Annotated in this window: 52 protein-coding genes (1 of these 52 only partly in view); 25 read left to right on the top strand and 27 right to left on the bottom strand. The window is 63.4% G+C overall.

Annotated elements, in window-relative coordinates; all coding sequences use genetic code 11:
* Positions 1-590 carry the 3' portion of a DUF8548 family protein gene (locus ABWI03_RS07440; RefSeq protein WP_095972866.1) on the top strand. The gene continues 109 nt to the left of window position 1, outside the view, so only the last 590 of its 699 coding nucleotides appear in the window; the start codon falls outside the window, past its left edge; it ends in the stop codon at positions 588-590.
* Between the two features lie 139 nt (positions 591-729).
* Positions 730-2,517 (top strand): AMP-dependent synthetase/ligase, encoded by a 1,788-nt coding sequence (locus ABWI03_RS07435; RefSeq protein WP_095972867.1) that lies wholly within the window; start codon positions 730-732, stop codon positions 2,515-2,517.
* Between the two features lie 56 nt (positions 2,518-2,573).
* Here the strand turns inward: ABWI03_RS07435 and ABWI03_RS07430 are convergent, their stop codons facing one another.
* The 3 genes from ABWI03_RS07430 to ABWI03_RS07420 all read right to left on the bottom strand — a co-directional run bounded on the left by ABWI03_RS07430 (position 2,574) and on the right by ABWI03_RS07420 (position 5,716).
* Positions 2,574-3,560 (bottom strand): NAD-dependent epimerase/dehydratase family protein, encoded by a 987-nt coding sequence (locus ABWI03_RS07430; RefSeq protein ID WP_298775331.1) that lies wholly within the window; start codon positions 3,558-3,560, stop codon positions 2,574-2,576.
* An 87-nt stretch (positions 3,561-3,647) separates the two neighbouring features.
* Entirely contained in the window at positions 3,648-5,018 is a 1,371-nt protein-coding gene (locus tag ABWI03_RS07425; protein ID WP_298775329.1) for an FAD-binding oxidoreductase, read from the bottom strand.
* Positions 5,015-5,716, bottom strand: coding sequence for a FadR/GntR family transcriptional regulator (locus ABWI03_RS07420; protein WP_095972869.1), 702 nt, complete (start codon positions 5,714-5,716; stop codon positions 5,015-5,017). Before ABWI03_RS07420 ends, ABWI03_RS07425 begins: the two co-directional genes overlap by 4 nt.
* A gap of 92 nt (positions 5,717-5,808) precedes the next feature.
* Between ABWI03_RS07420 and ABWI03_RS07415 the strand changes: the two genes are divergently transcribed.
* Positions 5,809-6,426 (top strand): cysteine hydrolase family protein, encoded by a 618-nt coding sequence (locus ABWI03_RS07415; protein WP_298775327.1) that lies wholly within the window; start codon positions 5,809-5,811, stop codon positions 6,424-6,426.
* A 5-nt stretch (positions 6,427-6,431) separates the two neighbouring features.
* On the opposite strand, the gene ABWI03_RS07410 is transcribed toward ABWI03_RS07415, so the two are convergent.
* Positions 6,432-7,073 (bottom strand): alpha/beta hydrolase, encoded by a 642-nt coding sequence (locus tag ABWI03_RS07410; RefSeq protein ID WP_298775324.1) that lies wholly within the window; start codon positions 7,071-7,073, stop codon positions 6,432-6,434.
* A gap of 83 nt (positions 7,074-7,156) precedes the next feature.
* On the opposite strand from ABWI03_RS07410, the gene ABWI03_RS07405 reads away from it, so the two are divergent.
* Positions 7,157-10,600 (top strand): TM0106 family RecB-like putative nuclease, encoded by a 3,444-nt coding sequence (locus ABWI03_RS07405; protein ID WP_298775322.1) that lies wholly within the window; start codon positions 7,157-7,159, stop codon positions 10,598-10,600.
* Between the two features lie 63 nt (positions 10,601-10,663).
* On the opposite strand, the gene ABWI03_RS07400 is transcribed toward ABWI03_RS07405, so the two are convergent.
* Both ABWI03_RS07400 and ABWI03_RS07395 read right to left on the bottom strand, forming a co-directional pair.
* Complete coding sequence (locus tag ABWI03_RS07400; protein ID WP_298775319.1) at positions 10,664-11,839, bottom strand: amino acid deaminase/aldolase; 1,176 nt, start codon at positions 11,837-11,839, stop codon at positions 10,664-10,666.
* A 70-nt stretch (positions 11,840-11,909) separates the two neighbouring features.
* Entirely contained in the window at positions 11,910-12,557 is a 648-nt protein-coding gene (locus ABWI03_RS07395) for a TetR/AcrR family transcriptional regulator (RefSeq protein ID WP_166813211.1), read from the bottom strand.
* 78 nt (positions 12,558-12,635) lie between these two features.
* Here ABWI03_RS07395 and ABWI03_RS07390 point away from each other — a divergent pair, with 78 nt between their 5' ends.
* Positions 12,636-13,949 (top strand): D-arabinono-1,4-lactone oxidase, encoded by a 1,314-nt coding sequence (locus tag ABWI03_RS07390; protein WP_019749315.1) that lies wholly within the window; start codon positions 12,636-12,638, stop codon positions 13,947-13,949.
* Positions 13,950-13,952: 3 nt separating this feature from the next.
* On the opposite strand, the gene ABWI03_RS07385 is transcribed toward ABWI03_RS07390, so the two are convergent.
* From ABWI03_RS07385 to ABWI03_RS07370, 4 genes are all read right to left on the bottom strand, one after another.
* Positions 13,953-14,918 carry an adenosine deaminase gene (locus ABWI03_RS07385; protein ID WP_019749316.1) on the bottom strand — a complete coding sequence of 322 codons (966 nt, stop codon included), beginning with the start codon at positions 14,916-14,918 and terminating at the stop codon, positions 13,953-13,955.
* Between the two features lie 6 nt (positions 14,919-14,924).
* Entirely contained in the window at positions 14,925-15,686 is a 762-nt protein-coding gene (locus tag ABWI03_RS07380; protein WP_003945127.1) for a crotonase/enoyl-CoA hydratase family protein, read from the bottom strand.
* Positions 15,687-15,721: 35 nt separating this feature from the next.
* Positions 15,722-16,915 (bottom strand): class I adenylate-forming enzyme family protein, encoded by a 1,194-nt coding sequence (locus ABWI03_RS07375; RefSeq protein WP_095972917.1) that lies wholly within the window; start codon positions 16,913-16,915, stop codon positions 15,722-15,724.
* 94 nt (positions 16,916-17,009) lie between these two features.
* Positions 17,010-17,810, bottom strand: coding sequence for an enoyl-CoA hydratase/isomerase family protein (locus ABWI03_RS07370; RefSeq protein ID WP_124569899.1), 801 nt, complete (start codon positions 17,808-17,810; stop codon positions 17,010-17,012).
* Here ABWI03_RS07370 and ABWI03_RS07365 point away from each other — a divergent pair.
* The gene (locus tag ABWI03_RS07365) at positions 17,809-19,209 is read left to right on the top strand and encodes an FAD-binding oxidoreductase (RefSeq protein ID WP_298775314.1); all 1,401 of its coding nucleotides are present in this window, start codon (positions 17,809-17,811) and stop codon (positions 19,207-19,209) included. The genes ABWI03_RS07370 and ABWI03_RS07365 overlap by 2 nt on opposite strands.
* Here the strand turns inward: ABWI03_RS07365 and ABWI03_RS07360 are convergent.
* The gene (locus ABWI03_RS07360) at positions 19,169-20,653 is read right to left on the bottom strand and encodes a DHA2 family efflux MFS transporter permease subunit (RefSeq protein ID WP_019749321.1); all 1,485 of its coding nucleotides are present in this window, start codon (positions 20,651-20,653) and stop codon (positions 19,169-19,171) included. The genes ABWI03_RS07365 and ABWI03_RS07360 overlap by 41 nt on opposite strands.
* A gap of 2 nt (positions 20,654-20,655) precedes the next feature.
* Entirely contained in the window at positions 20,656-21,279 is a 624-nt protein-coding gene (locus tag ABWI03_RS07355) for a PadR family transcriptional regulator (RefSeq protein ID WP_095972878.1), read from the bottom strand.
* Positions 21,280-21,405: 126 nt separating this feature from the next.
* Between ABWI03_RS07355 and ABWI03_RS07350 the strand changes: the two genes are divergently transcribed.
* Both ABWI03_RS07350 and ABWI03_RS07345 read left to right on the top strand, forming a co-directional pair.
* Entirely contained in the window at positions 21,406-22,095 is a 690-nt protein-coding gene (locus ABWI03_RS07350) for a GNAT family N-acetyltransferase (RefSeq protein ID WP_298775310.1), read from the top strand.
* A gap of 23 nt (positions 22,096-22,118) precedes the next feature.
* Positions 22,119-23,153 carry a glutathione S-transferase family protein gene (locus ABWI03_RS07345; RefSeq protein ID WP_200314875.1) on the top strand — a complete coding sequence of 345 codons (1,035 nt, stop codon included), beginning with the start codon at positions 22,119-22,121 and terminating at the stop codon, positions 23,151-23,153.
* Positions 23,154-23,166: 13 nt separating this feature from the next.
* On the opposite strand, the gene ABWI03_RS07340 is transcribed toward ABWI03_RS07345, so the two are convergent.
* Positions 23,167-23,577: a VOC family protein gene (locus ABWI03_RS07340; RefSeq protein WP_003945129.1), complete on the bottom strand. Its 411-nt coding sequence runs from the start codon at positions 23,575-23,577 to the stop codon at positions 23,167-23,169.
* Positions 23,578-23,731: 154 nt separating this feature from the next.
* Here ABWI03_RS07340 and ABWI03_RS07335 point away from each other — a divergent pair, with 154 nt between their 5' ends.
* From ABWI03_RS07335 to ABWI03_RS07315, 5 genes are all read left to right on the top strand, one after another.
* Positions 23,732-24,481 carry a hypothetical protein gene (locus ABWI03_RS07335; protein WP_095972918.1) on the top strand — a complete coding sequence of 250 codons (750 nt, stop codon included), beginning with the start codon at positions 23,732-23,734 and terminating at the stop codon, positions 24,479-24,481.
* A 68-nt stretch (positions 24,482-24,549) separates the two neighbouring features.
* A complete protein-coding gene (locus tag ABWI03_RS07330; protein WP_298775392.1) occupies positions 24,550-25,551 on the top strand; it encodes an ABC transporter ATP-binding protein in 1,002 nt (333 codons plus the stop codon).
* Positions 25,548-26,321, top strand: coding sequence for an ABC transporter permease (locus ABWI03_RS07325; RefSeq protein ID WP_298775302.1), 774 nt, complete (start codon positions 25,548-25,550; stop codon positions 26,319-26,321). Before ABWI03_RS07330 ends, ABWI03_RS07325 begins: the two co-directional genes overlap by 4 nt.
* 36 nt (positions 26,322-26,357) lie before the next feature.
* Positions 26,358-30,167 (top strand): ABC transporter ATP-binding protein, encoded by a 3,810-nt coding sequence (locus tag ABWI03_RS07320; RefSeq protein ID WP_298775299.1) that lies wholly within the window; start codon positions 26,358-26,360, stop codon positions 30,165-30,167.
* 175 nt (positions 30,168-30,342) lie between these two features.
* Positions 30,343-34,104 (top strand): multifunctional oxoglutarate decarboxylase/oxoglutarate dehydrogenase thiamine pyrophosphate-binding subunit/dihydrolipoyllysine-residue succinyltransferase subunit, encoded by a 3,762-nt coding sequence (locus tag ABWI03_RS07315; protein WP_124569906.1) that lies wholly within the window; start codon positions 30,343-30,345, stop codon positions 34,102-34,104.
* 101 nt (positions 34,105-34,205) lie between these two features.
* On the opposite strand, the gene ABWI03_RS07310 is transcribed toward ABWI03_RS07315, so the two are convergent.
* Positions 34,206-34,835 (bottom strand): TetR/AcrR family transcriptional regulator, encoded by a 630-nt coding sequence (locus ABWI03_RS07310; RefSeq protein WP_007736130.1) that lies wholly within the window; start codon positions 34,833-34,835, stop codon positions 34,206-34,208.
* A gap of 70 nt (positions 34,836-34,905) precedes the next feature.
* Between ABWI03_RS07310 and ABWI03_RS07305 the strand changes: the two genes are divergently transcribed.
* Genes ABWI03_RS07305 through ABWI03_RS07295 form a run of 3 tightly spaced genes read left to right on the top strand, consistent with a single transcriptional unit; the run spans position 34,906 to position 38,294 of the window.
* Complete coding sequence (locus tag ABWI03_RS07305) at positions 34,906-36,480, top strand: flavin-containing monooxygenase (protein WP_298775295.1); 1,575 nt, start codon at positions 34,906-34,908, stop codon at positions 36,478-36,480.
* The gene (locus ABWI03_RS07300) at positions 36,477-37,307 is read left to right on the top strand and encodes an SDR family NAD(P)-dependent oxidoreductase (protein ID WP_095972887.1); all 831 of its coding nucleotides are present in this window, start codon (positions 36,477-36,479) and stop codon (positions 37,305-37,307) included. Before ABWI03_RS07305 ends, ABWI03_RS07300 begins: the two co-directional genes overlap by 4 nt.
* A 45-nt stretch (positions 37,308-37,352) precedes the next feature.
* Positions 37,353-38,294: an alpha/beta hydrolase fold domain-containing protein gene (locus ABWI03_RS07295; RefSeq protein WP_298775292.1), complete on the top strand. Its 942-nt coding sequence runs from the start codon at positions 37,353-37,355 to the stop codon at positions 38,292-38,294.
* 22 nt (positions 38,295-38,316) lie between these two features.
* Here the strand turns inward: ABWI03_RS07295 and ABWI03_RS07290 are convergent, their stop codons facing one another.
* Together ABWI03_RS07290 and ABWI03_RS07285 are read right to left on the bottom strand one after the other, a co-directional pair.
* Positions 38,317-39,201: an ABC transporter substrate-binding protein gene (locus ABWI03_RS07290; protein WP_298775290.1), complete on the bottom strand. Its 885-nt coding sequence runs from the start codon at positions 39,199-39,201 to the stop codon at positions 38,317-38,319.
* Positions 39,202-39,258: 57 nt separating this feature from the next.
* Positions 39,259-39,405, bottom strand: coding sequence for a hypothetical protein (locus ABWI03_RS07285; RefSeq protein WP_166813451.1), 147 nt, complete (start codon positions 39,403-39,405; stop codon positions 39,259-39,261).
* Between ABWI03_RS07285 and ABWI03_RS07280 the strand changes: the two genes are divergently transcribed.
* The 4 genes from ABWI03_RS07280 to ABWI03_RS07265 are packed head-to-tail and all read left to right on the top strand — an operon-like array spanning position 39,404 to position 42,872.
* Positions 39,404-40,342 carry an ABC transporter substrate-binding protein gene (locus ABWI03_RS07280; protein ID WP_019749336.1) on the top strand — a complete coding sequence of 313 codons (939 nt, stop codon included), beginning with the start codon at positions 39,404-39,406 and terminating at the stop codon, positions 40,340-40,342. The two genes, ABWI03_RS07285 and ABWI03_RS07280, sit on opposite strands and share 2 nt — an antisense overlap.
* A 4-nt stretch (positions 40,343-40,346) precedes the next feature.
* Positions 40,347-41,492, top strand: a complete 1,146-nt coding sequence (locus tag ABWI03_RS07275; protein WP_235169854.1) for an ABC transporter ATP-binding protein — start codon at positions 40,347-40,349, stop codon at positions 41,490-41,492.
* Between the two features lie 4 nt (positions 41,493-41,496).
* Complete coding sequence (locus ABWI03_RS07270; RefSeq protein ID WP_095972890.1) at positions 41,497-42,186, top strand: ABC transporter permease; 690 nt, start codon at positions 41,497-41,499, stop codon at positions 42,184-42,186.
* On the top strand, positions 42,183-42,872 hold the full coding sequence (locus tag ABWI03_RS07265) for an ABC transporter permease (protein ID WP_353798764.1): 690 nt from the start codon (positions 42,183-42,185) through the stop codon (positions 42,870-42,872). The genes ABWI03_RS07270 and ABWI03_RS07265 overlap by 4 nt, the downstream gene beginning before the upstream one ends.
* 73 nt (positions 42,873-42,945) lie before the next feature.
* Here ABWI03_RS07265 and ABWI03_RS07260 read toward each other — a convergent pair whose 3' ends face one another.
* The 4 genes from ABWI03_RS07260 to ABWI03_RS07245 form a co-directional block, all read right to left on the bottom strand.
* Entirely contained in the window at positions 42,946-44,139 is a 1,194-nt protein-coding gene (locus tag ABWI03_RS07260) for an NAD(P)-dependent malic enzyme (RefSeq protein ID WP_003945072.1), read from the bottom strand.
* 420 nt (positions 44,140-44,559) lie between these two features.
* The gene (locus tag ABWI03_RS07255) at positions 44,560-44,958 is read right to left on the bottom strand and encodes a hypothetical protein (RefSeq protein ID WP_298775281.1); all 399 of its coding nucleotides are present in this window, start codon (positions 44,956-44,958) and stop codon (positions 44,560-44,562) included.
* 3 nt (positions 44,959-44,961) lie between these two features.
* Positions 44,962-45,576 (bottom strand): MarC family protein, encoded by a 615-nt coding sequence (locus tag ABWI03_RS07250; RefSeq protein ID WP_166813463.1) that lies wholly within the window; start codon positions 45,574-45,576, stop codon positions 44,962-44,964.
* The gene (locus tag ABWI03_RS07245) at positions 45,573-46,427 is read right to left on the bottom strand and encodes a PHP domain-containing protein (protein ID WP_298775278.1); all 855 of its coding nucleotides are present in this window, start codon (positions 46,425-46,427) and stop codon (positions 45,573-45,575) included. The genes ABWI03_RS07250 and ABWI03_RS07245 overlap by 4 nt, the downstream gene beginning before the upstream one ends.
* Positions 46,428-46,599: 172 nt before the next feature.
* On the opposite strand from ABWI03_RS07245, the gene ABWI03_RS07240 reads away from it, so the two are divergent.
* Both ABWI03_RS07240 and ABWI03_RS07235 read left to right on the top strand, forming a co-directional pair.
* Positions 46,600-47,670, top strand: coding sequence for a magnesium and cobalt transport protein CorA (locus ABWI03_RS07240; protein ID WP_124569929.1), 1,071 nt, complete (start codon positions 46,600-46,602; stop codon positions 47,668-47,670).
* 134 nt (positions 47,671-47,804) lie between these two features.
* Complete coding sequence (locus ABWI03_RS07235) at positions 47,805-48,251, top strand: SRPBCC family protein (RefSeq protein WP_095972895.1); 447 nt, start codon at positions 47,805-47,807, stop codon at positions 48,249-48,251.
* A gap of 51 nt (positions 48,252-48,302) precedes the next feature.
* Here the strand turns inward: ABWI03_RS07235 and ABWI03_RS07230 are convergent, their stop codons facing one another.
* On the bottom strand, positions 48,303-48,887 hold the full coding sequence (locus ABWI03_RS07230) for a suppressor of fused domain protein (RefSeq protein ID WP_298775276.1): 585 nt from the start codon (positions 48,885-48,887) through the stop codon (positions 48,303-48,305).
* Positions 48,888-48,958: 71 nt separating this feature from the next.
* Here ABWI03_RS07230 and ABWI03_RS07225 point away from each other — a divergent pair, with 71 nt between their 5' ends.
* The gene (locus tag ABWI03_RS07225; protein ID WP_095972897.1) at positions 48,959-49,657 is read left to right on the top strand and encodes a metallophosphoesterase family protein; all 699 of its coding nucleotides are present in this window, start codon (positions 48,959-48,961) and stop codon (positions 49,655-49,657) included.
* Positions 49,647-50,510 carry a hypothetical protein gene (locus ABWI03_RS07220; protein WP_003945080.1) on the top strand — a complete coding sequence of 288 codons (864 nt, stop codon included), beginning with the start codon at positions 49,647-49,649 and terminating at the stop codon, positions 50,508-50,510. Before ABWI03_RS07225 ends, ABWI03_RS07220 begins: the two co-directional genes overlap by 11 nt.
* Here the strand turns inward: ABWI03_RS07220 and ABWI03_RS07215 are convergent.
* Together ABWI03_RS07215 and ABWI03_RS07210 are read right to left on the bottom strand one after the other, a co-directional pair.
* Positions 50,503-51,609: a winged helix DNA-binding domain-containing protein gene (locus tag ABWI03_RS07215; RefSeq protein WP_298775273.1), complete on the bottom strand. Its 1,107-nt coding sequence runs from the start codon at positions 51,607-51,609 to the stop codon at positions 50,503-50,505. The genes ABWI03_RS07220 and ABWI03_RS07215 overlap by 8 nt on opposite strands.
* Before the next feature lie 10 nt (positions 51,610-51,619).
* Complete coding sequence (locus ABWI03_RS07210) at positions 51,620-52,885, bottom strand: sensor histidine kinase (RefSeq protein WP_298775271.1); 1,266 nt, start codon at positions 52,883-52,885, stop codon at positions 51,620-51,622.
* Positions 52,886-53,011: 126 nt separating this feature from the next.
* On the opposite strand from ABWI03_RS07210, the gene ABWI03_RS07205 reads away from it, so the two are divergent.
* On the top strand, positions 53,012-53,248 hold the full coding sequence (locus ABWI03_RS07205; RefSeq protein ID WP_253253045.1) for a hypothetical protein: 237 nt from the start codon (positions 53,012-53,014) through the stop codon (positions 53,246-53,248).
* A 4-nt stretch (positions 53,249-53,252) separates the two neighbouring features.
* Here the strand turns inward: ABWI03_RS07205 and ABWI03_RS07200 are convergent, their stop codons facing one another.
* From ABWI03_RS07200 to ABWI03_RS07185, 4 genes are all read right to left on the bottom strand, one after another.
* Entirely contained in the window at positions 53,253-54,422 is a 1,170-nt protein-coding gene (locus ABWI03_RS07200) for an ABC transporter ATP-binding protein (RefSeq protein ID WP_298775268.1), read from the bottom strand.
* A gap of 4 nt (positions 54,423-54,426) precedes the next feature.
* A complete protein-coding gene (locus tag ABWI03_RS07195) occupies positions 54,427-55,257 on the bottom strand; it encodes a carbohydrate ABC transporter permease (RefSeq protein ID WP_019749348.1) in 831 nt (276 codons plus the stop codon).
* Between the two features lies 1 nt (position 55,258).
* Positions 55,259-56,140: a carbohydrate ABC transporter permease gene (locus tag ABWI03_RS07190; protein ID WP_172436712.1), complete on the bottom strand. Its 882-nt coding sequence runs from the start codon at positions 56,138-56,140 to the stop codon at positions 55,259-55,261.
* Between the two features lie 80 nt (positions 56,141-56,220).
* Positions 56,221-57,558 carry an ABC transporter substrate-binding protein gene (locus tag ABWI03_RS07185; RefSeq protein ID WP_298775387.1) on the bottom strand — a complete coding sequence of 446 codons (1,338 nt, stop codon included), beginning with the start codon at positions 57,556-57,558 and terminating at the stop codon, positions 56,221-56,223.
* Positions 57,559-57,671: the final 113 nt, after the last annotated feature.

The following is a 57,671-nucleotide window of genomic DNA, read 5'->3' as shown; positions in this document are numbered from 1 at the left end:
TGTGCATCATCGAATCCGTTCAGTCCACGTCGGGTCACAGCGAAGTGACCGTCGTCGATCGCTACCTCGCCTACCGGCGAGCCCGCGAAGACAAACCCGTCACGGACGGCGCACGCGAACTACTCCGCACCTTCGAGGAAGCCGGGAGTTCGGACCAGTGGGCAGGCAAGATCGGTTCGTACAAGCGCCGCTACACGGCAACGGGCGTCCCGATCGAGGCACGGCACATCCAACAGGTCGCCGAGAAACTCCATCACTTGCGAATCAACAGCGTCGAGGATCTGCTGTCGGCCGCTGATTCCGACCACGCTCTCGACGCGGTTCACCTTGCCTGGGTGGACGCCTGCGGAGACGGTTCCGAAGTGACCTGGGCACACCTGTTGATGTTGGCCGGAATTCCACACACCGATCTGGGTACCGCTGCCGACACCTTCATCAGCGCAACACTCGGCACCACCGAGGTGCCGGGAGACACGTCGGAGATCCTCGCAGCTACTGCAGAGCAACTCGGAGTGGATCCGGACCGATTGGACTACGCAATTCGCCGGTGGTTGTCCGTGCACGGCCGCACGCTCCAACACGTCGCCTGATTACCTGTAAACAGGCGGTCACACTAAACTGCAGGTCAGCGCCCGACCAGTTCTACCGAATAGTAACGACAGTGCAAAATGACGACTAATGTGATGCAATGCACATCAGAAATGTCAGTAGTCACTGGAGGGGTCAATAGTGCGCGAGTTCTCAGTTCCACAGTCGTTCTCAATTCCGGAGAACGTTTCCATGGCCGACTCCGTGTTCCGTCACGCCGAAGAAGACCCCACATTCGTGCCGTTCAAGAGGCCGTCGAACGGCGGATGGGTCGACGTCACTGCAGCTGAATTCGCGAAGCAGGTCTCCGCAGTTGCCAAGGGCCTGATCGCTTCGGGTGTCGAGCTCGGCGACCGCGTCGCTATCCTGTCCGCGACTCGCTACGAGTGGGTCGTTCTCGACTACGCCATCTGGACTGCCGGCGGATGCACCGTCGCGATCTACGAGACCTCCTCCCCCGACCAGGCGCAGTGGATCCTCGAGGATTCCGCGACGACACTTCTGGTCGTCGAAACGGCCAAGCACGCGGAGACTCACAAGGAAGTCACCGACGGCGCAGAAGCCCTCCGCGAGGTTCTCGTCATCGAGTCGGGTGCGATCGACGAGCTTTCCAGTCGCGGTTCGGCAATCACCGACGAAGAACTGCACACTCGTCGTCACCAGGTCACCGCTGCCTCGCCCGCGACCCTGATCTACACCTCCGGAACCACGGGACGCCCCAAGGGCGTCCAGCTGACGCATTCCAACTTCTACGCCGAGTCCAACGCCTGCCGCCTGGCCATGCCGGAGTCGATGGTCCCCGGCAAGAAGACGCTGATGTTTCTGCCGCTCGCCCACGTATTCGCGCGTGCGATCTCCTTCGGTGCTTTCGACGCCAAGGTCACCGTCGCCCACACGTCGGACCTGACGACGCTCCTCGAGCAGTTCGCCGGTTTCAAGCCCAACTTCATCCTCTCGGTGCCTCGCGTGTTCGAGAAGGTGTACAACTCGGCTCGCCAGAAGGCAGTCGACGGCGGTAAGGGCAGCATCTTCGACAAGGCTGCCGCCACGGCCATCGAATACAGCGAATCCCTCGAAAAGGGTGGCCCCGGACTGGCACTCAAGCTCAAGCATGCGGTATTCGACAAGCTCGTCTACTCGAAGTTGCGCGCAGCACTGGGCGGCGAGTGCGAGCGTGCAGTCTCCGGTGGCGCAGCCCTCGGCGCGCGCCTCGGCCACTACTTCCGCGGCGTCGGCATCCCCATCTACGAGGGCTACGGACTCACCGAGACCAGCGCCGCAATCACCGTCAACACCTCGAGCGCGCAGCGCGTCGGCACCGTCGGCAAGCCGATCAACGGCCACGCCGCCCGGATCGCCGAAGACGGCGAACTCCTCCTGCAGGGCCCGGTCGTCTTCGCCGGCTACTGGCACAACGACAAGGCGACGGCCGAATCGATCGTCGACGGCTGGTTCCACACCGGCGATCTCGGATCGATCGACAACGAGGGCTACGTCTCCATCACCGGTCGCAAGAAGGAAATCATCGTCACGGCCGGCGGCAAGAACGTCGCACCGGCCGGCCTCGAGGATTCCCTGCGCGCGCATGCTCTGATCAGCCAGTGCCTCGTCGTCGGTGACGGCCAGCCGTTCATCGGTGCACTGATCACTCTCGATCCGGAAACCCTGCCCGGTTGGGTCGAGCGCAACGGACTGCCCGCCGGCACCCCGATCGCCGATCTGGTGAAGAACGCCGACCTGATCGCCGAGATCGATTCGGCCGTTGCCGACGCCAACAAGAAGGTCTCCAACCCGGAGCAGATCAAGAAGTACACGATCCTCGAGGTCGACTTCACCCAGGAGACCGGTGAATTGACGCCGACTCTCAAGCTCAAGCGCAACATCATTCACGAAGCTCACAAGACCAAGATCAGCGACCTGTACGCCTGACCGATCGTCTTTCACGAGTGTGGCCCGGTTCGAATACGAACCGGGCCACACTCGTTTCATTCTTCGGCGGCGAGTAGTTCTCTTTCGATCTCCGGGGGCAGTCCGTGCACAGCACGATCCTCCCGCTGGGTCGGGGCAGTTTCCCGCTGCATCCACTCCCAGGTATCTCGCACGGTTTCTTCGACGGGACGGCACTGCAACCCGGCCCGCGATGCCTTGGTGGTGTCGGCTTCGAGGAAGCCGGCGAACTCGCCCTCTTGTGGAACCCAACACGGAAGTTGCGTCCACGGCTGCGCTCCCGCTGCCGCCAGTCGACCCTCGTCGATCCACACGAGTTCCGCGTCCGAACCGGTGGCGTCCACGCACGCCTCGAGGAGCCCGGAGGTAGTGGTGTGCCCGGACGCACTGATGACGTCGTACGCCCCGCTGATCTTTGCCGCCAGTCCGGACAGGACAAACGATGCGACGTCACGAACATCGACGTACTGCAGCGGTCGAGTCGGCGCTCCCGGGGCCACGACACGTCCGCCCGTAGCGATGCGCCGTAGCCACCACGGCAGCCGCCCGATGTCCTCGTGCGGGCCGAGGATCAACCCTGCCCTCGCGAGCAGCGCCTCCGGGAAGGATTCCAGGACAGCGAGTTCGGCCCCACGTTTGGCGGACGCGTAATCGGTGTTGTCATCGGACGTCGCAGATGCGGCAACCACCGGTGAGGTCTCGTCTACGTGCAAGCCCCACCGATAGGCCGATACGCTGGAAACGTACGCGTACCGGTCGACGCGGCCGCGCAAGATCCGGGCATTTTCAGCCACCACTCGGGGGCTACCCGACCACGTGTCGACCACAAGGTCCCATCGACGATCACCGAGCGCATCAACCATCGCTCGCTGATCGGTGCGATCCGCGAACAGGACCTCCGCTGTAGACGGCGGCGCTCCGGTGAGCCCCCGATGGAGCACTGTCACTTCCCAGCCCCGAGCCAGAGCGTCGTCGACGAGAGCACGGCCGAGGAACCGTGTTCCTCCGAGCATCAACAGCTTCATGACGGATATCGTCACTCGAAAAGCGTCGTGCAGCAACACGTTCGTCTGGTAGCGCAATTCTCGACGAGTGAGGGTCGGACGAGGCGCTCAGATACCTCGTCCGGGATTGAGAATGTTCTTCGGATCGAATGCGGCCTTCACTGCAAGCATCATTTCGCGTTCGGTCTGGCCGACCATATCTGCCATGTACGGCGCTTTGAGAACGCCGATACCGTGTTCACCACTGATCGTTCCGCCCAAATTCAATGCGCCGGCAACGATGTCGTCGAACGCTTGACGCGCACGATCCTGCGCTCCGGGGTCGGCGGCATCGAACACGATGGTGGGGTGGAGATTTCCGTCGGCGGCGTGACCGAACGTTCCGATCGTGACACCGTGACGCCCAGCTGCCTCGCGGATGCACCCCAGCATGGACGGCAACGCCGGAACTGGCACCGCGACGTCGTCGAGTAGCACCGTTCCCAACGCCTCGAGAGCGGGCAACGCCATCCGCCGGGCGGCAGTGAACTCTTCACCTTCCACCGGATCGTCGGTGTGGAAAACTTCTCGCGCCCCGACGCTTTCGCACGCCGCGGCACAGTCCGCTGCCTCGGCGGCCGCTGACCTACCGTCGCACTGGATGAGCAGCATCGCCCCGGCCGATTCGTCCAGCCCCATCTTCGTCAGGCGATTGACCGCGCCGATCGTGACGTCGTCCATCAACTCCAGCTGACACGGTTCGGCCACTGCCGACACGGCGAGGACGGCATCGATTGCGGACTCCGCGGAATCGAAGAAAGCGACGACGGTGGTCGCGGCTGTCGGCGCTGTACGCAGACGCATCGTGGCTTCGACGATGACCGCCAGAGTCCCCTCCGACCCCACGAGCAGATGTGTCAGGTCCAGTCCCGCAACATTTTTGCGCGTCCGTGCACCGGTACGGATCACACGCCCGTCGGCCAGCACCGCCGTCAGGGCAGCGACGTGATCACCGGTGACGCCGTACTTGGCGCAACAGATGCCGCCTGCATTTGTCGCCAGATTGCCGCCGATACTCGAGATGGCCCGGCTTCCCGGATCAGGAACGTACCAAAGGCCCTGCTGTGCAGCCGCTTCCGCCAGGTCACCGTTGATCACTCCGGGCTCCACCGTGGCGGTACGTGCAGCGGGATCGATCTCGAGAATGCGATCCATCCCCGCGACGCTCAGAACGATGCATCCGTCGAGTGCGTTGGCGGCGCCGGCCAACCCGGTACCCGCCCCTCGTGTCACCACGGGAACGGAGAGTTCATGGGCCACGGTCATGACCGCGACGACGTCGTCGACAGTCTTCGCCTTGACCAACGCAGCGGGACTTCCGGCCGCGGTGAGCAGCGATTGATCGCGGACGTACGCGCCCATGCGGTCGGGGTCGGTTGTTGCCCTGTCCCCCAGCGCTTTCTGCAAGCGTTCACCCAACAGGTCGATACTCGTGGTCATTCCGTTCGTCCTTCGTAGAATCCGCGCACATGGCGCTCGACCAGATCGGCAGCCTCGTCGGCTGCGCCGCGCTCGATCGCGTCGGCGATGCCCTCGTGTTCTGCCAGCAGTGCGCCCAGCGTGGCTGCCGAGTTCTCGCGCGAGTCGAGTTCGCTCAGCAGGTAGCCGGCAATGCTGTCGCGGAGAACCGTCATGACCAACCCGAATGCCTTGTTCCCGCCTGCTCCGGCGAGCGCGACGTGAAAGTCGACGTCTGCGTCGTGGAAGGCGACCGAGTCGTCGGCACGCGTCGCGACTCGCATCCGCTCGATCGCAACCCGGGCGTCGCCTGGCACGGCTACGAGTGTGCGCAACGCTGCGGCTTCGAGCAGCACCCGCAATTCGACAAGATCGCCGAGCGGAACTGCCCCCACCTGCAACGCCGTACTGAGAGCGGTGGCCGCAGAATCGGCCGTATGCTCGTGCGTCACCCGAGGCCTGGCAGTCGAAGTAGTGTCCGCCCCGGTCAACAATCCCTGCGCTTGCAGCACGCGAAGTGCCTCGCGCACCGTCGATCGACCCACCGAGAACGTCTGCGCGAGTTCCTGTTCGGTCGGCAATGCCTCCCCGACGGGAAGCGAGCCGTCGAGAATGGCAGCGCGGATTCTTCCCGACACGGCAAGGCTGAGCGGCATGCGCGACAACGGAGTCGTATCCATGCCGCGACGCTACCACCCCTTGCCTGCTTGTCTGACAAACTGTTTAATTGAGAAGATTCGTGACCCGGACCACAACAGAGAAGGTGCCGACCATGACCGACAAGCTCGAACTGGATCCCGCAACCACCGCCGTCGTGCTCATCGAGTACCAGAACGACTTCACCACCGAAGGCGGTGTCCTCCACGAGGCCGTCGCACCGGTCATGGAATCGAACGGACTCCTCGCGAACACCGCCACGCTGGTCGATGCGGCGCGCGCGGCGGGTGTCACCGTGATGCACGCACCGATCACCTTCGCCGAGGGGTACAACGAAATCACCTCGCATCCTTACGGAATCCTCAAGGGCGTCGTCGACGGCAAGGCTTTCGTGAAGGGTTCGTGGGGAGCCGCGATCGTCGACGACCTCACCCCGAAGGACGGCGACATCGTCATCGAGGGCAAGCGCGGACTCGACACATTTGCCAGCACCAACCTCGATTTCATTCTGCGCAGCAAAGGAATTCGCACGATCCTTCTCGGCGGCTTCCTGACCAACTGCTGCGTCGAATCAACCATGCGCACCGGATACGAGAACGGCTACCGGGTCATCACACTCACCGATTGTGTGGCCGGAACGTCGGTCGCCGAGCACGAGAACGCGATCACCTACGACTACCCGATGTTCTCGCATCCCGTCACGTCGAAAGAGGTGCTCGACGCGCTCTCCTGAGAGGACTACCTGGAATGCGCGAGAAGGAATTCACGGCTGACGTTGGTGACACTGGCGTGAACCTTCTCGTGCAGCAGGTCGTGACCGGCGTCCTCGAACTCGCGCATTTCGACGTTGCGCAGCGTCCGCGCCCAGTCTCGGACGGGATCGACCGGGGCGATCCGGTCGTCGGTGCCGTGAACGACCAGGACTGGGATACCAGCTTCGGAGAGTTCCGCCCACCCGTGTTGCTCCACCGCGCTGCGCGGAATGCCGCACAACACGGCGGACGCGAACTCGTGATCGCGGTGAGCCAGCACCGTCAGCGCCGTCACGGCACCTAACGAATGCCCCATCACCGCCTGCGGAACTTCGGGCAGTTCGGCCAAAGCGATGTCAGCCAGCGTGGCTGCATCGGCAGCAAGATCGGAGAGCGGAGCTCCGACCCCCGGATCACCCTCCGACAAGCCGTGTCCGGTGTGATCGATCGCCCACACGTCGATCCCCGACACCGTCATGGCGCTCGCGAAGCGGTGATACTGCCCGCTGTGCTGACCGAGACCGTGCAGAAAGATCAATGACACCGTTGGCGCCGCACCCCCTGCCGCCGGCCAATGCCGAAAGTGCACTTGACCGGTTCGTCCGTCGAAGAAAGGCATGATCGTCATTCTGCACTCCGTTGCCGGTATCCGCGGCGCGTGGGCGATTACTGGTGGGTTGCCTTGTCGGTGAGCGATGGCACAATCTCCGTGTGTTCCTACTCGATGATCAGATCGTCTACAGCGCCAGTGACCTCTCGGCCGCGGCCTCGTGCGAGTTCGCGCTGTTGCGGCAACTCGACGCCCGTACCGGTCTGATCTCAGCCGAGAAGGCCGAGGCGGATCCGATGCTCGAGCGGACGTCGAGCCTCGGCGACTCCCACGAGCGCGAACAGCTTCAGAAGTTCATCGATCAACACGGAGACGGCGTGGTCGTCATGCCGCGACCGGAACACTCGCGCGCAGGCCTGACAGCCGCCACCCTGGCCACCGTCGAGGCGGCCCGATCCGGCGCTCCCGTGATCTATCAGGGAACCTTCTTCGACGGCCGATTCCTCGGCTTCTGCGACTTCCTCGTCCGCGAGGGCGACACGTACGCGGTCTACGACAGCAAACTCTCCCGGCATGCCAAGGTGTCGGCGCTCCTCCAACTCGCCGCGTACGCGGACGCATTGGAGCGCAATGCAATCGCAGCCTCCGATCAGGTTCATCTGCTTCTCGGCGACGGCAGCACGTCGTCACACGACATCGGCGACATCGCACCGGTTTTCGCGGCGCGCAGAGCCGAACTTGAACGAGTCCTCGACGAGCATCGCGCCGAGGGAAAACCCACCCAGTGGCTCGACGATCGATACCTGCGCTGCGGCCGCTGCGACACCTGCAGCGTCGAGGTCGAGAACCATCGCGATCTGCTGCTGGTTGCGGGCGTCCGCGGCAACCAGCGCGAACAACTGATCGTCTCGGGAATCACGACAATCGACGGACTCGCCGTGAGCACTGGACCAGTCGAAGGAATCCGCCGGGAAACACTCGACAAACTCCGTGCACAGGCTGCGGTTCAACTACGCCAGGAACAATCCGGCGACGCCGAATTCGAGGTCTACGAACCCTCGGCGCTCGGCGGTCTGCCCGTCCCCGACGACGGCGATATCTTCTTCGACTTCGAGGGGGACCCACTCTGGGCCGAGGACGGATCCACCGATTGGGGGCTGGAGTACCTGTTCGGCGTGGTCGAAGGCCCGGCAGACGACTACGTGTTCAAACCCTTCTGGGCACACGATCGCGAGGGTGAACGCCAGGCGCTCCTCGACTTTCTCGACTACGTCACCGCGCGCCGAGAAGCTCACCCCGGCATGCACATCTATCACTACGCCGCGTACGAGAAATCGGCCCTGTTGCGCTTGGCCGCACGTCACGGCGTCGGCGAGCAAACAGTGGACACGCTGCTCAGCGAGAACGTCCTCGTGGACCTCTATCCGATAGTCCGCGCCTGCCTGCGGATCGGACAACGCTCGTACAGCATCAAGAAACTCGAGCCGCTCTACATGGGTGAGCACGGCCGCGACGGTGACGTCACCAATGCCGCCGCTTCGGTCGTCGCTTATGCCGACTACTGCGAACTGCGAGACGGCGGACAGGCCGACCAGGCCAGGGAACTTCTTCAGGGTATCTCCGACTACAACGAGTACGACTGCGAATCCACCCTGCGCCTGCGCGATTGGCTCGCCGAGCGCGCCGCAGAACACGGCGTGGAACTGCGTGAGCCCACCGGACAGATCAAGATTCCACTCGAGGAACTCACCGAATCGGAAATCGCGCTCCGCGACTTCGCAGGCCACAAGGCCGGTTCGACACGCACCCCCGATCAGCAGGCTGCGGCGCTCCTGGCCGCTGCAGTGGGATACCACAATCGCGAACGGAAGCCGTACTGGTGGGCGCACTTCGACCGATTGGTCACTCCGATCGAAGACCTCGTCGACGTCCGTGACGTCATGGTGGTAGATCAGTCCGAGATCGAAGCGGACTGGCACAAGAGCACCCCGCGGCAGAAGAAGTTTCGTCGCCACATTCAGCTGACCGGAAGTTTCGGCACCGGAACGTCTTTGAGCCCGGGCAGTGATCTGTTCGCTCTCTACGCAACCCCCTCCCCCGATGCCGTTGCAAGCGAGAACCCCACCCAGCGCGGCACCAGCAGCGTCAAGGTCACCGCCGTGGTCAAGTCCGAAGGACTCGACGTGGTCACCGTCGAAGAACTGCTCAGCGGTGACGAATACCTCGACGCCCCCGTCGCATTGGCACCCGGTCGTCCGATTCCCACCGGACGCATGGAGAAGTCGATCGCCGCTGCCGCGTCCGGCGCCAGCGAGAGCCTGCCCGAGCTGCCACGCATCGCAGCGGTCGACATTCTCCGGCGCAGCACCCCGAGGACGCTCTCGGGTTCACCGCTCCCGCCCGTCGGAACCGACAACAACTACGCGGACGCCATCACCGCCGCACTTCTCGACCTCGATGATTCCTACGTGGCAGTACAGGGTCCCCCCGGTACGGGCAAGACCTACACGGGCGCCCGTGTCGTCAAGACACTGATCGAAAAGCATCACTGGCGAATCGGAGTGGTGGCGCAATCACATTCGGTGGTCGAGAACATGCTCGGCGGCATTCTGAAGGCCGGCGTGGACCCTGCACTGGTCGCGAAGAAGGGCAGCCGCAGCAAGACCGCAGAATGGCAGGACATCGCATCCGAAGAATATGCGGGATTCATCGCCGAAGCCGAAGGCGTCGGCTGTGTCATCGGCGGCACTGCGTGGGACTTCGCGAACACCGATCGCGTTCCGGCAGGCAGTTTGGACCTGCTCGTGGTGGACGAGGCCGGCCAGTTCGCGCTCGCCAACACCATTGCCGTCGCGATTTCCGCGCGCAACCTGTTGCTACTGGGCGATCCCCAGCAGCTACCCCAGGTCAGCCAAGGTACGCACCCCGAACCTGTCGACGAATCGGCACTCGGTTGGCTCGCCGAGGGACACGGCGCACTGCCACCCGAACTCGGCTACTTCCTCGAGAAAACGTGGCGGATGCACCCCGATCTGTGTGCGCCCGTGTCCGCACTGTCGTACGAGGGCAAGCTGCATTCCCAGGAAACCGTGAGTGCGGCAAGGAAACTCGACGGACTCGCTGCTGGAGTACACACGGTGTTCGTCGATCACCGCGGCAATTCCACGTACTCCCCGGAAGAGTCCCAGGAGATCGTTCGCCAGATCCAGAGCCTCCTCGGTACGCCATGGACCGACCCGAGCGAGTTCGAGGGCACCCGCCCCCTCGAGCAGTCGGACATCCTCGTGGTCGCGGCGTACAACGCCCAGGTCGGCACCGTCGAGCGCGATCTCACCGAGGCCGGTCTCACGGAGGTCGAGGTCGGTACCGTCGACAAGTTCCAGGGCCGCGAGGCCGCTGTGGCAATCGTGTCGATGGCCGCCTCCGCCGTCGAGGACGTTCCGCGAGGAATGTCGTTCCTGCTGTCGCGAAATCGCCTCAACGTCGCCGTCTCCCGCGGCAAGTGGTGCGCGATCATCGTTCGATCGCACGCATTGACGCAGTACATGCCGAGCACGCCCGCTGGATTGGTGGAACTGGGCGCGTTCATGAGGTTGACGAGCTAGGCGATGCCTGCCCTACCCGAAGCACTGCCCTACCCGAAGCACTGCCCTACCCGAAGCACTGCCCTACCCGAAGCACTGTCCTTCGCCACGGTAGGTGGGAACCGAGGTTCTGCTGCCGTCGGCTTCGACCACGTACACGCGGTCGAAGCGCTCGCACAACTCGCCGGCTTTGGCGTGCCGGAACCACACGCGGTCGCCGATCGCGATGTTTCCGGCTTCCTTTCCGGTGACCGGCGTCTGAACCTCGCCTGCGCCTTCGTTGCGGAGCAGTTTGAGACCGGAGGGCCAGACCGGCGACGGAACGCGGGTGGCTCCCGCAGGTCCCGACGCGATGTATCCGCCGCCGAACAGGGTCGTGACAGACGGGGTCGGCTTGCGCACTGCCGACAGCGCGAAGAACAGTGCCGGATCGGGACGGAAGGCGCGGTAGCGGTCGAACAGGGTCGGTACGTACAGTCCAGATCCTGCTGTTACCTCGGTCACCACAGGATCGGCCGAGCTGACCTCCAGTGACCCCGTACCGCCGCTGTTGACGATCTCGAGTGCACCCACGGCATCGGTGACTGCTGCAACCACTGAGCCCCTTCTGGACGCCAATTCTCGGGCGGACGCCTTCTTGACCCAACCGATCGGAGCACTGGTGTCCGGGAGGCCGGCGATCTGCGCCTCGTAGAACATCACTCCTGCGACGGAGAAACCGCGCTGGCGAGCACGCGCCGCGAGTGCGGCGACCGCGGCAGGTTCGCGCAGCGGTGAGCGTCGTACGCCCAGATGGATCGGGCCGATCCGCAGTGACGCGTCGACGTCGAGACACACCCGGACGGGCGCATCTCCTGTCGACGCCGAACGAATGAGATCCAACTGTGCGTCGTCGTCGATCATCAGTGTGATCGATGCGAGTGCGGTGTCATCGGCAGCGAGATCCGCGATGGCGCCGCGATCGGCGGTCGGGTATCCCATCAGGATGTCCCGTGCGCCGAGCCCGACGAGCCACAGAGCCTCACGCAATGAGTACGCCATGATTCCGCGGAATCCACCGGACGCGGTCAGTGTGTCGCCGAGAGTTTCGGCCAGAACCGTACGACAACGGACCGATTTGCTCGCCACTCGCACTGGAGTTCCACCGGCGCGGCGCACCAGGTCGGCTGCGTTACTGCGCAGTGTGGTCAGATCCAGAGCAGCCAGAGGCGGGTCGAGTTCTCGCGTGGCAGCAGTGAGTCGATCGAGGGTCCTGGTCACAGATGATCCAATCGTCGAGGCGTGCGACCAGTCAATCACCAATCCTGGACGTATGTCCAGGATGGCGGTTCTACTGAGGCGCGACCACTGCTTTGTTGGCGATTACCTGAACCATTTCTCCGAACTCCGCAATTGTCGCGTCGGAGTCGCGATCGACCAGCCATCGCAGGACGAGCCCGTCGATGAGCGCAAGACTCAGTCGCGCAATCGAACTCAACGGCTCGGTCCACACGGTGCCGGAAATCTTCGCGCATTCTTCGAGGAACGACACCGCGAGCTCGTCCATGATTCGGTACTGGTCGTGTGCGACGGCCCCGGCACGTTCAGCTCCGAGATTGCGACTACGGAGGGCCTGCGCGGTGATTTCGTAGGTCAACAACTGCCGGTCCGGCGTTGCTTCGATCGTGGGCCACATTCCCGTCAACCCGATATGCAGCAATTCCTTGAGCCCCTGCACACCACTGAGATCCGGAGCGTGTCGCACCTGCGCGAATGCGTACTGCATCGACGCACTGAGCTGCAGGATGAGCGTTTCACCCATCGCCGCGATCAGCGCTTCCTTGCTCTCGAAGCAGTAATGAACGACGCCGAGTGATACTCCGGCCTCTTCTGCCACCGCCCTCACCGTCACAGAACTGACACCGCGTTGTTCCGCAATAGACAACGCGGACTCGACCAATTGTGTGCGGCGTTCGTCCGCCGGGAGCCTGTTCAGCATCCAATGATCGTAGAACGCAAATGACAAAATCTTCGCGCAATACTTGCCTGGACGACCGTCCAAGTACATTATTGCGTAATGGCTTCGGACACTTGGCAGAACTGGGCGGGCACTCAAAGCGCCGCGCCGCGTCGCTTTGCGACGCCGACAAATACCCGTGAACTTTCGTCTTTGGTCGCCGAGGCCGCGGCGCGTGGCCAACGCGTGAAAGCGGTCGGCGCCGGCCATTCGTTCACCGGTGTCGCGGTCACCGACGGTGTCCTCGTCAGCCTGGACAATCTGAGCGGAATCGATTCGATCACGCCAACCGACGACGGCGCGCTGGTGACAGTTTTTGCAGGCACTCGCCTTCACGCCCTCAACGACGCCCTGTGGCAGCGCGGATATGCCATGGCCAATCTCGGTGACATCGACGTCCAGTCACTGGCCGGCGCGACGTCCACCGGCACACACGGAACCGGCGCCCGCTTCGGCGGTATCGCCACGCAGATCCGCGGAATCGAGATCGTTCTCGCCGACGGATCCGTCGTTACCGCAAGCGCCGACGAAAACGTCGAATTGTTCGAAGCGGGCCGCCTCGGATTGGGCGCAATCGGCATCATTTCGAAGATCACTCTCGCCTGCGTTCCGCGATTCACACTCCGTGCAATCGAGGAACCCGACACGCTGTCTCACATATTGGACACCCTGGAGAGCGACCGCCTGGGCCTGGATCACTTCGAGTTCTACTGGTTTCCGCACACCGACCGTGTCCTCACCAAGAGCAACACGCGACTGCCCGGAGACACCGAACCCGATCCTGTCGGCAAAGTCCGCGCATTCGTCGACGACGAACTTCTCTCCAACACACTCTTCGAAGGTGTCAATCGCGTCGCCACCCTGGCGCCGGCCGCGATCCCGAGAATCAACAACGTCTCATCTCGATTGCTCGGTGCCCGAGAGTTCACCGATCGCAGCTATCGAGTATTCGCGTCTTCGCGCCGGGTGAAGTTCAAGGAAATGGAATACGCGATTCCCCGCGAACACGTCACCGAGACACTCCACGAAATCGATCGCTGGATGAAGAAGTCCGGAACCAACGTCGCGTTCCCCGTCGAGGTACGTTTTGCCGCTGCCGACGACCTCTGGCTCTCGACCGCGCACGGACGCGATACCGCTTACATCGCGGTTCATCAGTACCACCGCCGACCCGAAACCGAATACTTCGCCGCGGTGGAAGCCATCGCGCGCGCCGTCGACGGCCGGCCGCACTGGGGAAAAATGCACAACCGGACCGTCGACGACCTGCGTCCCACGTACGACCGACTCGACGATTTTGTCGCCGTTCGAGACAAGTACGACGCGAATCGTGTCTTCGACAACGAGTACTTGCGTCAGGTACTGGGCGACTGACGGTCAGCGCCGCAGCAGTTCCGCTTTTCGCGCGTCGCTCGCAAACGAGGCTTTGATCGAATTCCGGGCGAGGGTGTCTCGCTCGGCCTCGGTCAGCCCCAGGGCTCGGCCGAGTTCGGTGAAATTGTCGTCGACGTATCCCCCGAAGTAGGCCGGGTCGTCGGAGTTGACCGTGACGATCAACCCCATCTCGAGCATCGATCGAAGCGGATGATCCGACAGCGAATCGAACACGCGCAGACGAACGTTCGACAGTGGGCAGACCGTCAGTGGAATCTCCTCGTCGACCAGACGCTCGATCAGGGCAGGATCCTCGAGTGCCCGGACGCCGTGGTCGATCCGCTCGGCGCCGAGGATGTCGAGTGCTTGCCAAATGTATTCGGGCGGTCCCTCCTCGCCGGCGTGAGCAACGACGTGCAAGCCCTCGGCGCGCGCACGTGCGAACACGTCCTCGAACAGTGAAGGCGGGTTGCCGACCTCGGCGGAGTCGAGTCCGAGCCCGACGATCGGCGCCTGCAAGCGAATGATTTCGGAGAAGATCTCTTCGGCGTCCTTGACGGGCTGATCACGGAGGATGGCGGCGATTGCCGCACTGCTGAGCCCGAACTCGCGCTCACTCGATGCCACCGCGTCCATGATCCCGTCCAGGACCTCGGTCAGCGGAACACCCCGGACCACGTGAGCCTGCGGATTGAAGAAGAACTCGGCATGCGCGACTCCGGCCGCTGCGGCCCGACGGAAATACGCCCGCGTCAGGTCGGCAAAATCCTCCGCGGTGCGCAGGACGGCCATGTTGGCGAAGTAGAGATCGAGGAACGATTGCAGGTCGGTGAACTCGTACCTCGACTTCAGATCGTCGATGTCCTTGTACGGCAAATCCATTCGATTGCGCTCGGCAAGCCGGTAGATCTGTTCGGGCTCGAGCGAACCCTCGATGTGCATGTGCAGTTCTGCGACGGGTGTGGCCATCTCGGTTTACCGCCCCTTCCAGACCGGGGCGCGCTTCTCGGCGAACGCCGTTGCGCCCTCGCGTGCGTCTTCGGATGCGAACACCGGCGCCATCACCTGCAACTGCTTCGCGAAAGCTTCGTCGTCGGACCAACCGCCGGCTTTGACGATGATCTCCTTGGTGACCGCAACCGCGAGCGGTCCGTTGCGCGTGATTCGATCAGCCAGCTCGAGTGCGCCCTCGAGCGCCTTGCCCGGTTCGGTCAACGTGTTCACGAACCCGTACCGGTAGGCCTCCTCGGCGGTGAAGCTGTCACCGGTGAGGGCCAGTTCCAACGCCTTCTGGTACGGAATCCGCTTGGGCAGGCGCAACAATCCGCCGCCGCCTGCAACCAGTCCTCGCTTGACCTCCGGGATACCGAACTTCGCTTCGGACGACGCCACCACCAGGTCGGTGGCAAGCACCAGTTCGGTTCCTCCGGCCAACGCGAAGCCCTCGACCGCCGAGATGATCGGCTTACGCGGCGGCCCCTCCGTGAATCCGAGACCGCGTCCCGGAACGAGTACGTTCTCGCCGGCCACGAATGCCTTCAGATCCATACCCGCACAGAAGTTTCCGCCCGCACCGGTGAGCACCGCCAAGGACAGATCGTCGTCCGCATCCAGCTCTTCGACCGCAGCGGCCAACGCGTGACTGACCGCCGAGTTGATGGCGTTGCGCGCCTCGGGTCGGTTGATGGTGATGATCAGTGTCCGCCCGCGCCGCTCGGTGAGAACCTCGTCCGCCATGATGTCCCTCTCGTTTGTCGACCACGCCCGCGTGACTACGCGACGTTGCGCTCGACAATACGGACGAAGCCATCGGGGTCGATCTGCGCGGTGTCGTGAGTGCAGAACCACCCCTGGGTGAACCTCGTCGAGGTCGCTTCCGGCGAGTTCCAATACCGGCGCGTGACACTCGGTCCGCGGCACAGCAACTCACCGAAACCACCTGGAGCATCCGGGCCGTACAACGCCACTTCCATTCCGCCGAAAGCGATTCCGACGCTTCCGAGGTGAGTCGGTGCCGACTCGCTCGGCAGAATGAGACCGGCCCCACAAGTTTCGGTTTTGCCCCAGCCGATCACATGCCGAGCGGCCGGGAACAACGTCAGCAGCTTGGATTCCTGTTCCGCGGTGATCGGCGATCCGCTGCAGTCGATCCACTGCACCGACCTCGAACCGGCACGCGCCGCCGGCCCGAGCGTGAGCAACCGCGGTTCGAGCAAGTCCTCGGGCCGCCCGGTCACGATGTCGACGGTATGCACACTCTCGCGCCAGAAGTCGCCGGCGAGGACCACCGTTCCACCGACCACCAGCGTCGCAAGCACATGCACGAACTGACGCACGGACTTGAAATCGTTGTCCACCAGAAGATTCCGAACACCTTCGACGCCGTAGTCGCGCGAGTGCAGGATACCGACGATGGCCGAGAGCACGTTCTCGTTGCTCAACTCGACGCCCAGCATCTCGCCCGAAGAATCGGCGGTGTACGCGAGGATCGCCATCTCGTCAGGAGCCGCACCGTCGTCGATGAACGGAACACCGTGTGGGAGTTCCCCGTCGAGCACCAACACCGAGCCGCTGTCCGCGATGACGAAGTCCGCCGCGTCGTCACTCAGATGAACACCCACGGAGACCGGAACACCTCCGGCGAGGATGACTCCGAGGCACGCCTCCATCCACCGCACCCCCGCGGCCACACGAATTGCCACGCGGTCGCCGATCTCGACACCGCGTGACTTCAGCCCGCCTGCGACCCTCGACGCCTCGGCCCACAGTTCCGCGAAGGTGACCTGCTCGCCGTCGACCTCCTCGACCGCAATGCGGGAGGAAAATCGATGAACGGCGATATCGAGGAGTTCGGACAGCGAAGGGTCGAGTTGGCTGTACCGAAGCACCCCGTCACCCGCACGGGTGACGCGGGCGTCGGCGAGGAGCTGAGTCGAACACGGGTATTCCACGAGCGTCGACCGCATCGATACCTCCACGTCACTGACAAACCCACCGGCCCTTCGACTATATGACGCGGATCACAGTTCGTGGAGGTCTCTGGCGATAAAGGTCGCAAACTCACTTTCCCGAGTAGACGGCTTTACCTGGTCCCACCTCGAGGAAACTACGGACAGCGCCGCGCAGGTCGTCGGTGTCGAACAGCGCGCCGGACACCCCGGGAGTCACCGAATCCGCGTGGGCGATGCCGCCGGAACGCCACGCTGCCACGATCTGCTTGGTGGCGTCGTGGGCTCGCGTCGGTCCGTCTGCCAATCTGGTTGCGAGGGCCCGCGCCGCATTGTCGACATCCTCGTGAACTGCATTGACCACGCCCCAGGAGTGGAGGGTAGCGGCGTCGTACAGATCGCCGGTCATGACCAACTCGCGGGCCCGTCCGGAACCGGCGCGCTCGGCCAGGCGTTGCGGTCCACCCATGGACGGCGTCAGACCGACCACTGTCTCGACCAGCCCGAACTTTGCCTTGGGCGCCGCGAGGATGATGTCGCAGGCCAAGGAGATCTCGAAGGCAGCAGTCAGCGTCAGCCCGTGCGCCGCGTAGATGACCGGGCACGGCAAGGCCTCGAGCGGATGGCAGATCTGGGCGAACAATTCTCGCCACAATTCCGCGCCCTGCTCCGGGTTCAGCCCGTCGAATACGTGGACGTCGACGCCGGCCGAGTTGACCTTGCCCTCGGCGCGCAGAAGCACTGCGCGCGGCGGGTTCTCGGTCAGCGCTGCAACATCGGCGATGACCGCGTCGAACATGGCCTGATCGAACAGATTGAGTGGTCCGTGCGCGAACGTCAGGACAGCCACCTCGGCACCACGATCGGTGGTGAAGCGCTCGAGACGGGTGGGGTGCGATTCGGGAGCAGTCATGCCGCCACACTGCCACATCGAACCGGCCTACGATCGTCGGGTGGACGGTCTGAGAAATGTGCTCGCGGACGTGGTGGGACACCGGTTCGTCGTCGACGACGCCGACGTGTTGGCGACCCGTTCCACCGACCAGACGGGGCGCTACCGCGGGCGTGCCGGCGCTCTGGTCCGACCGGGAAATACCGCCGAAGTCGCGGCGGTGCTGAACGCGTGCCGCTCTCGCGGAGTTCCGGTCACCGTCCAGGGCGGACGAACCGGCCTGGTCGCGGGTACGGTGCCCGAGCACGACGACGTCCTGCTCTCCACCGAACGCCTCACCACGATCGGCGACGTCGACGCGGCCACCGGGCTGATCACCGTCGGCGCGGGAGTGACACTCGCTCAGGTACATTCCGCGGCGGCCGCCGCCGGTCTGAAGTTCGGTGTCGACATAGCGTCGCGGGACACCGCGACGATCGGCGGCATGGTCTCCACCAATGCCGGTGGCCTGCACACGGTTCGATACGGGAACATGGCCGAACAGGTCCTCGGCCTCGAGGTGGTACTCCCCGACGGGACAACGGTGCGCCGGTCACCGAAAGTGTTGTCCGACAACTCCGGATACAACCTGCCCGCACTGTGGGTGGGCAGCGAAGGAACTCTCGGCGTGGTCACAGCAGTCGACCTGAAACTACGCCGGGTACCGGCTCATCGGGTCACGACGCTGACCGGTTTCGACAGACTGGAGGACGTCGTCGACGCGGGACGGATGTTGCGCACCCTCGACGGCGTCGACGCCCTGGAGTTGTTGGACGGCCGCGGACTCGAACTGGCCGCTCGACGGTTGAACGCGGCAGTGCCGACCGGGCGCGCGTGGTATCTCCTCGCCGAGGTATCCGCGGCTCACGATCCGATGGAAAGCCTGGCCGAAGCACTCGCACGCATCGACCCGCCGGAAACTCCGTCGGTGGGAGTCGACGGCCCGAGTTCGACGCGCTTGTGGGCGGCGAGGGAATGCTTCGCCGAAGTGGTCGGACTCTTCGGTCCCCCACTGAAATTCGATGCGGCACTGCCCCTGGACTCGCTCGCCGCCTTTGCCGAGGACGCCGCCGCGGTGATCGCGAGCCGAGCACCGGAGGCGATCCCCGTTCTCTTCGGACACATCGCCGAGGGAAACATCCACCTCAATGTCCTGAACTGCCCGAACGCCGACACCGTCTACCGCAGCGTCCTCGAACTGGTTCGCGATCACGGTGGAAACGTCAGCTCCGAGCACGGGGTGGGCTCGCTCAAACGCAACTATCTGGACCTGGCCCTCTCGGCGGAGGACATAGCCACGATGTGGGCGATCAAGCGAGCCCTGGACCCGAGCGACTATCTCAATCGCGCAGTGATGTTTCCCGACGCGCTTCGGCACTGACGGCCATCGCGTCGTCGTGGGCGTCGCCGCGTAGAGGCCGAGCGAAGCACACGGAGGCGACGAAACCGATGAGCAGCACACCTGCGGGCAGCCAGATCGACTCCGACATCGCCGTGCTGAACGGTTCACGGACGAACTCGGGGAGGTGACCCACCCCGGCTTCGGAGCTACCGCCGGTCAGACCCTGGGCAGCCAGTCGCGCGGTGATCAGAGCGCCGATCGCAGCGCTGCCGAGAACCGCACCCACCTGCCTGGTGGTGTTGTAGACGCCGGCGCCCGCGCCCGCCTGCATCGGAGGCAGGTTGTGTGTGGCGGTGGCCGCGAGCGGAGACCAGATGCATGCATTGGCGAAGCCGATCAGACCGATCGGCAGAAGCAGTTCCCAGATCGCGACGTCGGGAGACATCACCAGTGCCAGCCAGCCCAAGGCGACCGCGAACAGCAGAAAGCCGGTGCCGGCGATGTAGCGCGGATGCGTCTTGTCGACGAGTTTGCCGATGATCGGGGCGAAAATACCGGTCAGCACTGCCATCGGAACGAGCAGCAACGCCGACTGCGTCGGGGAGAGTCCGCGAACTGCCTGTGTGTAGAACATCAGCGGAAGGACCATCGACGTGATCGCAAAGCCCATAGCGGTGATGGCGACGTTGGCGAGTGAGAAGTTGCGATCCTTGAAGAGTTCCAAGGGAAGCAAGGGTTCGTTCTTGTTGCGCGACTGGTAGAACACGAACACCGCGAGCAACACCACACCGGCGCCGATCAGGCTCCAGACGAATCCGTTCCAGTCGTACGAGCTGCCTTCCTGGATTCCGAACACCAGCAGGAACATGCCTGCGGCGCTGAGAATCACGCCGGGAATGTCGAACTTGTGCTCGCTGGTCGGCAACGACGGAACGAGCTTCCACGCGAGGAGGAAGGCGATGACACCAACCGGGACGTTGACGATGAAGATCCATTCCCAGCCGAGATTGTCCACCAGGACGCCACCGGCGAGCGGACCGACCAGGGTGGCGACACCGGCGACGGCGCCCCACAGGCCCATTGCCGCGCCACGCTTGTTCGGCGCGAACGTGCGAGTGATGACGGCCATCGTCTGAGGCGTCATCATGGCAGCACCCAGGCCCTGGAAAGCCCTTGCCACGATGAGCATCTCGACGCTGCCGGACAGACCGCACCACAGTGATGCGCCGGTGAACAGTACGAGGCCGATCATGTACAGGTTCTTCGGACCGAACCTGTCACCGAGTCGACCGGTGACGAGCAGCGGCACCGCGTACGCCAGCAGGTACGCGCTGGTGACCCAGACGACCTTGTTGATGTCGGTGCCGAGGTCCTCCATGATCGCGGGGTTGGCGACAGCGACGATGGTGCTGTCCACCAGAATCATGAAGAACCCGATACACAGCGCCCACAGCGCGTGCCAGGGATTGACCTGCTTTTCCATCTTCAGTCCTTAGGTAGTGCGGACGAGCCTGCGGAGCCGGCCAGCCGGTCGAGAAGTTCTTGTGAGAGCCAGGGCATTTCGCCGCTCTCGATGTCTGTCACCAACGCGCCGATCCACTCTCTTTCGGCGATCGTGAGTGCGTGGGCGTAGTCCGCGCCCACCGTGAAGATTCGTGGTTTTTCCGCTGCCTTCACCGCTTCGTAGTCGGCCTCGAATTTCGCAATCGTCTTGTCGAGGTGCGCGAGACGGATCCGAAGCATCTGACACGCGGTGGATGCGGAGAGGTTGTGCATTTCGGCGAGCGCGAGCGGCAACCGCGGATACTCCCGCACCGGAACCGCCAACATCTCACGTAGTTGATGCTCGAGCGCCTCACGGCCTCGGGCGGTGATCTCGTACGTCGTCCGCTCGGGCCGATTGCCCTCACGATCGGTCCCGATCGAAGCCAGAAGTTCCTGCTTCTCCAACCGGGAAACCGTGTGATAGAGCGATCCCGGCTTGATCTTCACCAACTGATCGCCCCGACGAACCGAGGCAAGTTGATACATCTCGTACGGATGCATCGAACGCTCGGACAGCAGGCCCAGAACGGTGATTCCCAGAGGCGTCAGTGACACGTCACCCATGAATCCCCCTCCCTGACAAGCCGCTATTGACTATTTCTTGACTATTCCACCTGAAATAGTCCACATGGAATATACGACCTTCGGCCGTCTCGATCAACCCGTTCGAATCGGACTAGCCTGTAGCGAGTGGACGATCATCACCTCGACATCATCCGACTTGCCTGGGCACGTGAGCTGGGCCTCGGCGACTCGGCATTGCGCCCGGCACACACGGCCCGAGTCGTCGGCGACGACATCCACGTTCTCGAACTTGCAGGCGCCGGTGCGATCGTCGGGCCACAGTGGTTCATCGAGCGCACGGCGGACATCTCCGTCGACGCACTTCTGCAACCGGCGCGCCTCCTCGAGATCGCGGGCGATCACGGCGGCCGAATCACCGGTCCCGTCGATCTCGCCTTCCTCGGCGACTACACCGACACGCCGCCCGACGAGCAACTGCTGATTTCCCACGAGATCGACGACGCCCTCGCCGTCGCTTCCCTGTGTCCACCCGACGACAGCACCACAGCCGACCTCGAGCGCCGAACGCGGTGGTTCACCGCCCTCACCGATTCCGACGAGGTGCTCGGATGCGCGGCGTACTCCGAATTCCAGGGATTCGTGGCAGATCTCACGACCCTGACGGCTCCAGCGCACCGCCGTCGCGGAATCGGCTGCGCAGTAGCGCTTCTCGCTGCCGAGGACGCTCTGGATTCGGGTTTGATCCCGCAACTACGCACGAGTCGCGGCAGCGCTGTCGGCGCGACGCTTCCACGTAAAGCCAAATTCGACGTACTGGGGGCATACGCTCGAGTACACGTGCACCTGCCCAGTTGACACTCGAACGAGAGGGACCGCAGATGAGTACGAAAGACGACGCGAGCGAACCGACATTCGTCGAAGAGGGTCGCGAATTCACACGCGACACCAACTACATCCCGACCCGCATCACCGAGGACGGTCGCGACGGTTACCCGGTCGAACCAGGGCGATACCGGTTGATCGTCGCGCGCGCCTGCCCGTGGGCAAACCGCGCCATCATCGTCCGCCGACTGCTCGGCCTCGAAGACGTACTCTCGATGGGCATCTGCGGGCCGGTTCACGACAAGCGAAGCTGGACTTTCGATCTCGACCCCGGCGGCGTCGATCCCGTGCTGAAGATCCCGCGACTACAGGATGCGTACTTCGCCCGAGATCCCGACTACCCCAGAGGAATCACGGTGCCCGCCATGGTGGAAATCGCCACGGGCAAGGTGGTCACGAACGACTACCCTCAAATCACCCTCGACTTCTCGACGCAATGGAAGAAGTACCACCGCGAAGGCGCACCGGACCTGTACCCGGAGCCACTGCGTGACGAAATCGACGAAGTTTCCGAGTACGTGTTCCGCGACGTGAACAACGGCGTCTACCGCTGCGGGTTCGCCGGATCACAGCAGGCATACGACGAGGCATACGACACGCTGTTCGCCCGCCTCGACTGGCTCACCGAACGTCTTGCCCGGCAACGCTTCCTGGTAGGAGACACCATCACCGAAGCCGATGTGCGCCTGTTCACCACGCTGGCGCGATTCGATCCCGTCTATCACGGCCACTTCAAGTGCAACAGAAGCAAACTCAGCGAAATGCCGGTGCTGTGGGACTACGCGCGCGATCTTTTCCAAACTCCCGGATTCGGTGACACCATCGACTTCACACAGATCAAAGCTCATTACTACATCGTGCATTCGGAGATCAATCCCTCCGGAATCGTGCCCAAGGGACCGGAATTGACACACTGGCTCGAACCGCACGGCCGCGAACAATTGGGTGGCCGACCGTTCGGGGACGGGACACCTCCTCATCCGCCCATCCCGTCGGAAGTGGTTCCAGCAGAGCACTGGGCCACCCGATAGGTCGCAGCGAGGCTTACTCCCCTGCGTACGTGCCGAAACTCCAGTACACACCTTCCGGGTCACGGCAGGTGAACCCCCGCGAACCGTAGTCCTCGTCGCGCAATCCTTGCGTGATCGTGGCGCCCGCCGCGACAGCGCGTTCGTGGAGTGCATCCGCGGCGTCGGCGTCGTCGACGACGATGTACACCGAACCGATTCCCGGCGGCAGGCCGGCGATCGCCGAATCGGTGCGCGGCGAGCCCAGCATGATGCCGCCACCGCCCGGCCAGTCGAGTTGGGCGTGGTCTACCACGTCTCCCTCTCCGTAGACGGCCTTCTCCACGAACCCGAAGGTGCTCACCAGAAAGTGGATTGCCGCGCGGGCGTCGAGGTAGCGCAGTGTCGGCCAGATGGTCGTCGAACGAGATTCCGAAGTGGCGGTCATAACACTCGAACTCCTGCCTGGGAAAACTCACGGAGAAAATCAAGTCTCGTACGAGCCTATGGCCCCTGTGATCACCGCCGCTACCGAAAACTTCACCTATTCTCGAGATACGGTCCACCTCGCTTCAGAGGAGGACAACTGTGGAGGGGCAGCAATGAGCAAGTCGACGAACAACGACAGCGGGCGTATCGAGAAGGTCCTCGTTTCCGTTCTCGACAACGGAAGCCGCCTGCAAGCGCCCGCAGTGGCCAAGTACGTCAACCATGTCCGCAAGGCGCACCCCGACGAGTCACCCGCTCAGATCGTCGAGCGGATGGAGAAGATGTTCATTCTCGCCGTCACCGGAAGCGGCAGTGCCGTCGGCGCCACGGCCGCGGTACCGGGAGTCGGAACGGTGGCGTCCATCGCTGCCGTCGGCGCGGAATCGGCCTTCTTCCTCGAGGCGTCGGCGCTGCTGACACTGGCAATCGCGTCGGTGCACGGCATCTCCGTGCAGGATCACCAGCAACGACGCGCCCTGGTCCTGGCAGTCGCCCTCGGCGAATCCGGCATGGAGATCGTCCAGAAGGCCACCGGTATCACGGCCAAGAACTGGGGAACCGCGATCACGAGCAAGATTCCCGGACCCACGATGAAGGGAATGAACAGCACCCTCGTGCGGAAATTCGTGACCAAGTACGCCGCGAAGCGCAGCGCACTGATCCTCGGCAAGCTCGTTCCCGCCGGAATCGGTGCGGTCATCGGCGGTGCGGGTAACCGAGCCATCGGCAAGGGCGTCGTCAAGAATGCGCGCGAAGCCTTCGGACCGGCACCGGCCAGGTGGACCGATCACCTGATCGTGATGCCTGCCGACGAGCCCGCTCTGGCGCCCGCTTCCGAGACACGCCGGGCCATCCGCAGATAGTTGTCCGGGCCGTAGGCTCGCATCACGTATTCGCCGCCGACCCGGGAGCAGCATTGACGAACACCGCAATGGGATCCTTCTCTGCGCCCATCGAGATTCGCGGGTTGACGAAGACGTTCAAGGCGGCGCACGCGGTCAATGACCTGAGCTTCGACGTCCAGGCAGGTTCGATCACCGGTTTTCTCGGCCCCAACGGTTCAGGCAAGACGACCACGTTGCGGATGCTCCTCGGGCTGGTGTCGCCGACTTCGGGATCGGCCACGATCAACGGCGCGCCCATGCGTTCGCTGCCCAACCCGGCGCGAACCGTCGGTGCCGTCCTCGACGTGGGCAGTCTCCATCCCAAGCGGACAGCGCTGGCGCACCTCGAGATCTACGCAGCCGCCATCGGTATGCCCACTCAACGGGCCGCGCAGGTGTTGGGAATGGTCGGTCTGAGTTCGGTCGGAGCCCACAAGACCGGCACCTTCTCGCTCGGGATGCGCCAACGCCTGATCCTTGCCACCGCGATGCTCGGTGATCCCGAGATCCTCGTGCTCGACGAACCCGCGAACGGGCTCGACCCCGAGGGCATGGCGTGGCTTCGTCAGTTCCTTCAGACGTTTGCCGGTTCCGGCCGAACGGTTCTGATCTCCAGCCACGCGCTCCGCGAGGTGGAAGCAACCGTCGACAGCGTGGTCATCGTCAGTGCCGGCTCACTCGTCTACCAAGGGACCATGGACGAACTTCGCCGCTCCCAGCGCAGTCGACTGCTCGTCTCGTGTTCCAACCCCGCGCTCCTCGCCACGGCATTGGCCGCTCGCGGAATCATCGACGCTCAGATCACCCAGGACGGACGGCTCGCCGTGGGCGGCACCGATACGTCGGTGCTCCCGCCGGTGGCATCCGCCGCCGGAGTCACGATCTTCGGTGTCGCAACCGAAGGCGCAGATCTCGAGCAACTGTTCCTCACGATGACAACACCGCAGTACGCGGTCCCCCAGGTCGGATACCACCGGCCTCCCGGCCCGGGTTCGGGACCGGGCTATTACGGCCCTGCCGCATACGGACCTTCCGGAGGACACCGATGACCACGCTCGTGCGCGCGGAGACACTCAAAGTTCTCACCCTGCGCTACTGGTGGGCACTGGCCATCGCACCGGTGGTCGTGGCCGTGCTGATTGCTGCCTCGACTCGGACGTTCGTCGAAGTTGTGGCCGATTCGGCAGACACCACATTCGACGTCGATGTCGTGTCCACCGGCGTCAGCCTCGGTGTCTCCAACACGCTTGTCCTGGTGTTCGCGGCCGTCTTCGGAGCACTCACCGCCGGATCCGAATTCGGCTACAAGACTCTCACCACAACGTTCCTCACAGCCCGCGGCCGCGACGGAGTTCTCGGCGCAAAACTTGCCGTCGTCGCTGTATTCGCCGTCGGCTACGCACTGGCGGTCGAAGTAGTCAGCATCGGCGCGATGTTGCTCTTCGGTCGGGACTTCAGCTTCACCACCGATCTCTTCGCCATCTGCGCCGCAGGCATTCTGGCGTGTGCGCTGTGGGCACTACTGGGCGCCGGGGTGGCCCTGCTCACCGGTTCGTCGATGGCCGGGGCACTCTCGGTCATCCTGTGGTTCGTCTTCGGTGAATGGATCGTCCGCGCAGTGCTGCTCGCGATGGATCTCGGAGGGATCGGGGCCGCGCTTCCGGTATCGGCCACGATCGGCACGATCGTCAATGCGGCACCGTCGATAAACGTCGACGCTTTTGCGTCCTGGCCGAGCGGCCCGATGATGCTGGCGGCTTGGGTGGTCCTGTTCTGCGGGCTCGGTTGGCTGCGAACCCGGACCCGCGACATCACCTGAAAAAGCTGTCTGGGGCCGGGTCTACCGTGGATCTCGATGAACACGATCAACACGGACAGTCCGGTAGCTGGAGAGGTCGATCGAGCTCCGGGCTGGATCCGCCGCTTGGCCCACGCATGCTGGTTGCACCGAAGAGTTGCGATCGGCGCGCTTCTCGTGACCGTCATCGCTTCGGCGATCGACATCTCGTTTCCGCTTCTGACCCGCTATGCGCTCGACGCAGCCGGCCAGGAGAACCCTGGCAAGGTGATCGGCTTCGTGGCGTTGGCGATCGCAGTGCTCGCGATCGTGCGGTTCGCGTGCCAGTACGGCCGACGGATGCTGGCCGGCCGACTCTCGCTCGACGTTCAACACGACTTGCGACTCGCCCTGCTCGGCTCACTCCAACGTCTCGACGGACGCGGACAGGACCAGATCCGCACAGGCCAAGTGGTTTCCCGGTCCATCACCGATCTGCAGCTCGTCCAGGGCCTGCTCGCGATGGTGCCGATGTCGGCGGGTGCTCTCCTGCAATTCGTGCTCGCGATCGGCATCATGGCTTGGCTCTCGCCGTTGCTGACTCTCGTCGCCGTCGCCGTCATCCCCGCGGTGGGACTCGTGGTGTTCCTGATGCGACCGATGCTCTTCGCCGCCACGTGGTCCGCGCAGCAGCGGGCCGCCGATCTCGCCCAACACGTCGAGGAAACCGTCACGGGCGTTCGCGTCGTCAAGGGATTCGGGCAGGAACAACGAGCCGTCGACCAACTCGAAAAGCACAGCCGCACGCTGTATTCGGAGCGCCTTCGCGCCGCGTGGTTGAACGCGAAATTCGCGCCGACCATGGCCGCCTTGCCCCAGCTAGGGCAGGTGGGAGTGATCGCCCTCGGCGGGTATCTCGCATTGCACGACAAGATCACCGTGGGAACGTTTCTCGCGTTCGCCACCTACATCGTGACAATGACCGGTGTCACCCGAACTCTGTCGTCTGTCATCGTCATGGCACAGCTGGCGCGCGCCGCTGTCGAGCGCGTCTACGACGTCATCAACGCTCAACCCGACATCGCCGATCCGGACCATCCGGTGGACCTTCCCGACGGTCCGCTGGGCGTCACTTTCGACGACGTGGCATTCGGGTTCGACACCGAACGCGACGTCCTGACCGGACTGAACCTCCGCATAGAACCCGGCGAGACCGTCGCCGTCGTGGGTCCGGCCGCATCGGGCAAGACCGCGTTGTCCTTGCTTCTCCCCCGGTTCTACGCCCCGACTTCGGGTCAGGTCAGCGTCGACACCGGTGGCCAGAGCTTCCCCATCGGCGAACTGCGCAGTGAGCAGCTTCGTGCCGCCGTCAGCCTCGTCTTCGACGAACCTTTCCTGTTCTCCGACACCATCGCCGCCAACATCGCATTGGGTCGCGAGGACGCCTCCGACGAGGACATCCGCGCCGCGGCTGCATTGGCACAGGCAGACGCCTTCATCGAGGCACTTCCGGACGGATACGACACCGTTGTCGGTGAGCGCGGACTGACGTTGTCCGGTGGACAACGTCAGCGCATCGCGCTTGCGAGAGCTCTGCTTGTCGACCCACGGATCCTGGTACTCGACGACGCCACCTCCGCCGTCGACGCGGCAACCGAAGCGGCGATCTTCGACGCTTTCCGCGCCCGACGACGGCAGACCACGCTGATCCTCGCTCACCGGCGATCCACCCTGACGCTGGCCGATCGGGTAGCAGTTCTCGACGGCGGACGGATCATCGACTCCGGCACCGTGGACGAGTTGGAAGGGCGATGTCCGCTCTTTCGCGCCCTGTTCTCCTCGTCTCCGGAACTACCGGACCAACTCGACGAGGTCGGCCCCGATGCCTTCGGACGCGACGACCGCGAACCGACAGCCGAGCAGTTGTGGCCGCAGGCACCGGAATCCGAAGCCGACAACACCGCGGCTTCGACGCAGGGCGCAGGCGGACCGATGGCCGGGGCACTCAGCGGAATCGCGGTGACGCCCTCCCTGAGGGCAGCAGTCGACGCGCTCCCGCCCGCGCGCGAAGATCCCGGAATCGCTCCCGAGAGCCTGCGCGAATCGAATCCACAGTTCTCCCTCGGACAGATATTGAGGCCCGTCCGCTGGGTCCTGCTGGCAGTTGTCGTCTGTCTTGCTCTGGACTCGGCCGCAGCGATCGCGTTCCCCTCGCTCGTCAGATACGCCATCGACCACGGTGTCGTGACCGCGGACAGCAGCACGCTGTGGATCGCGACGGCATTCGGAGCGCTCCTGGTTGCCGCCGACTGGGTCATCGTCGCGGTCATGACGGTCATCACCGCCAGGGCCGGCGAACGCGTGTTGTTCGGGCTCCGCGTACGCAGCTACGCACACCTGCAGCGCCTGGGTCTGGACTACTACGAACGTGAATTGTCCGGACGCATCATGACTCGCATGACCACCGACGTCGACGCGCTCTCGTCGTTCATCCAGACCGGCATGTCGACGGCGATCGTGAGTGTCCTGACGGTCGGCGGAATTTCGATCGCGCTCCTCGCGACCGACGTGACGCTCGGCCTGGTGGCGCTGGCCGTCATCCCACCGCTCGTGGTTGCGACCGTGATCTTCCGCAAGATCTCCTCGGTTGCCTACAGTCAGTCCCGCGAGCGGATCTCGCTCGTCAACGCCGACTTCCAGGAGAACATCGCCGGCCTGCGAGCGGCTCAGGCATACCGCCGCGAGGAAGGTGCCGCGCGCAGGTTCGCCGAACGCTCCGAAAGCTACCGCCGATCGCGGATGCGGTCACAGCGAGCCATCTCGATCTACTTCCCGTTCATCTCGTTCCTGTCCGATCTCGCGTTGGCCGCGGTCGTGTTCGTCGGTGCGCACCAGATCGCCAACGGATCGACGTCGCCCGGCGTACTGATCGCTTTCGTGCTCTACCTCGGCCTGCTGTTCGGACCGATTCAGCAACTCTCACAGGTCTTCGACGGTTACCAACAGGCAAACGTCGGATTGCAGCGAATCGGCGATCTGCTGCGCACTCGCAGTTCGATCGAGACCGCCGACAGCGAGGATCTGATCCCGATCTCCGGACGGCTGGACGGCGCCGTCCATCTCGACGGTGTCGGGTTCCGGTACTCGGGAGCGGACGTCGACGCGCTCTCCGAATTCGATCTGCAGATCCCGCCGGGCACGACGGTCGCTCTGGTCGGCCGAACCGGCGCCGGGAAGTCGACAGTGGTGAAATTGCTCGCCCGCTTCTACGACCCGACGTCCGGATCCGTGGACGTGGACGGCACCGATATCCGGAACTTCCATCTCTCGCAGTACCGCCGTCGCCTCGGCGTGGTCCCGCAGGAAGCACATCTGTTCACCGGCACGGTCGCCGACAACATCGCGTACGGCAGGCCGTCGGCTTCGCACGAGGAGATCGCGGAAGCGGCGCGTTCCGTCGGCGCACTGAATTCGATAGCCGACATGCGTGGAGGCATGAACCATCCCGTCGGCGAGCGTGGCCAGGGGCTCTCGGCGGGCCAGCGCCAACTGATCGCATTGGCCCGTGCCGAACTGGTCGACCCGGACCTACTTCTCCTCGACGAGGCGACCGCGACGCTGGATCCCGCGACCGAACGAATGGTGCTCGAAGCAAGTCGGTCGGTCACCCGGAAACGGACTTCGGTCGTCGTAGCTCACCGCCTCGCCACTGCCGCCCGAGCAGACCTCGTTGTCGTAGTTGACCGGGGACGTATCGTTGAATACGGCCCGCACGATGTTCTGCGGTATGCCGGTGGTCACTACTCGGGACTCTGGGATGCATCGCAGGCGCGTGAGGGGAATAATCTGACGTCGAGAACTGTCATCGAAGGCAACCCCGTCGCGTGACAGTCGGCACGGATTTGTACCGCCGAGAGGGAGTGCGCGATCGCAAGATCACGGACTTCCGTGAGACAGCTCACAAATTGTGTGCCGCACAATTGCTCGTCACACGCTCGGGCTAATCTCATGTATATAGGCGCTCTGATCGGGTACCGAAATAGAAACGAGGCGAACACCTGCCGTGAGCAGCAGTTCTACATCCCAATTCGGACAGAACCAGTGGCTGGTTGACGAGATGTACCAACGCTTCCAGGACGACCCGTCGTCCGTGGATCCCAGTTGGCACGAATTCTTGACCGATTACTCGCCGGACTCGGCGAACACGGGAGGTGGAAACGGGACTGCCTCGAACGGCAACGCGGCTGCACCCGCCGCTGTTGTAGCTCCGCCTGCTGCTCCCAAGGCCACGCCTCCCGCCCCCAAGACCGCACCTCCTGCGCCGCCTGCCAAGGCTGCTGCACCGGCCCCCGCGAAGACGGCAGCGCCCGCCGCGAAGGCCGCCCCGGCCAAGCCCGCAGCAACAAAGCCCGCGGCCGCTCCCGCAAAGCCCGCCCCCGCCGGCGGAGCCGAGGAAACCAAGGTTCTGCGCGGCGCGGCAGCCGCGGTCGTCAAGAACATGTCGCTCTCGCTCGAGATCCCGACGGCAACCAGCGTGCGTGCCATCCCCGCGAAGCTGATGTTCGACAACCGCATCGTCATCAACAACCACCTCGCACGTACTCGCGGCGGCAAGATCTCGTTCACCCATCTCCTGGGTTACGCGATCGTCCAAGCGGTCAACGCGTTCCCCAACATGAACCGGCACTTCGCCGAAATCGACGGCAAGCCGAACGCGGTCACACCCGAGCACACCAATCTCGGACTCGCGATCGACCTTCCCGGTAAGGACGGCAACCGCTCACTGGTGGTTGCCGCCATCCGGAACACCGAGTCGATGAACTTCGTCCAGTTCCACGCGGCATACGAGGACATCGTCCGCCGCGCTCGTGAGGGCAAGCTCACCGGCGAAGACTTCACCGGCGTCACCATCTCGCTGACCAACCCGGGCGGCATCGGTACGGTTCACTCCGTTCCGCGCCTGATGAAGGGCCAGGGTGCCATCATCGGTGCCGGCGCGATGGAATACCCGGCCGAGTTCCAGGGCGCCAGCGACGAGAAGCTGGCCGAGATGGGCGTCGGCAAGCTGATGACCCTCACCTCGACCTACGACCACCGCATCATCCAGGGTGCCGAGTCGGGCGATTTCCTGCGCACGATCCACAACCTGCTGATCAGTGACGAGTTCTACGACGAGATCTTCCACGCGCTCGGCAACCCGTACGAGCCGGTGCGTTGGCGCAAGGACGTGCCGGAAGGCGCCGTCGACAAGAACACCCGTGTTCTCGAACTGATCGCTGCCTACCGCGACCGCGGCCACCTCATGGCCGACACGGACCCGTTGCAGTTCGTCAAGGACAAGTTCCACAGCCACCCCGACCTCGACGTCATCAGCCACGGCCTGACGCTGTGGGATCTGGACCGCGAGTTCAAGGTCGGCGGCTTCCACGGCCAAGAGAAGATGAAGCTGCGCGACGTGTTGAGCGTGCTGCGCGACGCGTACTGCCGCCACGTCGGTGTCGAGTACACGCACATCCTCGAGACGGATCAGCGTCAGTGGATCCAGGACCGGGTGGAGGGCCATCACGCCAAGCCTTCGGTCGCTCAGCAGAAGTACATCCTGAGCAAGCTCAACGCCGCCGAGGCTTTCGAGACGTTCCTGCAGACCAAGTACGTCGGCCAGAAGCGCTTCTCGCTCGAGGGCGCCGAAGCCGTCATCCCGATGATGGACGCCGTGATCGACCAGGCCGCCGAGCACCAGCTCGACGAGGTCGTCATCGGCATGCCGCACCGTGGTCGACTCAACGTGCTGGCCAACATCGTCGGCAAGCCCTACTCCAAGATCTTCACGGAGTTCGAGGGCAACATGAACCCGGCGGCCGCTCACGGCTCCGGTGACGTGAAGTACCACTTGGGTGCCAGCGGCACGTACATCCAGATGTTCGGTGACAACGACATCGCTGTATCGCTGACCGCCAACCCGTCGCATCTCGAGGCCGTCGACCCGGTTCTCGAAGGCCTGGTTCGCGCCAAGCAGGACATCCTCGACAAGGGCGAAGAAGGCTTCACCGTCCTGCCGCTCATGCTGCACGGCGACGCTGCATTCGCCGGTCAGGGTGTTGTCGCCGAGACGTTGAACCTCTCTCTGCTGCGCGGCTACCGCACCGGCGGCACCGTGCACATCGTCGTGAACAACCAGGTCGGTTTCACCACCGCCCCGGAACACTCACGTTCGTCCGAGTACTGCACCGACGTCGCGAAGATGATCGCCGCACCGGTCTTCCACGTCAACGGCGACGACCCCGAGGCGTGCGTCTGGGTTGCTCAGCTGGCCGTCGACTTCCGTGAGAAGTTCGGCAAGGACGTCGTCATCGACCTCATCTGCTACCGCCGCCGCGGTCACAACGAGGGCGACGACCCGTCGATGACCCAGCCGGCCATGTACGACGTGATCGACACCAAGCGCAGCGTTCGCAAGAGCTACACCGAGTCCCTCATCGGCCGCGGTGACATCTCGCTCAAGGAAGCCGAAGACGCACTTCGCGACTACCAGGGCCAGCTCGAACGGGTCTTCAACGAGGTCCGTGAACTCGAGAAGTTCCAGCCGGAACCGTCCGAGTCCGTCGAACTCGACCAGACTCCCCCGGCTCGCCTGACCACGGCTGTCGCTCCCGAGGTTCTCGAGCGCATCGGCGACGCGTTCGTCAACGTCCCCGAGGGCTTCACCGTTCACCCGCGCGTCAAGCCTGTTGCCGAGAAGCGTCGTGAGATGGCTCGTGACGGGCATGTCGACTGGGCGTTCGCCGAGTTGCTCGCATTCGGTTCGCTGGCCGAGCAGGGTGCCTTGATCCGCCTCGCGGGTCAGGACTCCAAGCGCGGAACGTTCACCCAGCGTCACTCGGTCCTCATCGACCGCAAGACCGGCAACGAGTACAGCCCGATCGCCAAGATCGCAGCCGACGCCGAAAACGGCGGCAAGTTCATGGTCTACGACTCCGCACTCACCGAGTACGCGGGTCTGGGCTTCGAGTACGGCTACTCGGTCGGTAACCCCGACGCTCTGGTCCTGTGGGAAGCGCAGTTCGGTGACTTCGTCAACGGCGCGCAGACCATCATCGACGAGTTCATCTCTTCGGGCGAGGCCAAGTGGGGTCAGCTCTCCGACGTCGTGCTGCTCCTGCCGCACGGTCACGAGGGTCAGGGCCCGGACCACACCTCCGGTCGCATCGAGCGTTTCCTTCAGCTGTGCGCCGAAGGCTCGATGACCGTTGCGGTTCCGTCCACCCCGGCAAGCTACTTCCACTTGCTGCGTCGCCATCACCTCGACGGCATCCGCCGTCCGCTGGTGGTCTTCACGCCCAAGTCGATGCTGCGTAACAAGGCTGCAGTCAGCAACGTCGAGGACTTCACGACGGGCAAGTTCCGTTCGGTCTTCGAGGAGCCGGCATACGAGAGCGGCGAAAGCGCTCGCGAATCGGTCAAGCGGGTTCTGCTGGTCAGCGGCAAGCTGTACTGGGAGCTCCTGGCGAAGAAGCACAAGGACGAGCGTGACGACATCGCCATCGTGCGCATGGAGCAGCTCTACCCGGTGCCGAAGCGTCGCCTCAAGGAGACCCTGGACCGTTACCCGAATGCGGATCAGTTCCGTTGGGTCCAGGAAGAGCCCGCCAACCAGGGCGCGTGGCCGTTCCTCGGACTGGCACTGCCGGAGCTTCTGCCGGAGACCTTGACCGGCATCAAGCGCATCTCGCGTCGTCCGATGTCCGCTCCCTCTTCGGGATCGAGCAAGGTGCACGCGGTGGAGCAGCAGGAGATTCTGGACGAGGCGTTCCTGCCGACCAACTGAGCAGTGGCGTTCCTGCCGACCAAGTGATCTGACATAGCGTTACTCGAGGCCGGGCCCCACATTCCGCAAGGAGTGTGGGCCCCGGCCTTTCTGCATTCACGTCAATTCGATTGCAGCAGACCCAGATCCGGCCCGGCGTCGAAGCCGACGGCAGCCAGCGCCAACGCAGGCAACGACTGAACCGTCAGGTCGATCAGTTCCTCGCGGGTGATGGCCGGCGCACGGAGCCAACTGATGGTGGCTTCCTCGACGAACGCGATCCAACCGCGAACGGCCAGCTCCACCTGAGGCGTTCGAGTCAGGCCGATCTTCGGGAGCTGATCGAGGGTTCTCTTGGCCATGATGTCGCGGGTCTGCTCGAACACCTCACGCATCTGCGGATCTCCACTGGCGGTTCCCCGCAGCAGTGAAACGTAGGTATTGCGGTTCTCGGTCACGTAGTCGACGTACGACGCCAGCACCGAGCGGAGGGTGAGCATCGGGTCGTCCGATTCACTCGGTTCGGTGCGTTGGAGCATCTGTTCACTGCTGTGTCGGACGATGGCCAGGTGGAACTCGCTTTTCGACGCGAAGTAGTGGAACAGAAGCCCCCGCGAGACACCGGCCTGATCGGCGATGTCCTCGACGGAAATCTGTTCGAGCGGCCGTTCGGCCAGCATGCGCGCTCCGAGGTCGATGAGTTGCGCTCGGCGTTGCGCAGGGTCGAGTCGCGTTCGCTTCACTGCGTCCATGCCAATAGACTACTGAATATTCGTCAATAAGCTATTGACCGTGACTCAATAAAGGCATATCGTTCCCTACATGAGTCTTCCAGTTACAGATACCTCAGCACCTGCCGCGGATACTCGCCACGTCGGCACACTGATCATCGGCAGCGGTTTCGCCGGTCTCGGTGCGGCGATCAAACTGGCACAGGCCGGCATCACCGACTACGTCGTTCTCGAGCGCGGCAACGACGTCGGCGGAACCTGGCGTGACAACAGCTACCCGGGCGCCGCGTGTGACGTGCCGTCGCATTTGTACTCGTACTCTTTTGCACTCAATCCGGAGTGGACGCGCTCCTTCTCCACTCAGCCCGAGATCTACAAGTACATCCAGTCGGTGGCCAACCGCCACAAGGTGCTCGACAAGCACATCTTCGACTGCGACGTTCTCTCCGCCCGGTGGGACGAGGCGTCTGCTCGGTGGCACGTCAGCACGAACAAGGGTGAATTCGTCGCAAAGATCGTCGTCTCGGCCGTCGGCGCACTGTGTGAGCCTTCACTTCCGGACATCAAGGGCATCGACGGATTCAAGGGCGAGATCTTCCACTCCTCGCGCTGGAACCACGACGCGGATCTGACCGCCAAGCGCGTGGCCGTCATCGGAACCGGCGCCTCCGCCATCCAGATCGTGCCGGCCATCGGCAAGAAGGTCTCACACCTCGACGTGTACCAGCGCACGGCGCCGTGGATCCTGCCCCGCGCAGACCGCGAGTACACCAAGATCGAGCACCTCGCGTTCAAGTACCTTCCCGGCTTCCAGAAACTGTGCCGTACCGGCATCTACTGGATGCGAGAGACGCAGGTCGTAGGCCTGGCCAAGGCGCCGGTGTTCATGAAGCCGCTGCAGTTCGCCGCCGAGCGTCACCTGAAGGCTCAGATCAAGGACAAGGATCTTCGTAAGAAGGTCATGCCCAACTTCCAGATCGGCTGCAAGCGCATGCTGATCTCGAACAACTACTTCCCCACTCTCGCCCAGGACAATGTCGATCTGGTGACCGAAGGCATCGAGGAGGTCACCGCCAACGGGATCGTCTCGAAGACCGGCACCACGCGTGAGATCGATGCCATCGTCGTGGCGACCGGTTTCCACGTCACCGACTCCCCCACCTTCGCGGGAATCTTCGGCAAGGACGGGCGCTCGCTCGCCGAGGTCTTCGAAGAGACCGGCATGCAGGGGTACAAGGGCGCGGCAGTTGCCAACTTCCCCAACATGTTCTTCCTCGTCGGACCCAACACCGGCCTCGGACATTCGTCGATGGTCTTCATGATCGAGTCGCAGATCAATTACCTGGTCGACGCGATCGCCACCATCGACAAGTACGACATCGGCACCATCGAGGTGCGCAAGGACAAGCAGGACAAGTACAACAAGGACCTGCAGGCAGCTATGTCCAAGAGCGTCTGGAACAACGGCGGTTGCGCCAGCTGGTACATGGACAAGCACGGAAACAACACCACCCTGTGGCCGGGCTTCACCTTCCAGTTCCGCAATGCCACCAAGCATTTCGACCTCGCGGCATACCGCAGCGTCGCCACCTCGGATCTCGGCGCCGTCGGCACCGCGACCACTTCACAGATCGACCTCGACGACGAGAAGGCAGTAGCACAATGAGTGATTTTGCAGGCAAGGTCGTAGTCATCACCGGAGCAGGATCGGGCATCGGTCGCGCTCTCGCACTGAACCTGGCCGGCCAGGGCGCCAAGTTGGCGATCTCCGACGTGGACACCGTCGGTCTGGCCGAGACAACGCGTCTGGTGGAAGCCATCGGCGCCGAGGTGAAGTCAGACCATCTCGACGTCACCCAGCGCGAAGCGGTTCTCGAGTACGCCGACGCAGTCGTCGCCCATTTCGGCAAGGTCAACCAGATCTACAACAACGCCGGAATCGCGTACCACGGCACCTTCGAGAAGTCCGAGTTCAAGGACTTCGAACGCGTCATGGACGTCGACTTCTGGGGAGTTGTCAACGGCACCAAGGCATTCCTCCCCCACGTCATCGCCTCCGGCGACGGGCACATCGTGAACGTGTCGAGCCTCTTCGGTCTGCTGTCGATGCCCGGTCAGAGCGCCTACAACTCGGCCAAGTTCGCCGTTCGCGGCTTCACCGAGTCGCTTCGCCAGGAAATGCTGATCGCCAAGCATCCGGTGAAGGTGACCTGTGTGCACCCGGGCGGAATCAAGACGGCCATCGCACGCAACGCCACCGCAGGACCGGGCGAAGACCTTGCCGTCTTCTCCGAGTTCTTCGACCGCAAGCTCGCGCGCACCACTCCGGAGGACGCGGCCAAGACGATCGTCAACGGTGTTCGCAAGAGCAAGCCGCGAGTTCTCATCGGGATGGACGCAATCGCACTCGATGCCTGGGTTCGCCTCGTAGGATCGGGCTACCAGCGCATCGTCGCGATCGTCGCCGGTCGAATGATGCCCAAGTCCAGCTGAGTTCGTCTACAGCGCAGTTCGTATACAAAGTCAGGAGCCCTGCCGGTGAGCACGTTCACCCTTCCGCTGCCCGTGGTCGCGTTCTTGTTGAAGCCGTACTTCCGTCTGGCTTTCAACTCGAGACTGCCGTATCGGATTCAACGTCTGCTGCTCGAGGCCGGGGCACCACTACAGCAGGTCCCAGCGGGCGCCGTCGTGCGCCCGCTGGAGCTGGCTTGCCGACCGGCGGAGAAGATCACCGTCGGCGCAACCGAGCGCCCCACTGCAGTTCTCTACCTGCACGGCGGGGCATACACGCTGGGTTCGCTGGCCACACACCGTTCTCTCGCAGCGCATCTCGCACGTGAGTCGTCGAGTGCGGTATTCACGCTGGACTACCGACTTGCGCCGGAGAACCCGTATCCCGCCGCGCTCGACGACGCGGTCTCTGCTTTCATGCAGTTGGTCACCGAGTTCGACTATTCGGAGGACCGCGTTGCCATCGCCGGCGATTCGGCCGGTGGCGGTTTGGCCGCCGCGACCGCTCTGCGTCTGATCGAGCGCCACGGCGTGACCCCCGGCGCGCTTGCGTTGATCTCACCGTGGGTCGATCCGGGCGATCGAGGTGCCACCAAAAAGGCCGACCTCGTCGTCAACACCGCGTGGTCCTTCGATGCCGCCGACGCTTACCTTGCCGGCGGCGATCGCACCGATCCCGGCTACGCACCGATGCACGGCAAGCTCGACGGGTTGCCACCCACCAGGATTCACGTCGGGTCGGAGGAAGTTCTCTACCCGCAGATCATGACGTTCACCGACAAACTCGCCACTGCCGGCGTCGATGTATCCCTGGTGGAGTACGCACGACTGTGGCACGTGGCTCATGCCCAGGCGTCACTGGTCAAGGAAGCAGCAGACGCCGTTGCCGACCTCGGCCATTTCATCGCCTCGAAACTGATTCGCGCCAAGGATGATTCGAGTTCAGCGGTGGGATCGAGCGCTCACTGACGGGTGTCCCACTCCGTCCATGTCACTGACGGGTGTCCCACCAGGTGCGGGCGACTTCCGAGGCTGACGCGTTGCCGGCCCGCACCTGCTCGATCATCGTGGCGAGGTCTGTGGTGGACAGTTCACCGGCGACGACGCTGAGCGCCTTGACAGCCGAATCTCCCAGTGCGCCCGTTCGGAAAAGCGGAACGACGTTCTGCGCAGCCAGAACGTGATTCGAATCAGCGAGCACTGTGACGGCATCGGATTGTGCCAGCGCTGACAGCGTCGTGGTTCCGAATACTTGTGCACCGGGCACGTCGACCGGAGTTACCAGATCGACCCCGGCGAAGACACACTCGGCACCCTCGGCCAACTGTTCCACTGCCCCGTCCTCGACGAATCTCGCGGAGACGAGGGGCGTTGCCGCGGCACACGAAGGGGCAAAGGCCTCTATCGTCTTCGCTCCCAACGACTGTGCGTATGCGGTGTCGAGTGCAACGACCGCACGGTCTTCGGCCATCGCATAGTCGGAGACCGAAAGACCCTCCGGCAGAGAGCGACTCAAGGCTTCGAAGACGTCGTCGGCCTTGCGGGCCGGGGATGACGGGTCGTAGTGATCGAGCAGCGCACCGGTGAACTCGGGTACCAGCGTGACTCGCGCTGCGTCCAGAGCCTCGAGTGATTGGTTTCGGCCACCACCCACCGATTCGACGCGAGCCGACAGACCGGACGAGGAGAGCACCGTCGAATACACTTCGGCCAACACCGAACTCTCCACTGATGCGTCAGCAGCCACCACGATCTGCTCGCGAGACTCCGCTCCGGCGCCCTCTACCACCGAATCACCGTTTGCGCATCCGCTGAGAATCGGCAGGACCGTCAGTGCTGCAACAACAGTCGAATACTTCGTGCGTGTGCTCTTCACCGAAATCCTCACATCCAATCCCATGGATCGAAAACCGTGCCATGTCGGTACCTATCGTTACACTTGTCGGGCGATGCGCGGTAACCAGTCCTGACGCTGCCACTCGGTGGCGGCGCCGTCGAAGTCACCCAGGTGGCTTCGCCACAAGGGATGGTCACCGACGCCCGAAACACGGGACGCCCGAAAAACCGGAAGGACGCTCATGCGCACCTCACGATTTCGTTCCAACCGTTGGCTCGTAGCCGCGGCAACTGTCGTCTCTCTCACTGCACTGACAGCGTGCGGTAGCAGTGACGGTGACTCCAACAGCGATCCCAACGCGGTCGTCGTCGGCTCCGCCAACTTCACCGAATCCGAGACGATCGCCAACATCTACGCCGAAGCGCTGCGTGTCAACGGGTTCGATGTCTCCACGTCGTTCAACGTCGGCAGCCGTGAGGCGTACATTCCGGCGCTCAAGGACGGGTCGATCAGCGTAATTCCGGATTACACGGGAAATCTCCTGCAGTACTTGGATCCCGACAGCACGGCCACCAGCTCCGCTGACGTCCTCGCCGCCCTTCCCGCAGCTCTCGGGTCGGAATTGGCAATTGCGACGCCTGCATCCGCCGAGGACAAGGACGCCGTCGTCGTCACGAAAGAAACCGCCGACAAGTGGAACCTGAAGACGATTGCCGATCTGGCTCCGCATTCCGCCGAAGTCAAGTTCGGTGCTCCGGCCGAGTTCCAGGAACGTCCAGCCGGATTGCCCGGTTTGAAGTCCAATTACGGGCTCGACATCTCGGCTGCCAACTTCGTTCCGATCGCCGACGGCGGTGGACCGGCAACCGTGAAGGCGCTCTCGTCCGGTGACATCACCGCAGCAAACATCTTCACGACGTCGGCCTCCATCCCGGCGAACAACTTCGTGGTTCTCGAAGACCCGAAGAACAATTTCCCGGCTCAGAACGTGGTGCCGGTGCTGCGTGCCTCGAAGTCTTCCGACAAGCTGAAGACGGTCCTCGATGCGGTGTCCGCCAAGCTCACCACCGAAGAATTGTTGGCTCTCAACGTCCAGGTGTCCGGCGACACCAAGACGGAGCCGGCAGCGGCGGCCAAGGCGTGGGTGACGGCGCAGGGCCTCGACAAGCCGGTCTCGTAGTCACGTGATCACCTTCGAAGCTGTCACCAAGCAGTACCCGGACGGCACCACCGCCGTCGACCGTCTCGATCTCACCATCGAGGCCGAGTCGTTCACGGTGTTCGTGGGGCCGTCCGGGTGCGGCAAGACGACGTCGATGCGCATGATCAACCGGATGATCACACCGACGTCGGGCAAGATCTTCGTCGACGGTCGTGACATCGCCCAGACCGACGCGGTGAAACTGCGTCTCGGCATCGGGTACGTCATTCAGAATGCCGGCCTACTTCCCCACCGCACCGTGATCGACAACGTCGCAACGGTTCCGGTGCTGCGTGGTGAGTCCCGCCGCGCCGCACGTAAAGCCGCGTTGGGTGTTCTCGAACGAGTAGGTCTGGACATTTCACTTGCCACTCGCTATCCCGGGCAACTCTCGGGTGGGCAACAGCAACGTGTGGGAGTAGCCCGTGCGCTGGCAGCCGATCCGCCGATCCTGTTGATGGACGAGCCCTTCAGCGCCGTCGATCCCGTGGTGCGTGAGGATTTGCAGACCGAAATGCTCCGTCTGCAAAGCGAACTGAAGAAGACGATCGTCTTTGTCACCCACGACATCGACGAGGCAGTCAAACTCGGTGATCACATTGCCGTCTTCGGTCCCGGCGGACGGCTTCAGCAGGTGGCGGCGCCTCGCGACGTGTTGGCCGCACCGGCAACGGATTTTGTCGCCGGATTCGTCGGACGCGATCGCGGCTATCGGGGATTGTCGTTCCGTGCTGCCGACGAGGTTCCACTTCACCCGGTCCGTACGGCCGTCGAGAACGAATTGAAGGCTCTGCGTCTCGAATTGGGCGAGTGGGTTCTCGTGGTCACGGACAACGGAAGTCCACAGGGATGGATCGACGTGACCGGCGTCGAAGGTCTGCGCTCGGGACGCACTCTTGCGCAGTCGACGTCGGCCGGAGGTTCGTTGTTCTCCCCCGGCGGCGATCTCCGCCAAGCACTCGATGCGGCAATCTCTTCCCCTTCCGGTATCGGTGTTGCCGTCGACGCAGAGGGCGCGGTGATCGGCGGGATCCTCGGTTCCGAAGTCGTCGCGAAATTGGCAGATCAGCGTCGACGCGAGGACGAGGAACGCAACCGAGTCGCCTTCACCGAGGGATTCGGGGCGTAGCGGCATGCGCTGGCTCATCGACAATTTCTCGACGGTCGTGGATTACTCGAAGACCCATCTGTATCTGGCGCTGCTCCCCTTGCTGATCGGTCTCCTGATTGCCGTTCCGGTCGGTACAGCGATCCGCAACGTCAGGTGGCTGCGCCGAATCACGTTGACCCTGGCGAGCATCGCGTTCACGATTCCGTCGCTCGCGCTGTTCGTCACGATTCCTCAGTTGTTCGGCCTCAAGACCCTTGATCCGCTCAACGTGGTGATCGCACTCAGCGTGTATGCGACGGCACTGCTCATCCGGGCTGTGCCCGAAGCACTCGACTCGGTGCCGGACAACGTCATCGACGCCTCCACCGCCGTCGGATTCACGCCACTACGACGCGCCCTGACGGTCGAGTTGCCGTTGGCGCTGCCGGTCATGATCGCGAACATCAGAGTTATTGCCGTTACCAATATTTCGCTGGTGTCGGTCGGATCACTGATCGGAATCGGCGGGCTGGGAGTTCTGTTCAAACAGGGTTACGACCGCGACTACCCGGACCAGATCGTTGCCGGCATCATCGCGATCGTCGTGCTGGCACTGGCGCTCGATCTGATCCTGTATCTGATCGGCCGATTCCTGACCCCGTGGACCAGGACCTCGACCTCGAACTCTTCGAAGGTTCCCGCCGTCCTGTCAGCCGAGGGGGAACCCGTATGAGCATCTTCACCGGAGCCTGGGACTTCATCGTCGATCCCGGAAATTGGAGCGGCGACACCGGAATCGGCACACGCATTCTCCAGCACCTGTGGTACAGCGTTCTGGCCGTGGCACTTTCGGCCGTGATCGCGGTGCCCATCGGATTGCTCATCGGCCATCTACGCCGCGGTGAGATCGTGGTCGTCAGTCTGGTCAACGCACTGCGGTCGTTACCCACACTCGGTTTGCTGACGTTTCTCGTTCTTCTCATGGGACTCGGGGTGATGCCGCCGATTCTCGCGCTCGTGATCCTCGGCATTCCCCCACTCCTCGCCGGCACGTACGCCGGAATCGCCAGCGTCGACCGGGGCGTCGTCGAGGCCGCGCGGGCGATGGGTATGACCGAACTCCAAGTACTCTTCCGCGTCGAGATACCCAATGCGCTGCCATTGATTCTCGGCGGACTCCGCAACGCCACACTGCAGGTGATTGCCACAGCGACGGTCGCTGCCTACGTCAACCTCGGCGGTCTCGGCCGGTACATCTTCGACGGTCTCGCTCTCTACAAGTACGACCGAGTTGTCGTCGGCGCAATCCTGGTCGCGGTAGTGGCTCTCGTCGTGGACGGCCTACTGGCACTGGTGGTCTGGGCATCGTTTCCCGGCACCGGCAGGCTGCGTCGAACACCCGACCTCGCTCGTCTGTAGCGCGAGAATCCCACGAAAAAGCCCCGATCGGAACCTTGTGTGCGGGTTCCGATCGGGGCTTTCGTAGTCCCTCTTAGCTGGTCACGCCCTCAGCATGCGCTGCGGCCGCGACGGCTTCCGCTACTGCGGGTGCCACGCGAGGGTCGAGTGGGCTGGGGACGATTTTGTCCGCTGCCAACTCGTCGCCGACCACCGACAGGATTGCCTCGGCGGCAGCGAGCTTCATACCTTCGGTGATGCGACGGGCGCCGGCGTCGAGCGCGCCCTTGAACACACCGGGGAAGGCGAGAACGTTGTTGATCTGGTTCGGGAAATCACTGCGACCCGTAGCCACGATCGCCGCGTACTTCGACGCGGTTTCGGGGTGAATCTCCGGGTCCGGGTTGGAAAGCGCGAACACGATCGACTCGGGAGCCATCGAAGCGATGAGCTCCTCGGGGATCTTGCCCGCCGAGACACCCAGGAACACGTCAGCACCTTCGAGTGCCTCGATGGCACCACCGTGCAGGTCGCGGGGATTGGTGCGGGCTGCGAGTTCTGCCTTCACGTCGTTGAGGTCGCTGCGCTCACCCGAGATGATGCCCTTCGAGTCCAGCACGATGACGTCGCTGATTCCGGCGGCGAGCAGGATGTTCGCGCAGGCAACACCCGCAGCGCCGGCGCCGGAGATGACGACCTTGAGTGTGGTGATGTCGCGGCTCTGGACCTTGACAGCGCCCTTGAGGGCAGCGAGGACCACGATGGCGGTTCCGTGCTGATCGTCGTGCATGACGGGGCAGTCGAGGGCTTCGATGACGCGCTTCTCGATCTCGAAGCAGCGCGGTGCCGAGATGTCCTCGAGGTTGACCGCGCCGAAGCTCGGGCGCAGACGGATGAGCGTCTCGACGATCTCGTCGGGATCCTTGGTGTCGAGAACCAGCGGAATGGAGTTCAGTCCGGCGAAGTTCTTGAACAGTGCCGACTTGCCCTCCATGACGGGCAGCGATGCGCGAGGGCCGATGTCGCCGAGCCCGAGAACCGCGGTGCCGTCGCTGACCACGACGACGAGTCGGTTGGTCCACGTGTATCGATCGGCGAGGGTTTCGTCTGCAGCGATGGCGCGGCTCACCTGAGCAACACCCGGCGTGTAGGCGATCGAGAGGGCCCGCTGCGTATCGAGCGGTGCGGTGGTCTCGACCGAGAGCTTGCCACCGACGTGAGCGGCAAAGATTTCTTCGTCGGTCAACTCGACCTTGGGTACGTTGATGGCTTCAGTCACGAGGGACACGATGACACTCCTGATTAGTCCAGCCTCAAGCGGGGCTGGGTTACTGGGAAGTAATCCTTCGGACCGCTGCGAAACCACGTTCACAACGGTCAGAGATCATTTCTTCCGCGAACGACTACTGAGAAGAAGAGCATTCGGCGTGCGCGAGAAAGTGGGCCGCAATACATCCGAAGCGTCATGGTGTGGGGCGGGTGAGCCCTGGCGTATCCATGCAATCTAGGTTTCGGGAGAAATTCTGACGAAACCTGCACTTCGGGGCCGGGCTGTGGCGCCGCCTCGAAGTAACTCCAGTTTGCCACCAGAGTCGGATCACAATCAAATCCTCCAAGCGGTCGGATTCCTCACCACACTCAAACCTGAGCGGTCATCCCCACCCAGTCATCCCCACCCAGTCATCCCCACCGTGTCATCCCCACCCAGTCATCCCCACCACTGCGTCACCAACAACAGCCCCGCCACCACGAGCACGACCACCGATCCGGCAACCGCCGCGATACCCCGCCTGCGGTCGCACCAGATCTGCGCGGCCAAAGCAACCACCGAGGCCGCAATGTGCGCGGCGATCGACGTTGTTCCCGGTCCCGGGAATCCGCGGTTGCCGCCCAGATAAGCCGAACCGATGATCACGAGTGTCAAGACCACGATTCCGGCCGCCACGGTGCCACTCAGGGCGCGTAGAGCGCGGACCAGCAGCCATTGCCGTTTGTCGGCGGGATAGTCGTAGTCGTAGTCGTCTTCGTACTGATAGTCCTGATAGTCCTGGTACTGGTAGTCGTCCTCGTACCTGTCGTTCCGGTCGTACCTGTCGTCGTATGTCATCTCTTACGCTCCCGCGACGAATCCGCGGACTGATTCCGCAATGAGTTGAACCGCGATGGCGGCGAGCAATAGACCGGCGATGCGCGCCAGCAGACTGATGCCACCCTCGCCCAGTATCCGGATCAGTGCCGTCGAGAAGCGCAGGACCACGAACAGCACGAGGTGGATGGACAAAATCGCCAACGCGATCGCCAGATACGACGCCGCTTCACCGTCGGCCTGGGCGACAAAGACGATGACGGCCGCAATCGCACCGGGACCAGCCATCATCGGCGTGCCCAAAGGAACGAGTGCGACGTTGACGTCGTCGGCTCCCTGCGGACGGTTCGAGGCCTTTCCGGTCAGCAGTTCGAGAGCGATGAGAAGCAGGAGTAGTCCGCCGGCGCCTTGCAATGCCGGAATACCGATGTGGAGGTAGTTGAGAATCGCCTGACCGCCGACGGCGAAGACCGAGATGACCGCAAGGGAGACGGCGGGGGCCTGCCATGCCGCTCGATTGCGATCTTCACGGCTCTTGCGGCCGACCAGTGACAGGAACACCGGGATGACTCCGGGCGGGTCCATGATCACGAACAGCGTGATGAACACGGTGAGGTAGAGCGTGGTGTCGAGCATCAGCGCCCAAGTACCTCCACGCCGGTGGCAGCCGAGACGAGTTTGTCGAACTCCGCCTCGTCCGTGAGCTCGTCGCCGAGTCCGATCGTCTTGTTCTCCCCGTGGTAGTCCGAGGATCCGGTGACTGCCAGACCGAGGTCGACGGCCAGGCGGCGCAGGACCTCGCGATCGTCGCTGCGATGGTCCGGGTGATCGACTTCGAGACCCCCGAGACCCAGCTCGGCCAGATCACGGATGTGGTCGAGCGCAAGCAATCCGCCGCGCGAACGCGCCCGTCCATGCGCAAGGACGGTCACTCCCCCGGCTGCTGCCACCAGTTCGACGGCGTACTCGAGCGGAGTGTCGTACTTGGGAACGTCGTATCGCCCGCGACTGGACAACAGGTCGGAGAAGGCCTCGCTGATGCTCGACACCACTCCCGCTCGCATCAAGGCCGCTGCGACGTGCGGGCGTCCGACAGACGGACCGGCGTCGGCCAGGATCTGATCGGGATCGACGGGCAGACCGTCACGAGCCATCATCGTCGTCATCACCCGGATACGTTCGACGCGTTCGGCGCGCAGTCGCTCACGTTCTTTTGCGAATTCGGGGTGCGTCGGATCGAAGAGGTATGCCAGCAGATGAACGGCCACCGGCCAACCACGTTCACCTCGCCCCTCACACGACATCTCCATCCCGCGAACCAGGCTGACCCCGCTCGGCAAGGCCTGCGCCGCCTCGGCCCAGCCCGAAGTCGTGTCGTGATCGGTGATGGCGACGACGTCGAGTCCGGCGTCGGCTGCGGCGCGCATGAGGGCAGCCGGGGTATCGGTGCCGTCCGATGCGTTGGAGTGGGTGTGAAGGTCTATTCGCACTGTTCCAGTGTGTCAGCAATCGGCAACTTCATCGCGCTCCGGTAGGCGAGCCGGAAGCTGACGTACGATTACGCCGCAGCGGCAGCGCAATTCGATCAGGTGTCGCTGTAGTGCCGTTACTGCATCACAGGTTCACTGCACTACAGACCGAGAAGGAGCGAGCGTGCCAACCATGCCGTCACTGCCGAATTGGTCGAACGGCAAATCGACGCAAGCGGATGCACCCAAGATCCCCGTCCCGGCAGCCCGCGCGATCGTCGACTGCGCGGTCTACGTGGACGGCGTGCGGTTGCCGGGCAAGTACACGCACCGCGCCGCGTTGGCCGAGGTCCGTAGTCGCGACAACGCATTCGTCTGGGTGGGCATGCATGCACCCGACGAAGGCCAGATGCAAGATGTCGCAGCAACTTTCGGACTCCACGAGCTGATGGTCGAGGATGCCGTCCATGCACACGAGCGCCCGAAACTCGAACGCTACGACGACGTCATGTTCCTGGTGCTGCGCACGGTCGTCTACGTACCGCACGAATCCGTGGCGACGGCGAGCGAGATCGTCGAAACCGGCGAGATCATGGTGTTCGTCGGTCCCGACTTCGTGGTGACCGTCCGGCACGGGGATCACTCCGAACTGGCAAGCGTGCGCAAGTCGCTCGAACAGAATGCCGAGCGTCTCGCCATGGGACCGTTCGCGGTGCTGCACGCGATCACCGACCACGTCGTCGACAGCTATCTCTCCGTCATTCAGCTGGTCGAACAGGACGTCGACAGCATGGAAGAGTTGGTGTTCAACCCGCGGAACACCGTTGCCGTCGAGCATATCTACCTACTCAAACGTGAAATCGTCGAACTACGACGCTCGGTCACTCCACTCGGATTGCCACTGCTCCAACTCACTCAGCCCGCGGGCGGCCTCGTCCCGAAGGAGATCCGGCGATACTTCCGTGACGTACGAGATCACCACACGATCGTGGCCGAACGAATCTCGGAATACGACGAGGTGTTGAGTTCTCTGGTCGATGCCGCACTCGCGAAGATCGCGGTGCAGCAGAACACCGACATGCGCAAGATCTCGGCGTGGGTCGCTATCGCCGCCGTGCCAACCGGCGTTGCCGGTATCTACGGAATGAACTTCGAGAACATGCCGGAACTCGGGTACAAGTACGGCTATCAGTCCATCCTGTTCCTCATCGCGTCGGTGTGTGTCGGCTTGTTCTTTCTCTTCCGCCGCAACAACTGGCTGTGAATCGCTCACCCTGACTCCCTGTACTTGCCACCGTCGCAGGCGGACAATGGATATGGGTACGCATTTTCATTCCGTTCCCGAAATCCATTTTGCGACAAGCAAATTCAGATCCAAAGAGAAGTGGAGGAGCAACCATGCCTACAGTCGAGCAATCCGTAGAGATCGCGTTGCCACCCAAGGACGTCTGGGAGTACATCGCCGTCGCCGAGAACTGGCCCAACTGGGAGAATTCGATGGTCGAGTGCACACAGATCACCGACGGCCCGATGGGTGTTGGAAGCCGTTGGCGCGGTGTCTCGAGAATCCTTGGCAAGCGCCTCGAGTGGACATCCGAATTCACCGAGTACGACCCACCGAGATCGTCGAAATCGACGTCCGTCGAAAGTCCGGTCAGCTTCTCGCAGACCACGACCTGCGAAGAAGTCGGTGACGGGACTCGGGTCACCTACCGACTCGACAGCGAAAGCGGACTTGGAGGCGTATTCGGCAAGATGGCCGACCCGATCGTCACGAAAGCATTTTCACGGACGGTTCGGGTGAGTCTCGAGAACCTGGCAGACATACTCGTGCACGCCGAATGATCTGACCGACAAAGCGCCAGGGCAGCCGGAACCACAGGGGCAGCCGGAACCCTACAGCGAGGCGGCCGAACGGTGCGGATCGCGAATGTCGATCCCCGCCTCGGTCCACGCGTCCCTCAGTGCCGCCGCGCCGCGCAGGCGCACCCAGGCGGCTTCGGTACCGGTCAGGGGGACCACGCCGAGGAAGCGAACCGGATCGAACGGCTCCGGCAGCGTCAGGTCGGCGATCCCGCTCTCACCGAGAAGCACGGCCGTGAACGCGGTGTCCTTCCACAGCGGCTCGCCCAGGTCCAGCAGTGCGTCTTCGAGCAGCACGACCCCTTCGACGGACGGCGCCGCAGCCAGCACCGCGAGCGTCCTGGCCACACCTGACGCAACACCCGTGCCACCGCGCAGGGTGAGCACCAACTCGGCGCGAGGACCGCGTGTGGGGTCTGCGACCAGCTCGTTGGGGTCGCCCATCGGATGACGTGAGCACCCCAGCGTGGCGTAGCGAACCAGGCCGTCGGGCGACTCGAAACGCAGCACGTCCAGCGGTTCGACCCCGAGGAACGTCACTGAGGCCGCGGTGGGGTCCGGCCCCTCGATACTGCTGACGAGGTGGGCCCGGACGGAAGATACGACGCTGTCTGACACTCGTCCATCTAAACACCGTGCCCGCAAGGTTCGCAGCGCAGATACCTCGCGGTGGCGGTAGCGTCGTCGAAATGGTCTCCGTTCTCGCTGTCAGCGACGAGACCGTCGAATTCCTGTGGAGCAGTCAGGTTCGTTCACTCGAAGTCGACGTGATCCTCGGCGCAGGCGATCTGCCGTTTGCGTATCTGGAGTACCTGTCCGATCAACTGAATGCGCCCTGCGTGTTCGTTCCCGGGAACCACGACGTCGATCTGTCCGGATATTCGAACAAGAGATCGGGTTGGATGCGGGCCGGGATGCCGGCGCAGTGGCCCGGGCCGACCGGCGCGGTCAACGCCGACGGACGCATCGTTACCGTCGCCGGTCTGCGGATCGCCGGCCTCGGCGGTTCCATCCGATACAACACGGGCCCCAATCAGTGGACCGAGCGCCGGCAGAGTCGACGCGCCCGCTCGCTCACCTGGCGAAATGCCTGGCAATCGCGGCTTCCCGGCGGTCGGGCGGGCGTCGATGTGCTGCTCACACACAGCCCTGCCCGCGGTGTCGGCGACGCCGAGGATCGGCCACATCGTGGGTTCGAATGCTTCACCTCCTTGATCCGCACCCTCGATCCGACAGTCATGATCCACGGACACATCCACCCGCACGGGCGAACACCTCTCGATCTGGAAGTAGGCCGGACTATCGTGCTCAATACCGTCGGCTTCACGCTGATGGAGATTTCCCCAGGTACTCCGCCGACGATCGTGAGGCGCCGACATGGCTCGTGACACCGGATTTCCCACAGCCGACGCGGAAAACGACTTCGCTCGTCAGCGTCGACGTGCCGACGTTGCACGTCTGGTCAGTTGGCTACGACGCGAACCGGACGACGTCAACGCGATTCTGCCGTTCGACGAAGTTGTCGCAGCTCTCGGCAAGGTCGGCGAGAAGTCTCTGGGTCTGCAGGTCGTCACCATCGAATCGATAGTCGGAAGTGTCGACCGCACAGGTGATTTCGACAGGTACTTCCGTCCGACGTCCACTCACTCGCGCGCTCGTTGGGAGCGACTTGCGGTGGCGCAACGACGCGGCGAATCGGTGCCACCTGTTCAGTTGTATCGCGTCGGCTCCATGCACTTCGTGATCGACGGGCACCACCGAGTGTCCATTGCATGTGCGATGCACCAGAAGACTATCGACGCGTACGTCACCGAGATCATCACTCGTATCTCGCCGGAAGGCATCACTCAGCGCGCCGATCTGCTCATCAAGGACCATCGCCGACTCTTCCTCACCCGCGTTCCGCTGCAGGGTTCACAACGCGAAGCCGTCCAGGTCACCGACCCGTGGGAGTACGCCGAACTCAGTGAGTGTGTGGAGGCGTGGGGTTTTCGGCTCATGCAGGAGAAGGGCGAGTTCCTCGGCCGAGACACGGTCGCCCGACGCTGGTTCGGCGAGGAGTTTCTCCCCGTCGTGCGGATGCTGCGGGGCGCCGACATGTTGCCCGAGCACACCGACGCCGAGGCGTACTTGTGGATCGCCCGGGAGCGGTACCGACTGGTGCGGCGTCACATGTGGAATGACGAGATCGTGGCCGAACTGCGCGATCGGGCACCACGAAAGCACAAGCCCGCTACGTAGCGACAGCGAACCGCACTTCGCGGTTCACGATATTCGGGTGCATGAACTTCAGCAACGAACGCGCTTCTTTCTCGATGGCCGCGAGCGCAGTCTTCGCTTGCTGCGCAAACAGAGTCGCACCCAACTCGACCGTCTCCTTGTCGGGCGTCACCGTCGCGAATCCCACCACCTTTCCTCGCACCAGGATGGCGGGCTTGATGATGCCGTTGACGGTGAAGACACGAGTTCGGTACTGCTCGTCCATGATTCGCGAGCGGTCGGCATGCGAGAGCAGGATGTTGTCGAACGGAGCAAGGATTCTGACCGGCGGTGTTCCGGAGGTCGGTCGTGGCGCGTCCGGTAGATCGAATACCTCGGTCCCATTCTCGTTGACAAAGGTGATCAAGCCGGGGCGTAGCCTCTCGAAGACCTCGGTGAGTCTCGTAAGCCCTGACCACGCTTGCGCATCTTTCACACTCGCGGGCCCGAACGCAGCCAGATAGCGCAGCACCAACGCGTCGGTATCGGGAGATGAACTCACTTCTGTGCCAAGCCAATTCTCCAAGGTCGTCAGTGCCGGTGCTCCGGATCGTCCCCACAGACCTCGCGGTGGGACCTGGACCATCGGCAGAAGCCCTCGAACGCCGTGCGCCAGGCCCTCGGCCGCGTGGCCGGGAAAGCGCTCTGCCAGTATCGGTCTCATCTGCATCTGGGTGAGCGGCCCGTCCGCTACCAGTTCGCGTCCCGCCTGCGCCAGCGCCTCGAGATCCAAACCGGTGAGCGCCGCACGCTGAGTGCTGTTGGTGTGGAGATCGCGTTCCATGATCGTCTGCACCGTGGCCCGGAAGGGACCCGCATCGGCGGCCGAGAGAGCAAAGACCGTGCCCCGCATGGCAACCAGCCGCACCACCTGGCGATTCTCGACAAGGGTGGAGAGGTCTTCTGCCGCAAAGTTCTTCAGCCGCGCCCACAGTGCCAGGTAGGGTGGATTCGGCGCCTGGGCCTGCAGTCCTGCCAGGTGCTCGATCGCATCCAACGCGCTTACCTCGGCGCGTCGAAGCAGGAACTGCCTCGCCAGAGTCGCCAGGTTGAGCTCGCGATCGGTGATCAGTGCAGCCATCGACAACTCCTCAACGATCACGGTCGGTGGCAGCGGCGATCTGGAACGGTATCTCGACTCGCGCGAGAGTTCCGGACTCTTCACCCGGTCCGACCGAGAACGACCCACCCGCGGCAACCACACGCAGTTCGTGTGAGAGCAGTCCGATGTGACCGGCGGCTCGTCGTTCGGCAATCCGATCAGCGCTGATCCCCCGGCCGTCGTCCGAGACCACGAGCACCGCACGGTGGTCCAGCCGTGCAAGCTCGATCCGAACATTGTGCGCGCCGGCATGTTTGACGACGTTGCCCAGAAGCTCTCGAGCGGCGCCGAACAGGACGTCGTCCGCGGACGTGCGTAGATCGTCTTTCCAGCCTGAAGTGTCGACGTCGACCACTACTCCGCCGCGTCCATGTGCCGAGCGCGCGAGGTCCCCGATCGCGCGGGCAAGGCCCACGTGAACGAGAACTGTGGGATGCAGTTCCGAGACGGACGATCTCAGCAGCGTTGTTGCTTCACCGAGCGCTTTCCCCGCTCGCGCCAACGCGACGGGCTCCGCACTGCCTGCCAATTCGTCGAGATCCATCCGCGCCGCGAGAACGTACTGGAGCGCCCCGTCGTGCAATTGCTCGGACAGTTCTGTGCGCTCACGCTGCTCCAACCCCATGAGCTCGGCCAGAAGGCTCGTGCGATGCCCGACGAGGTGCCCGATGGTCAACACACGTGATCGTTGAATCCGGGTCAGTCCGATTGCACCCGCACCCACCCCGACCAAGGCCATGGTGCTCAACAGGATCGACGGCCACGGCTCGGAATTCGAAGTCATCGTTGCCCAACTGGAAACGAAGAACACACCGATCGTGCAGCCAACGACGCCGACACACACGTCCGTCCGAAGCTGAGTACACGCCAGGACCGGTATGACGAAGAGCCCGTTGCTCAAGATGTCGGCGGTCCAACTCTGCTCGGCTGCGAGACCGGTCAGCAATGTCAGAGTTGCGAGAACGGCGAGGTCGACGAACAATCCGAGCCAGATCATCGTCACCGGGCCGGTGCCGCCCTTGCGGATCCACAGCGCCACGGCTGCCGACCAGAGCGCATACGCGCCCAGAATCGCGAAACACCATCCCGCGTCGTTCATCGGCGGGACGAAGATCAGTGTCAGGGCGATGAACAGCACCAGAGCGCCGCGCACCGTCAGCTGCAGGTACGCACCGCGGTAGGCGTGTTCGCGCAGTATCCGTTCGAGGTCCGGGCCGCCGGGCAGGTGCTCGGTTCGTACCGAGGATCCGTTCATCTGTCCTCCTGTGCCGCCCATCCCAGTTCCCTGTGAATGAGCTTCGCACACGAGATTTCACAATCAACCCGCAATACCGTGAATGGCACAGCATTCACCGAACCTCGACACCACGCAGGAGTGCTCATGATCTCGACCCGAGCAAGCAAGCGCCGCATCGCCACTCGATTTGCCGTCGCCGGCGCCCTGGCAGCGGCGCCGATCGCCGTGGTGGCCGGGACAGCACAAGCTGCCCCGGCCTCCACCCATCACGAACAGTTCGGCCGGTTGATCCCCCTGCCCGAGCCGGCCGACGTCGCACCTGGCCCCGAACAGGTACCGCTCCCCTGGGGCACGACGTATTCGGTCACCTTGCCCGGGTAGAGGTTCACAGCAGCAGATTGGCTCCCGTACCGCCGTCGAACACCGCGATCTTGGCGGGATCGAACCACAGATCGATCGACCTGCCCTGCGCCACCGTGGACTCGGACGAGAGCCTGGCGACCAGCTGGCCGCCACCAGCGACGGCGGTTCCCGAATCGGCGGCGAGTTCCTCGAGTTCACGAGAATTGACGGCGGGGCCGCCGGCGAGGAAATACGCGTACTTGTCGGAACCCATCGATTCCAGCACGTCGACGTCGACGGTGAACGTCCCGCCGTGCGGCTTCTGCACTGCATCGACCAGCGCCACGTCCTCGAAATGCTCCGGCCTGATTCCGACCACCACGTCCTTCCCCGAGCCGCTGCCCGAGATCTTCGACTGCGCCGCCGCGGGCAGTCGAACATCGCCGATCGGCGTGCTGACTCCGTCGGCCGTCAACTGTCCGGGGAAGAAGTTCATGGACGGGGATCCGATGAACCCCGCCACGAACAGATTGTTCGGACGATCGTAAAGCTCCTGCGGCGCACCGATCTGTTGCACGATTCCGCCGCGAAGCACGACCACCCGATCGCCGAGTGTCATCGCCTCGGTCTGGTCATGGGTCACGTAGATCGTTGTCGTACCGAGTCGCTGCTGCAGACGGGCGATTTCCGTCCTCATCTGCACACGCAGTTTGGCGTCCAGGTTCGAGAGCGGCTCGTCCATGAGAAACGCCTTGGGGCTGCGCACGATGGCGCGTCCCATCGCGACACGCTGACGCTGACCACCCGACAGGTTCGCCGGTTTGCGATCGAGATGCTGGGTGAGGTCGAGCACCCGCGCCGCGTCGTCGACCTTGGCGTTGATCTCGTCCTTGGACATCTTCGCCAGTGTCAAAGGGAACGCGATGTTCTGGCGCACCGTCATATGCGGATACAGCGCATACGACTGGAACACCATCGCGATGTCGCGATCCTTGGGGGCGCGTTCGTTGACGCGTTCACCAGCAATCCTCAGCTCGCCGGTCGAAATGTCTTCGAGCCCGGCAATCATGTTGAGCGTCGTGGATTTTCCACAACCGGACGGGCCCACGAGAATGATGAATTCTCCGTCGGCGATGGTGATGTCGACATCACTGACCGCCTTGGCTCCGTCCGGGTACAGCTTGGTCACCTTGTCCAGCACGATCTCGGCCACAGGTTTATCCCTTCACTGCGCCGGAAGTAAGCCCGGCCACGATACGACGTTGGAAGAACAGAACAAAGATGATGATCGGAATGGTGATGACCATGGCGGCCGCGGCGATCGACCCGGTGGGCTCCTCGAATTGTGAAGCGCCGGTGAAGTTCGCGATGGCTGCAGGGGCGGTGATGGAGCGTTCGGTCGACGTCAACGAGATCGCGAACAACAGATCGTTCCAGCAGAAGATGAAAACCAAGATGCCGGCAGTGACGATGCCGGGAGCGGCAAGTGGAGCCACCACCTTCCGGAACGCCTGACCCGGCGTCGCGCCGTCCATCTGCGCCGCCTTCTCGAGTTCCCACGGAATCTCCTTGAAGAACGCCGAGAGCGTGTAGATCGCCAACGGCAACGCAAAGGTGATGTACGGCAGGATGAGCCCGGCCCAGGTGTCGAAGAGTCCGAGTCGTCGTTCGATGTCGAAGAGCGGGCTCACCAACGAAATCTGCGGGAACATCGCGATCAACAGGGCGACACCCACCAACAGTTTCTTGCCCGGAAAATCCAGGCGTGCAATGGCGTACGCCGCCATGGTCCCGATCACCACGGCGATGACCGTCGAGATGAGTCCGATGCCGATGGAGTTGATCAGGGCACTGGTGAAGGCGCTGGTGTCGAAGATTCCTCGGTAGTTGTCCAGCGTCCACTTCTCCGGAATGAACTTGCCGTCCTTGATGGTTCCGGCAGGCTTGAAGGACAGGCTGGCAATCCACAGGACGGGAACCAACGCGTACAACAAGACCAGAAGGTTGACGACGGACCAGCTGATCTTGAGTCTGGGAGTCACGGTCATGTCAGCGTCCTTCCGTATCGGATCCGGGAGCCGAGGCACCGAAGAGTTTGATGAAGACGAAGGCGATCAACGCCACACACACGAAGATCAGCACACTGATCGCCGATCCGATGCCCAGGTTGAATGCCTTGAACAGGTTGTCGTACCCCAGGATCGACACCGATCCGGTGTCGTTCGCTCCCTTCGTCAGCACGTAGATGTTGTCGAAGATGCGGAACGCGTCGAGTGTGCGGAACAGCAGCGCGACGAGGATAGCGGGTTTCATCAGCGGAAGGATGATGCGCACCAAGCGAGTCCACGCGCCGGCGCCGTCCACCTGTGCCGCCTTGAGGAGGTCGTCCGGAACCAACGCCAAACCGGCGAGCAGGAGCAGCGCCATGAACGGCGTCGTCTTCCACACCTCGGCAAGGACGATGATCGCGAGCGACGGGATCTGGTCGGTGAGCGGCGCACTGCCGTCGGGCAGGAGATTGGCGAGGTAGCCGGTGCCCGGCGTCCACGCGTAGTACCAGCTGTAGGCCGCGGCGACGGTGACAATGCCGTACGGGATGAGCACAACGGTGCGGACGAGGCCTTTACCCACGATCGTTCTGTGCATCACCAGCGCGATGGTCAGTCCGAGAACGAACTCGATGACGACTGAGACGACGGTGATGGACGTCGTCACCGCGAACGCTTGCCACCAGTATCCGTCGGTCAGCACCGACACGTAGTTGTCGAACCAGACGAACTTTCGTTGATCCGGGAAGCGTAGGTCGTAGCGCTGCAAACTCAGCCAGACGGCGTAGACCACCGGATATGCGGTCACCGCGATCATGAGAATCGCGGCCGGGGCCACCAGCCACAGGCCGAGTCGACGCTCGGCGGCCTTTCCGTCCGACATCTTCGACTTCGCGGAGTGCTTCGGCTCCGGCGAAGGCGTCGCGACTGTTGGTGCAGCTCCCGAATTTTCGCTGTCGATCGTCACGGAATCAGCCCCTCGGAATTGACTGCCTTACGTACCTGCTCGGCAAGATCGTTCACGGTCGATTCCGGATCGATGTTTCCCACAGGGTTCAGCGTGGCAGTGATGAGCGTCGAAATACTCTGATAGGCAGGAGAAACGGGGCGGACCGAGGCGGTGTCCAGGCTGTCGCGAACCTCACGCCACGCCGGGTACGCCTCCTGGAACGCCGGGTCGTCGTAGAGGCTCTCGAGTGTCGGCGGGACACCACCGGCGACTGCATTGTTGCGCTGATTCTCCTCGTTACGCAGGCAGGTGAGTGCCTCGAAAGCGAGATCCGGATGCTGACTGGTCTTTGCCACCGCGACGTTGAAGCCACCGATCGTGACTTCCGCCGGTTTGCCCTCGATGACCGAAGGATAAGGAGCGGCAAGGAAATTCCGTTCACCGTTTACCGTGAGAACCGTATTTCCGGTGTTCTGGCTGGTGACGTTTCCCTTGTCGTCGATGTAGGGAAGATCGCCCTTCTCGGCGTTCTCCAGGATGCCCGGCAGCACGAACGGCCAGTTGACTTGGAAGGCAGATTTGCCGCTCTCCATACCCAGGCGTGACGACGCTTCGTCCCCCTGCGAGATCGAGGGGTCCGCACCCTTCGCGGTAGCCACACGCTTCATGACGGTCAGCGCCTGCTGGGCAGCATCACCGTCGGCGACTGTCACCGTGGTTCCGTCCGGCCCGACCACCGAACCTCCCGCACTGGCGAGAAGGGTGTTGAACCAGACCATCAGTCCTTCGTACTGCTTGCCCTGCACACCGATCCAGCTGGGGCGCCCCTCCGCGGCCAGTACTTCGGAGATGTCGATCATCTGATCCCAGGTTTGGGGTGGTTGCCCGTCCGGCATCAAATCCTTGCGATACCAGAGCAATTGGGTGTTGGTGTTCAATGGCGCCGCGTAGAGCTGGTCCTGCCACTTCGCCGACTCCAGCGGCCCCTCGAGAGTCCCGTTGCTCACCTCGGCCGCCACGTCGTCAGGAAGCGGCAATGCCCAACCGGCTTCGGCGAATTCGGCGGTCCACACCACGTCGAGCGTCATCAGGTCGAGTGACTTGTCGTTGCCGGTCAGCCGCCGCGCCAACTGAAGCCGCTGATCGTCAGCACCCTTGGGCAGAGTTTTCTGCTCGACCCGGTACGCGCCGTTCGACGCCGCCGAACAGTTGGCGGCGGCCTCTGCATACTGCTCGGCGCCGTCCGCGGCGGTGTAGAAGGACAGCACCACCCCGTCCTCGTTGTCCGATCCACACGCAGTGAGCAAGGGCGCCAACAACAATGTCGCCGCGCCGAGCAGCCCCACCCGCAATTTCTTCTTCTGCCCCGCCCGCAATCTCTTGTTCTGCACAGCCGTCCTCCTCGGGCGGCGAGACGGCGCAGTCGTTACGGCTGGCCGACGCACCACACATCGGCACTTCTGCC

This window comes from Rhodococcus baikonurensis, from assembly GCF_040489275.1.
GTDB classification, from domain to species: Bacteria; Actinomycetota; Actinomycetes; order Mycobacteriales; family Mycobacteriaceae; genus Rhodococcus_F; species Rhodococcus_F baikonurensis.
Note: the sequence above shows the minus strand (reverse complement) of the source record. Positions and strands in the feature narration are given on the sequence as shown.

Bases quoted from the DNA above. Each gene is read 5' to 3' on its own strand.
- ABWI03_RS07430 (WP_298775331.1), bottom strand. From the start codon at position 3,560: ATGAAGCTGTTGATGCTCGGAGGAACACGGTTCCTCGGCCGTGCTCTC.
- ABWI03_RS07425 (WP_298775329.1), bottom strand. From the start codon at position 5,018: ATGACCACGAGTATCGACCTGTTGGGTGAACGCTTGCAGAAAGCGCTG.
- ABWI03_RS07420 (WP_095972869.1), bottom strand. From the start codon at position 5,716: ATGGATACGACTCCGTTGTCGCGCATGCCGCTCAGCCTTGCCGTGTCG.
- ABWI03_RS07415 (WP_298775327.1), top strand. From the start codon at position 5,809: ATGACCGACAAGCTCGAACTGGATCCCGCAACCACCGCCGTCGTGCTC.
- ABWI03_RS07410 (WP_298775324.1), bottom strand. From the start codon at position 7,073: ATGACGATCATGCCTTTCTTCGACGGACGAACCGGTCAAGTGCACTTT.
- ABWI03_RS07395 (WP_166813211.1), bottom strand. From the start codon at position 12,557: ATGCTGAACAGGCTCCCGGCGGACGAACGCCGCACACAATTGGTCGAG.
- ABWI03_RS07390 (WP_019749315.1), top strand. From the start codon at position 12,636: ATGGCTTCGGACACTTGGCAGAACTGGGCGGGCACTCAAAGCGCCGCG.
- ABWI03_RS07385 (WP_019749316.1), bottom strand. From the start codon at position 14,918: ATGGCCACACCCGTCGCAGAACTGCACATGCACATCGAGGGTTCGCTC.
- ABWI03_RS07380 (WP_003945127.1), bottom strand. From the start codon at position 15,686: ATGGCGGACGAGGTTCTCACCGAGCGGCGCGGGCGGACACTGATCATC.
- ABWI03_RS07375 (WP_095972917.1), bottom strand. From the start codon at position 16,915: ATGCGGTCGACGCTCGTGGAATACCCGTGTTCGACTCAGCTCCTCGCC.
- ABWI03_RS07365 (WP_298775314.1), top strand. From the start codon at position 17,809: ATGCCGCCACACTGCCACATCGAACCGGCCTACGATCGTCGGGTGGAC.
- ABWI03_RS07370 (WP_124569899.1), bottom strand. From the start codon at position 17,810: ATGACTGCTCCCGAATCGCACCCCACCCGTCTCGAGCGCTTCACCACC.
- ABWI03_RS07360 (WP_019749321.1), bottom strand. From the start codon at position 20,653: ATGGAAAAGCAGGTCAATCCCTGGCACGCGCTGTGGGCGCTGTGTATC.
- ABWI03_RS07355 (WP_095972878.1), bottom strand. From the start codon at position 21,279: ATGGGTGACGTGTCACTGACGCCTCTGGGAATCACCGTTCTGGGCCTG.
- ABWI03_RS07345 (WP_200314875.1), top strand. From the start codon at position 22,119: ATGAGTACGAAAGACGACGCGAGCGAACCGACATTCGTCGAAGAGGGT.
- ABWI03_RS07340 (WP_003945129.1), bottom strand. From the start codon at position 23,577: ATGACCGCCACTTCGGAATCTCGTTCGACGACCATCTGGCCGACACTG.
- ABWI03_RS07335 (WP_095972918.1), top strand. From the start codon at position 23,732: ATGAGCAAGTCGACGAACAACGACAGCGGGCGTATCGAGAAGGTCCTC.
- ABWI03_RS07330 (WP_298775392.1), top strand. From the start codon at position 24,550: ATGGGATCCTTCTCTGCGCCCATCGAGATTCGCGGGTTGACGAAGACG.
- ABWI03_RS07325 (WP_298775302.1), top strand. From the start codon at position 25,548: ATGACCACGCTCGTGCGCGCGGAGACACTCAAAGTTCTCACCCTGCGC.
- ABWI03_RS07320 (WP_298775299.1), top strand. From the start codon at position 26,358: ATGAACACGATCAACACGGACAGTCCGGTAGCTGGAGAGGTCGATCGA.
- ABWI03_RS07310 (WP_007736130.1), bottom strand. From the start codon at position 34,835: ATGGACGCAGTGAAGCGAACGCGACTCGACCCTGCGCAACGCCGAGCG.
- ABWI03_RS07305 (WP_298775295.1), top strand. From the start codon at position 34,906: ATGAGTCTTCCAGTTACAGATACCTCAGCACCTGCCGCGGATACTCGC.
- ABWI03_RS07300 (WP_095972887.1), top strand. From the start codon at position 36,477: ATGAGTGATTTTGCAGGCAAGGTCGTAGTCATCACCGGAGCAGGATCG.
- ABWI03_RS07280 (WP_019749336.1), top strand. From the start codon at position 39,404: ATGCGCACCTCACGATTTCGTTCCAACCGTTGGCTCGTAGCCGCGGCA.
- ABWI03_RS07285 (WP_166813451.1), bottom strand. From the start codon at position 39,405: ATGAGCGTCCTTCCGGTTTTTCGGGCGTCCCGTGTTTCGGGCGTCGGT.
- ABWI03_RS07270 (WP_095972890.1), top strand. From the start codon at position 41,497: ATGCGCTGGCTCATCGACAATTTCTCGACGGTCGTGGATTACTCGAAG.
- ABWI03_RS07265 (WP_353798764.1), top strand. From the start codon at position 42,183: ATGAGCATCTTCACCGGAGCCTGGGACTTCATCGTCGATCCCGGAAAT.
- ABWI03_RS07255 (WP_298775281.1), bottom strand. From the start codon at position 44,958: ATGACATACGACGACAGGTACGACCGGAACGACAGGTACGAGGACGAC.
- ABWI03_RS07240 (WP_124569929.1), top strand. From the start codon at position 46,600: ATGCCGTCACTGCCGAATTGGTCGAACGGCAAATCGACGCAAGCGGAT.
- ABWI03_RS07235 (WP_095972895.1), top strand. From the start codon at position 47,805: ATGCCTACAGTCGAGCAATCCGTAGAGATCGCGTTGCCACCCAAGGAC.
- ABWI03_RS07225 (WP_095972897.1), top strand. From the start codon at position 48,959: ATGGTCTCCGTTCTCGCTGTCAGCGACGAGACCGTCGAATTCCTGTGG.
- ABWI03_RS07220 (WP_003945080.1), top strand. From the start codon at position 49,647: ATGGCTCGTGACACCGGATTTCCCACAGCCGACGCGGAAAACGACTTC.
- ABWI03_RS07215 (WP_298775273.1), bottom strand. From the start codon at position 51,609: ATGGCTGCACTGATCACCGATCGCGAGCTCAACCTGGCGACTCTGGCG.
- ABWI03_RS07210 (WP_298775271.1), bottom strand. From the start codon at position 52,885: ATGAACGGATCCTCGGTACGAACCGAGCACCTGCCCGGCGGCCCGGAC.
- ABWI03_RS07205 (WP_253253045.1), top strand. From the start codon at position 53,012: ATGATCTCGACCCGAGCAAGCAAGCGCCGCATCGCCACTCGATTTGCC.
- ABWI03_RS07195 (WP_019749348.1), bottom strand. From the start codon at position 55,257: ATGACCGTGACTCCCAGACTCAAGATCAGCTGGTCCGTCGTCAACCTT.
- ABWI03_RS07190 (WP_172436712.1), bottom strand. From the start codon at position 56,140: ATGTCGGACGGAAAGGCCGCCGAGCGTCGACTCGGCCTGTGGCTGGTG.